Below are 56,948 nucleotides of genomic sequence, written 5' to 3'. Positions count from 1 at the left end.
ATAAAAAGCTCTACTACCTTTCATTCAGATAATAGAGCTTTTTTCATTCGTACAAACTCTCTTATATTAGGCTGACTTACTTCTCTTTCCAATTAAACGATGTAATATAAGTAACTGATATGCATTACATAATAAAAGTGGTATCACCATTAAATATAACCAGTCTGTATCATTAATTCGAAGAGCTGGTACCCACTCAAGAATTGTTACAACAACCATAAAGAACAAAGCGGGCACAAATGCCTTTTTATTTGTTTCCTTACTTTTTATGTAAGCAACAATGGCCCCGAACATAAATAACACACCAGCAACAAGTATGTTATTCCCTAATGAAACTTCCCCATTTGCAATCAATACAGATCTTAGATACACGAAATCAAATAAAACGAATGCAATAAAGAAGAGCTGGACTGCATTCCATAAAGAAGGTGAACGGAACATACCTAATCCAAAACGATGGATTGTTAAATAAGCAAAGAATCCCATTTGACTTATAACACTAAAAATAAACCCTACACCCATCAACCAAAAGGAAACTGCTAGAATTTCCTTTCCGTCGAAATTTTGAAAAAATTTAGCGTACTTGTCCCACTCTAAAACAAACCCAATAATGACCGTGCTAATCCCACCAAGAAACAACGTCGTAAAAAATAGTCGTACCCACTTGCGGCTATTCACAACACATCCCCCATTATCCTTATATTTCTAATTAAATTGTATCAATGACAATTTCAAAAAGCTAGCCATGTTCATGTATAAATTCCCCAAAGATATTTATATTAAAAAGAGAGAACTGTGCTGAAAGGAGTTCCAACTTATGAAACGGATGCTGCTCGTTTTGACTTCTTCTTTTCTATTCCTCGCACTTGTAGCGTGTGCACAAGGAAAAGAAGCAAAGTCCGAACTTGATTACGATCAAACGAAGAAAATGATTGTTGATATTTTAAAAACCGATCAAGGTAAGAAAGCCATTCAAGATGTGTTAACTGATGAAAAAATGAAACAAGCACTCATACTAGATGAAACAGTAGTAAAGAAAACGATTGAAGATGCAATGGTATCCGACAAAGGGCAACAATTCTGGGAAAAGCTCTTTAAAGACCCTGAGTTCTCATCGAAATTCGCTAAAAGTATGGGGAAAGAACAAACAACCTTAATGAAAACATTACTAAAAGACCCTGAATACCAAGCAGGCGTTATAGAAATCATGAAAAACCCTGAAGTAGAAAAAATGATGTTACAAACGATGAAGAGCAAAGAATACCGTCAATATTTACAACAAGTACTAACCGAAACTGCTGAAAGCCCACTCTTCCAAGCTAAGATGATTGATATTATTAGTAAAGGTGTACAAAAGGCCGAAAAAAGTGGATCTGATAAAAAAGAAGCAGGCGGTGAAGGTGGTTCCCAAGACGCTAAAAAGGAACAGCAGTAAAAATTATAACGATAATAATGAGTGGACAATATATGTATCGTCCACTCATTATTATTTTATTTTTGCGCGACAGCTATTTTATCAATTACAGTCTCAGCTATCGTGCGATAAATAAGACCTGTCGTATGTGTATCTTCATATACTGATGGCGCAAAGTCTTCTTTATTCCAATCAGGTTGTTGAAGTGGGATTCGGCCAAGTACTTCTGTTTGAAGTTCTGTAGCTAACTTATCTCCTCCACCTCTTCCGAACACATATTCTTTTTCACCAGTTGTTTTACTTTCAAAATACGCCATATTTTCAACAACACCAAGAATACTATGTTCCGTACGTAAAGCCATGGCTCCAGCACGCGCTGCTACAAATGCCGCTGTTGGATGTGGCGTTGTTACAATAATCTCTTTACAAGCCGGCAACATCGAATGTAAGTCTAGCGCAACATCACCTGTACCCGGTGGTAAATCTAAAACTAAATAGTCTAAATCGCCCCATTCTACTTCTGTGAAGAAGTGATTTAACATTTTCCCAAGCATAGGCCCTCTCCAAATAACCGGTGCATTATCTTCTACAAAGAATCCCATTGAGATTACCTTTACACCTAGACGCTCCACTGGAATTATTCTGTCACCTCTTACAACAGGTCGTTTTTCTATCCCCATCATATCAGGTACGCTAAAACCATAAATATCAGCATCAATGATACCAACCTTTTTCCCTAATCGAGCTAGAGCAACGGCAAGGTTAACAGAAACTGTTGATTTTCCTACTCCACCTTTTCCACTCGCCACTGCTAAAAATGTTGTTTTTGAATTTGGTGACAATAAAGATTCATTTTGCTCTTCTTCCTGTTCCGGTGCAAACTGAGCTAATTCCTCTTCTGTAAATTCTGCAAAGCGAAGCCCTACTGTTGCCGCTCCTAATTCTTTTACTAACTTTACAATTCCAGATTGCAATTGCATTTGTTCCGCTGTACCGGTTTTTACGATTGCAATTTTAACACTTACATGTTCCTTCTCAGGCTTAACTGTTACCTCTTTAATTGCACCTGTTTCTTTTAACGTTTTATGTAAAAACGGATCTACAATCCCTTCTAATGCTTCCACTACTTGCTCTTTCGTTACCATAGTTAGCCCAGCCCCCTGTATGAAAAATAACGTAATGTTAATTAAATGTATCTCTCTTCATTTTTGAAATAAATGCGTTTACATTTCCAGTATAACATATTTTCGGAAAACTTCGTTAACGAGAGAAACTCAAAAAATCCTCCTTATTCTGGAGGATTTCCTTTTTCCGTGAAATAACGTAATATACCACGATATACTGCAGCAGCTACCTTTTGCTGATATTTCTCCGAATTTAACATATACCTTTCGTTTACATTCGATAAAAAGCCAGCTTCAATTAGAGCACCTGGTGTTTTCGCATACTTTAATAAATACACATGAGAAATTGTTTTAGCAGAACGATTCGTATTCTCTAAACTCGTTCTCAATTCAGCTTGTATAAATTTCGCAGCACGCTCATTTTCAACCGAAGAACGGTAGTAGAACGTTTGTGCGCCCTTTGATCCACTACTAGTTAAAGCATTTAAATGAATGCTCGCAAAAAAGTCTACATCAGGTTTATTAATAATCTCTACACGCTTTTTTAAATCCTCTGCTTTACGTCTACTATATGATTTTGTATCTTTCTGAGCTAAATCATAATCTCCCTCACGTGTTAAAATAACTAGTGCACCTTGTTCTTGTAAATAATCTTGTACCTTCTTTGTAATCTCAAGCGTAATATCTTTTTCTATAATATCTTTTCCACCAACAGCCCCTCCGTCTGGTCCACCATGCCCAGCATCTAATACAATCACTTTCCCTGATAAGGGTAAATTCCACGCTCGCCACGATTTTGTAATTTGAAATTCTTGTTTGACTAAAAAAAACAAAACAACCGCAGCGAGTGCAAAAGAGATAATTCGAATTCTCTTCATACCTTTCCTCCTCCAGCTAGTCCCTCTAATTACTTATATGGGACAAGAGGAAAGTTTATGCTTGTCTTAATGAAGCTTTAATCGATATCTTCTTTCACCTTTTTCATATCCTTCCTGCCACCATAAGCCAATAAACTGCTGACAAGATTCAAAAAGTAATTCCTCATCTTGTAACTTAATTTCTCTCATAGTCATGCTCGTTAAAAATTGAAATAGTGTTTCCGTTAATTGTTGCTCTTCTTCTAAGGCTCTATATTTCACATCAAAGAATGATTCACCATAATAACCAAACTTACTGTATCTCGCTCCTAATAAATACGATTCTATCCCTAATTCAATACAGTAATCTTCATACTGACGATGAAGTTCCTGCATCTGAAAGGCATCTCTAATATTTGAACGTAATGTTTTTAATGATAATTCTCGCAGCATCTTCCGTTCATATTTCAGCTGCTTTTCTTTTTGTTTTTCTTGTAAGCTGACAATGACATTCATAGTACTTATAAACCTCCCTAATACGTATTAGTCTAAACTTCTAAAGAAGAAGCATACGCGAGAGGATAGCACTAAAATATTCCAAACTACAAAAATTTCAAAAGAGGAATGAAACATAAAAAAACCCCAACCAAAATGGTTGGGGTTTTTAGTTCGCAAAAATTAACGTTTTGAGAACTGAGGTGCACGACGTGCGCCTTTAAGACCGTATTTTTTACGCTCTTTCATACGTGCGTCACGAGTTAATAGACCTGCACGTTTTAGTGTTAGACGGTATTCTGGATCAGCTTTTAATAAAGCGCGAGAAATACCGTGACGAATAGCACCAGCTTGACCAGTGTATCCACCACCATTTACGTTTACAAGTACATCGTAGTTACCTAAAGTTTCTGTTGCAACTAGAGGTTGTTTCACTACTTCACGTAATGCAGCAAATGGGATATAGTTTTCAAAATCACGACCGTTAATGATAACGCGTCCTTCGCCTGGAACTAGGCGTACGCGCGCTACTGAACTCTTACGACGTCCAGTGCCATAGTATTGAACCTGTGCCAAAGTAAGCCCTCCTTTAATTAATTATCCGCGAAGTTCGTAAACTTCTGGTTTTTGTGCTTGGTGTGGATGCTCTGCTCCAGCATACACGTTTAGTTTCTTAGAAACTTGACGGCCTAAGCGTCCTTTTGGAAGCATGCCTTTAATTGCAAGCTCTAACATTTGTACAGGGTAGTTTGTACGCATTTCTAGAGCTGTTCTTTGTTTAAGTCCACCTGGGTGGTTAGTGTGACGGTAGTAAATTTTATCGTTTAATTTATTACCTGTTAAATGAATTTTCTCAGCGTTAATAATAATTACATGATCACCCGTGTCAACGTGTGGTGTAAATGTAGGTTTGTTTTTACCGCGTAAAATAGATGCTACTTCTGTAGATAGGCGACCTAAAGTTTGACCTTCAGCATCAACCACATACCATTTACGCTCAACTTCGTTAGCTTTTGCCATAAAAGTCGTACGCATGTGTTTCCCTCCTCGTTATCTTTTCCATAGAAAAAATCTATTGTTTATCTTAAACACGATTTCCTTCCGGGGCTAATCGTGGTTTTAGAAACAATACCATATGTTATGATATACTTTTGAGTTTCTAATGTCAAGCAAATGTTACACCAGGATTAGTTGTTATAGTTTACCTGCCATAAGTAAAGCCCATGACCAGGAGCCATCTTTCCAGCAAACTGACGATTTTGTTTCGCTAGAATCTCTGGAATGCTGTCTGGATCAAGCTTTCCTTGCCCTACGTTCAGTAACGTACCAACAATAATTCTGACCATATTATATAAAAATCCATTACCTACAAAACGAAAAATTAATTCATCATCTTGCTCGATTAGCTCAATTTCATAAATTGTTCTCACTTTATCTTTTTTGTCAGTTTTTGCCGAACAAAAAGAAGTGAAGTCATGCGTTCCAATAAAATAAGGAATCGCTTTTCTTATAGAGTTTATTTCAAGCGGATATGGATATTGATATACGTAATTTCTACGGAATACGTCCGCAGTCTTTGATAATAACACACGATAACGATATTCTTTTCTCTCAACACCGTAACGCGCATGAAATTCTTCTGTTTTTTTCTCTACCTGTCTGATAACAATATCATCTGGCAACATTGTGTTTAATGCATTACTCCATTGCCACTCTTCAAGAGACAACGGTGTATCAAAGTGTATAACTTGTCCTTTAGCGTGAACGGTAGAATCCGTTCTGCCCGATGCCTGAACACGAACAAGTTCTCCTTTATGCAATTTCTGCAAAGCTTTTTCAATCTCTTGTTGAACAGTACGATGTTGCGGCTGAATTTGATAACCACAAAAATGCATGCCATCATATGCAACCGTACATTTTATTCTATCCATTTCTCTATTCTCCATTACGATCGCACCCATGCCAAAATACAAGCTACGCAAAGTAAGCTTATAATCGTTACTGTATCGCTTGTTTTCCAGCGTAGTTGCCTAAATTTAGTACGTCCTTCGCCACTTTGATATCCACGAGCCTCCATAGCAATTGCTAAGTCCTCAGCACGCTTAAAAGCACTGATAAATAGAGGAACGAGTAGTGAGATAATAGCTTTCATCCTATCTTTGATCGGCCCTCCTGCGAAATCAATACCACGTGACGATTGTGCCTTCATTATTTTACTCGTTTCATCCATTAATGTCGGAATAAAACGAAGAGAAATTGACATCATTAATGCGATTTCATGAACAGGAACTTTTATACGCTTCAACGGCTTTAATAACGTCTCCAAACCATCTGTAATCTCAATAGGTGCCGTCGTTAACGTTAATAATGTCGTCATTAAAATAATAACGAAGAATCGTATAGAAATGTATATCCCTTGCTCTAATCCTTTTTCATGTATCGAAAACCAACCAAGCTGGAATAATACTTCCCCTTCTTTATTTGTAAAAATATGCAGGAAAAATGTAAAAAGAAAAATCCATAGAATTGGTTTTAAGCCCGAAAGTACATAACGAATCGGCACTTTTGCAAAAAATAAAGCAATGAGTGCATATAAAAATAAAAATCCATATGAAATCGCATTATTTGCTAAGAAAACAACAAATACATATAAAAAGACAATCAGCAGCTTCGTACGTGGATCAAGTTGATGAATAAGAGAATTCCCTGGAATATACCTTCCAATAATCAACTGCTGCATGATTCATGACCACCTTTTCGTAACACCTGCACAACTTCATGAGTAAGATCCTCTAAAGATAAGGTAGCCTTTGGGATTGAAATGCCAAACTTCTCTTCAATTGCACGTTTATACTTTAAAGACATAGGAAGATCCACGCCAATTTTCTCTAGTTCATCAGCATGTGAAAATACTTCCTCTGCACTTCCTTGCAAAAAGACCGTTCCTTTATGCATGACTACAATCTGCTCCGCATACTTAGCAGCATCCTCCATATTATGTGTTACTAGGATAACTGTAAGGCCTTGCTCCTTATGTAGCTTATAAAACATCTCCATAAGTTCGTTCTGTCCTTTTGGATCTAGTCCTGCTGTAGGTTCATCTAATACAAGCACTTCGGGTTCCATCGCCAATACGCCCGCTATCGCGACACGCCTCATCTGTCCACCACTTAACTCAAACGGTGAACGTGTTAACAGTTCTGGTTCTAACCCTACAAGTTCAATTGCCTCTCTTGCCTTTTGCTTCGCTTCTTCTACAGATACCCCAAAATTAGTAGGGCCGAAACAAATATCTTTCTCCACAGTCTCTTCAAACAACTGATGTTCTGGGAATTGAAAGACAACCCCTACCTTTTTACGTAGTGGCTTTAGCTTTTTTTCTTTCTTTCCTGCCGAAATGAAATGTTCACCAATTTGAACTGTGCCATTTGTCGGCTGCAATAAACCATTTAAATGTTGAATCATCGTCGACTTACCTGAACCAGTATGACCGATAATGGCATAATAGCCCCCACTTGGAAACGACACGTCTACATCATAAAGTGCGCGTCTTTCAAATGGAGTTTTATATTGATAACGATGTTCTACTTTTTGGAATGTAATCTCCAAAGTTCGTTCACCAAGCTTTCCATTGTAAGATGCGTATTTTGCAAGAGAATTTCATTTCTTTTTAATAATTCTGCTATTTTTACTGAAAATGGTACATCTAATCCAATTTCTTGGAGCATATGAGAGGACTTGAAAATTTGCTCTGGAGTCCCTTCCTCTAATATTTCTCCCTTATTTAAAATAATGACACGGTCTGATTGTGCCGCTTCTTCTAAATCGTGCGTAATTGATAACACGGTAATACCTTTTTGATTAACAAGTTGTCTAACCGTTTCTACTACTTCACGTCTTCCTTGAGGATCTAGCATTGACGTTGCTTCATCTAATATCAAAATAGATGGCTGAAGTGCTAAAACGCCTGCTATTGCCACTCGCTGCTTTTGCCCACCAGATAACGAATGAGGTTCATCATTAAGAAAATCTTCCATACGGACAAGTTTGAGAGCCTGATCTAATCTTTCTACCATCTGTTCTCTTGGCATTCCGATATTCTCTAAGCCAAATACAACGTCGTCTTGCACTGTCGTTCCAACAAATTGATTATCTGGATTTTGAAATACCATACCAATTTGTTTTCGAACATCCCACACCGTTTTCTCTGATAAAACCATTGTATCATTTACTGTAATAGTCCCTGCTTCCGGCAAAAACAAACCATTCAATAATTTTGCAAGTGTAGACTTCCCTGAACCATTTTGTCCAATAACAGATACCCATTCTCCCTCATACAAAGAAAATGAAACATCTTTTAATGCATAAGTGGCTGCCCCAGGATATTGAAATGATATATTTTCTGTCCGAAGTTTCTCTTTTTTCAATACAAGGCACCCTTTCCTTCGCCGAGTTAGCCTATTTTTATATTTAAAAAAAAGGGCCATGACCAGTTTCTTGAAAAGAACTGTCCTGCCCTTTTAATTATCATTATACTAACTCGATAATTACCATTGGTGCTGCGTCTCCGCGACGTGGACCAATTTTTGCAATACGAGTGTATCCGCCTTGGCGCTCAGCATAGCGTGGAGCTACATCAGCGAATAATTTTTGAAGTGCATCTTGACCAGTCTCAGCGTTAGCTACTTCATTGCGAATGAAAGCTGCTGCTTGACGACGAGCGTGAAGATCTCCGCGTTTACCTAAAGTGATCATTTTTTCCACTACAGAACGAAGTTCTTTTGCACGAGTTTCTGTCGTTTGGATGCGCTCGTTGATAATTAAATCAGTAGCTAAATCACGTAACATAGCTTTACGTTGCGCACTTGTACGGCCTAATTTTCTGTATGCCATTCGTAGTTCCCTCCTTTGTTGATGGGTTTAAATCCTCAGTCGTCTTTACGTAAACCTAAACCTAATTCCTCAAGTTTATGTTTAACTTCTTCTAAGGATTTACGTCCTAAGTTACGAACTTTCATCATATCTTCTTCTGTTTTGTTCGCAAGCTCTTGTACAGTATTAATTCCTGCACGTTTAAGGCAATTATAAGAACGAACAGAAAGATCTAGTTCCTCGATAGTCATCTCAAGAACTTTCTCTTTTTGATCTTCTTCCTTCTCGACCATAATCTCAGCATTTTGTGCTTCATCAGTTAAACCAACAAAGATATTTAAATGCTCAGTTAAGATTTTGGCACCTAAAGAGATAGCTTCTTTTGGCCCGATGCTTCCATCCGTCCATACATCAAGCGTAAGCTTATCATAATTAGCCACTTGTCCGACACGTGTCTTTTCCACTTGGTAAGTCACACGTGATACTGGAGTATAAATAGAATCAATAGGAATTACTCCTATTGGTTGATCTTCGCTTTTATTTGCATCAGCTGGCGTATACCCACGGCCACGCTTTGCAGTTAAACGCATGCGGAAATGCGCATTTTTTGCTAACGTTGCAATGTGTAAATCTGGATTTAAGATTTCTACATCACTATCGTGAGTAATATCAGCAGCTGTGACAATACCTTCGCCCTGCACATCAATTTCCAACGTCTTCTCTTCTTCAGAGTAGATTTTAAGAGCTAACTTTTTCAAGTTTAAGATGATCGTCGTAACGTCTTCTACTACGCCCTCAACTGTTGAAAATTCATGTAATACGCCATCGATTTGGATAGCAGTAACAGCGGCACCAGGGAGTGAGGATAAAAGAATACGACGTAAGGAGTTACCCAAAGTAGTACCATATCCACGCTCAAGCGGTTCAATTACGAATTTACCATATTTAGCATCTTCGTTAAGTTCAACCGTTTCGATTTTCGGCTTTTCGATTTCAATCATTAACTAAACCCTCCTTCAAAACGTCGAAACCCCGGTTAAACAAAGGGATACCCCCTGTCTAACCGAAAGTCCCCCTTAGGCAGTTCCCGATTGTGCACAACAAGCGATGTTTCTGTACGAAATTTCTCGATAATGCATCATATCCATTATAGACAAAAGGGAAAATTCTATACAGAAAAATTACACACGACGACGTTTTGGTGGACGACATCCATTATGAGGAACTGGAGTAACATCTCTAATTGCTGTTACTTCTAGACCTGCAGCTTGAAGAGCACGAATTGCAGCTTCACGACCAGCACCAGGACCTTTAACAGTAACCTCTAAAGTTTTTAAACCGTGTTCCATTGCAACTTTAGCAGCAGCTTCAGCAGCCATTTGCGCAGCGAATGGAGTAGACTTACGAGATCCACGGAAACCAAGTGCACCAGCACTAGACCAAGAAAGTGCGTTACCATGAGTATCTGTAAGTGTTACGATTGTGTTGTTGAAAGTAGAACGAATATGAGCTATACCAGCTTCAATATTCTTTTTCACACGTTTTTTACGAGTGTTTGTTTTACGTGCCATTGTTAGTTCAACCTCCTTTACTTATTATTTCTTTTTATTTGCTACTGTACGACGTGGACCTTTACGTGTACGAGCATTGTTTTTAGAGTTTTGACCACGAACTGGTAAACCACGACGGTGACGAAGACCACGGTAAGAACCGATCTCCATTAGACGTTTAATGTTAAGAGATACTTCACGACGAAGGTCTCCCTCAACTTTAATACGATCGATGATATCACGGATACGTCCTAGTTCGTCTTCCGTTAAATCACGAACTCGTGTTTCTGAAGAAATACCAGCTTCAGTAAGAATTTTTTCAGCAGTTGTGCGACCAATGCCGAATACGTAAGTTAAAGAAATAACAACGCGTTTGTCTCGAGGAATATCTACACCTGCGATACGTGCCATTCTGAATGCACCTCCTTCTGATTAACCTTGTTTTTGTTTATGTTTAGGGTTTTCACAAATAACCATTACTTTTCCACGTCTACGAATAACTTTACATTTTTCGCAGATTGGTTTAACTGACGGTCTTACTTTCATGTCTCGAACCTCCTTAAAGATTACGGAGTGCTATATTATTTAAAACGGTACGTAATACGACCACGATTTAAATCGTACGGAGATAATTCTACCGTAACTTTGTCTCCTGGTAAAATACGAATGAAGTTCATACGGATTTTACCAGAAACGTGAGCCAATACGACATGCCCATTCTCTAATTCTACTTTGAACATAGCATTTGGCAACGTTTCAAGAACGGTACCTTCGACTTCAATTACATCATCTTTAGCCATTCAATAGTTCTCCCTTCTTCAAATCAGTAACATTTTACACTGCTCTGAAATCCCGGAGAGCCAGCTACTTATAAAGTGGTAAGGATTTCGTATCCTGCTTCTGTAAGAGCAATCGTGTGCTCAAAATGGGCACACCATTTACCATCTACCGTTACCACTGTCCAGTCATCAGATAGTGTTTTTACATATCGTCTTCCTTGATTCACCATCGGCTCAACACAGATGACCATTCCCGGCTTTAATCTAGGGCCTCTATTTGGTGGACCATAGTGCGGGATTTGAGGGTCCTCATGTAAGTCTTGCCCGATTCCGTGACCAACATACTCCCTAACGATCGAGAACCCATTCTCTTCAGCATGGGTTTGAACCGCATGTGAGATATTTGATAATCTTTCGCCTGGTTTTACTTGTTCTAGACCAAGATACAACGATTTTTCTGTGACATCAAGTAGCTTTTGAACAGATTCAGAAATGCTTCCAACTGGATACGTCCATGCAGAATCGCCATGGTACCCATTGTATTTCGCACCAATATCGATACTGATGATATCGCCCTCTTTGAGCTTGCGCTTCCCTGGAATTCCGTGTACAAGCTCTTCATTTACAGAAGCACAAATGCTCCCCGGAAATCCGTTGTATCCTTTAAAAGATGGCGTAGCACCATATTTTTGAATCGTCTTTTCCGCTATTTGATCGAGCTCTTTCGTTGTAATTCCTGGAGTAATGTGCTGTTTCAACTCTTGATGAGTTAAAGCAACGATCCTGCCAGCTTCTCGCATGATTTCTATCTCGCGAGGAGTTTTGCAGATTATCATTACGCTAAGCCTCCGATGAGAACATCGATATCAGCAAATACTTTATTGATATCTTGCTCACCATTAATGCTTTGTAGGTAACCAAGCTCCTCGTAGAAATCAAGCAAAGGTTTTGTTTGCTTAATATTTACATCTAAACGATTTGCTACAGTTTCTTCATTGTCATCAGAGCGTTGATATAATTCGCCACCACATTTATCGCACACGTCAGCTTTTGCTGGCGCATTGAATTCTAAGTGGTAAGTCGCACCGCACTCTTTACAAATGCGACGGCCTGTAAGGCGTTTTAATAACAACCCTGAATCCACATTAATGTTTAAAACATAGTCGATTTTTTTGCCAAGATCTTTCATAATCTCTTCAAGAGCTGATGCTTGTGCAACAGTTCGTGGGAAACCGTCTAGTAAGAAACCTCTTACGCAGTCTTCTTGACTTAAACGTTCACGAACGATTCCGATTGTAACTTCATCTGGAACAAGTGCACCTTTATCAATAAAAGATTTTGCTTGTAAACCCATTTCAGTTTCAGCCTTCATAGCTGCACGGAACATATCTCCTGTTGAAATGTGAGGGATGTTATACTTGGCAACAATCTGTTCGGCTTGTGTACCTTTACCAGCACCAGGAAGCCCCATTAAAATTAAGTTCATCCTTGTTCCCCCTCAGAGTACATGAGCATGTAGGGAAGACAATTCTTCCCACTTACTCACTGCTTGATAAACCCTTTGTAATGGCGTTTTACCAGTTGGCTTTCTAGCTGCTTCATTGTTTCTAAAGCAACGCCGACAACGATTAACATACTCGTTCCACCAATCTGTGCAGATGGAGGAAGATTTCCCAGTTTCGTAAAGATAACTGGTAAGATTGCAATCGCTGCTAGGAAAATTGATCCTACAAAGGTCAAACGATACAAGATTTTTGTTAGATATTGTTCCGTATTCTTACCCGGACGAATACCTGGAACATATCCACCTTGTTTGTTTAGATTCTCTGACATTTGCTCTGGATTAACCTGAACAAACGCATAGAAATATGTGAAGGCTACAATGAGCGCAACATATATAATCATTCCCACTGGGTGAGAATAGTTAAAGTTTGCAATGATCCACTGCGATACATCATGATTCGGGAAGAACTGTGCAATAGTTGGAGGCGTAATTAAGAATGAAACAGCAAAAATGACTGGAATAACACCCGCACTATTTACCTTAAGCGGTAAATGTGTGTTTTGTGCTCCAGCATGATTCCCATTCCCTCCTGTTACACGCTTCGCATATTGAATTGGGATCTTTCTAACAGCCTGTTGAATGAAAATAACACCAACAATAACTGCTAGCACAGCTAGTAAGATCAATGCAACTTTAACGATACTCATGAACAATTGATCTCCGATATTTTGAAACTGTTGTTGATACACTTGAGATATAACACTTGGGATCGCTGCGGCAATACCTCCAAAGATAAGGATGGAAATACCATTACCTACACCTTTAGATGTAATCTGTTCGCCTAACCACATTAAAAATGCAGTACCAGCAGTCAGTACCGTAGCAATGTATAAATAAGTGCTCCAACCAGGATTCAAAATTAATTGCCCACCTACCATACCGTTAAAACCGATTGACATACCAAACCCCTGAATAAACGCAAGAACAATTGTAAAGTAACGCGTAAATTGCGTTAGTTTACGACGGCCCATTTCACCTTGCTTCGACCATTCCGAAAATTTAGGAACAACATCCATCTGCAATAATTGCACGATGATGGATGCTGTAATATACGGCATGATTCCCATCGCGAAGATGGAGAAGTTTTTCAAGGCGCCACCGCCAAATGTATTTAGGATACCTAAGGCATTTAATTGATCTTGTGCTTTCAGTACGTCTCCATTTGTAAATGGCACTGGGATAAACGTGCCAATCCTGAATACGATTAACATCGCTAAAGTGAATAATATTTTACGTCTTATCTCAGCAACGCGCATAAAGTTGGAGATTGTACGAAACATTAGATCACCTCAACTGATCCGCCAGCTGCTTCAATTGCTTCTTTAGCACTTGAAGAGAACTTGTGCGCTTTAACAGTTAGTTTTTTCTCTACTGCGCCGCTTGCAAGAATTTTAACACCGTCGTTTAACTTGCTGATAACGCCAGTTTCCAGCAATAATTCAGGTGTTACTTCTGTACCATCTTCAAAACGATTTAACGTTGTTAAGTTTACAATAGCAAACTCTTTACGGTTAATGTTTGTGAAGCCGCGTTTTGGTAAACGACGGAATAATGGAGTTTGACCACCTTCGAAGCCAAGACGAACACCGCCACCAGAACGTGCGTTTTGTCCTTTATGACCTTTACCAGCAGTTTTACCGTTACCAGAACCGATACCACGACCGACACGGTTACGTACTTTACGAGAACCTTCTGCAGGTTTTAATTCATGAAGTTTCATTCCCAGGCACCTCCTTATATTAATGAGTTATCCTTAAGCTTCTTTTACAGTTATAAGGTGAGAAACTTTGTTGATCATACCAAGAATAGCAGGAGTTTCTTCCTTAACTACAGTTGAATTCAACTTTTTAAGACCTAAAGCTTCTACCGTCGCACGTTGATCTTGTGGACGACCAATTACACTACGAGTGAGGGTAATTTCTAACTTTTTCGCCATTTGTTTTCCCTCCTTAACCTAGTAGCTCTTCTACAGATTTACCGCGTAATTTTGCAACATCTTCAGCGCGCTTAAGTTCGCTTAATCCGTTCACAGTAGCGCGAATCATGTTGATTGGTGTGTTAGAACCAAGAGATTTCGAAAGAATATCTTGTACACCAGCTAATTCAAGTACCGCACGAACAGGTCCACCAGCAATAACACCAGTACCTTCAGCAGCAGGTTTTAAGAATACTTCACCAGCTCCAAAGTGACCGTTGATTGTGTGTGGAATTGTTGTACCAACTAATGGTACAGCGATTAAGTTTTTCTTAGCGTCTTCGATAGCTTTGCGGATTGCGTCTGGTACCTCTTGTGCTTTACCAGTACCGAATCCAACATGACCGTTTTTATCGCCAACTACAACTAGTGCAGCAAAGCGGAAACGACGACCACCCTTAACAACTTTCGCGACACGATTTATCGTAACTACACGTTCTTCAAGTTCTAATTTACTTGGGTCAATGCGATGCATCAATTTTCCCTCCTTTGACCATTAAAATTGTAATCCAGCCTCACGAGCAGCTTCAGCTAGAGCTTTAACACGGCCATGGTATAAGTAACCACCGCGATCGAATACTACTTCTTTAACGCCTTTCTCTACAGCACGCTTAGCAACTGATTCTCCTACTTTCGTAGCAGCTTCAGTATTGCTAGTACCGTTAAGAGCAAGGTCTTTATCAAGAGTAGATGCACTTACTAACGTTACACCATTCACATCATCAATAACTTGAGCGTAAATATGTTGGTTAGAACGGAACACGTTTAAACGTGGACGCTCTGCAGTACCAGTAAGTTTAGCACGTACACGTGCATGTCTTTTCTTACGAGTCGCATTTTTATCAGCTTTAGTGATCATTTTCTTGTCACTCCTTTCTCTCACCTAACGGGTTTACTTAGCAGTTTTACCTTCTTTACGACGAACAACTTCGCCTTCGTAACGAATACCTTTACCTTTATATGGCTCAGGAGCACGTACAGCACGGATGTTAGCAGCAAATTCGCCAACACGTTGCTTGTCGATACCTTTGATTACGATTTTAGTTGGTGCAGGTACTTCAACTTCAATACCTGCTTCCGGAGTCATTTCTACTGGATGAGAATAACCTACGCTTAATACAAGTTTATCACCTTGTTTTTGAGCACGGTAACCTACACCGACTAATTCAAGTCCGCGTGCGAAACCTGCAGTTACACCTTCAACCATGTTTCCGATTAAAGCACGAGTTGTACCGTGTAATGCACGGTGGTCCTTCTGTTCAGATGGACGCTCAACTGTTAATGTATTCTCTTCAATTTTGATAAGCATATCAGCATTGAAAGTACGAGTTAATTCACCTTTAGGGCCTTTTACTGTTACAGTATTGTCTTCTGCAACTGTAATAGTAACACCTGCAGGGATTTCAAGAATCTTTTTACCAATACGAGACATGTGGTCACACCTCCGTTCGTTTTAAATATATATTACCAAACGTATGCTACTACTTCTCCACCAGTTTGTAATTGACGAGCGTCTTTGTCTGTCATTACTCCCTTAGATGTAGAAACAAGAGCGATACCTAATCCGTTAAGTACACGTGGTACTTCATCAGCTTTAGCGTAAACGCGTAAGCCAGGTTTACTGATACGTTTTAATCCAGTGATTACACGTTCATTGTTTGCACCATATTTCAGGAAAATACGAAGGATACCTTGTTTGTTATCCTCGATGTATTCTACATCACGAATGAAACCTTCACGTTTTAAAAGTTCAGCGATCTCTTTTTTGATTTTAGAAGCAGGAACCTCTAATTTCTCATGACGTACCATGTTCGCATTACGGATGCGAGTAAGCATGTCTGCAATTGGATCTGTCATCACCATGTGTTTTACCTCCTTCCCATTTGTGGGTTTTACCAACTAGCTTTTTTAACACCAGGAATTTGACCTTTATATGCAAGTTCACGGAAACAAATACGGCAAAGCTTAAATTTGCGGTATACAGAATGCGGACGACCGCAGCGTTCGCAACGTGTATACTCTTGTACTTTAAACTTAGGAGTACGCTTTTGTTTCGCTATCATAGATTTTTTAGCCACGTTTTCGCCTCCTCTACTTAGCGTTGGCTTCCATTATTTTTGGAATGGCATACCGAATTGTGTTAAAAGTTCACGAGCTTCTTCATCAGTTTTCGCTGTAGTAACGATTACGATGTCCATACCGCGGACTTTGCTTACTTTATCATAATCGATCTCAGGGAAGATAAGTTGCTCTTTAACACCTAATGTGTAGTTCCCACGACCATCGAATGATTTCTTAGAAACACCACGGAAATCACGTACACGTGGTAAAGAAACTGATACTAATTTGTCGAAGAACTCATACATTTGCTCGCCGCGTAAAGTTACTTTCGCACCGATTGGCATACCTTCACGAAGACGGAAACCAGCGATTGATTTTTTAGCACGAGTTACAACAGGCTTTTGACCTGCGATTTGTGTTAATTCTTCTACTGCATTGTCTAAAGCTTTTGAGTTAGATACCGCGTCACCAACACCAGTGTTGATTACGATCTTTTCGATTTTCGGTACTTCCATCACAGATTTATAGTTAAACTTGCTCACTAGAGCAGGAGTAATTTCCTTTTGGAACTTCTCTTTAAGGCGATTCAATGAAGTGACCTCCTTTCTTAAGAAAATTATTTATCTAATAATTCACCAGATTTTTTTGCAATACGAACTTTTTTACCATCTTCTACTTTGAAGCCTACGCGAGTAGGTTCACCTGTTTTAGGATCTAAAACCATAACGTTAGAAACGTGAATAGGTGCTTCTTTAGTAATAATTCCACCTTGTGGATTTAATTGAGATGGCTTAGAGTGTTTTTTAACGATGTTAACACCCTCAACGATAACACGGTTTTGCTTTGGGAAAGCCACAAGGATAACGCCTTGTTTTCCTTTGTCTTTACCAGTGATTACCTGTACTTTATCACCTTTTTTTACATGCATCTTAATTCTGCACCTCCTTAGCAAGGCAATACCTTAAATTATAGAACTTCTGGAGCTAAAGAAACGATCTTCATGAAGTTGCTATCACGTAATTCACGAGCTACTGGTCCGAAGATACGAGTACCACGTGGGCTCTTATCGTCTTTAATGATAACCGCTGCGTTTTCATCAAATTTGATGTAAGAACCGTCCGGACGACGAGCTCCGCTCTTCGTACGTACTACTACTGCTTTAACAACGTCACCTTTTTTAACAACGCCACCTGGTGTTGCTTGTTTTACCGTAGCAACGATAATATCACCGATGTTAGCATATTTACGACCAGAGCCGCCTAATACTTTAATTGTTAAAAGTTCACGTGCACCAGAGTTGTCAGCAACTTTCAAACGAGATTCTTGTTGGATCATCTTATGAAACCTCCCTTCGGACTAAAAATTCCGATTCATCTATTTAGATAATAACCGCTTCTTCAACGATTTCAACTAAACGGAAACGCTTAGTAGCAGAAAGCGGGCGAGTTTCCATGATTTTAACGATATCGCCAAGTTTCGCTTGGTTTTGCTCATCATGGGCTTTGTACTTCTTAGAATACTTAACACGCTTTCCGTACAAGGAATGAGTTTTGTAAGTTTCAACTAAAACTGTAATCGTTTTGTCCATTTTGTCAGACACAACACGACCAGTATAAACTTTGCGTTGGTTACGTTCGCTCACTATGCAAACCTCCCCTCAATTTATCGATTAATTCCGATCTCTCTTTCACGAACTACAGTTTTCATACGAGCAATTGCTTTACGCACTTCACGAATGCGAGTTGGATTCTCTAATTGTCCTGTAGCAAGTTGGAAGCGAAGATTGAACAATTCTTCCTTTAAAGCTTTAACTTTTGTTTCGATTTCGGCAGTGGTTAATTCACGAATATCATTAGTTTTCATTAGATTCACCACCATTTTCTTCACGTTTTACGAATTTACATTTCACAGGTAACTTGTGAGCTGCAAGACGTAATGCTTCGCGTGCTACCTCTTCAGATACACCCGCGATTTCGAACATAATTTTCCCAGGTTTTACTACTGCTACCCAGCCTTCTGGTGCCCCTTTACCGGAACCCATACGTACTTCTAGAGGTTTTGCAGTGTAAGGTTTAGAAGGGAAAATTTTAATCCATACTTTACCGCCACGTTTCATGTAACGAGTCATTGCACGACGAGCAGCTTCGATTTGACGGTTTGTAATCCATGAAGCAGCTTGTGCTTGTAAACCGAATTCACCGAAAGCAATTTCAGTTCCACCTTTTGCACGACCACGCATTTTACCACGATGCTCTCTACGATATTTTACGCGTTTTGGCATTAACATATTATTTTCCTCCTTCCTCAGAAGCTTTCTTTTTTGTAGGAAGGACTTCTCCACGGTAGATCCATACTTTTACGCCTAATTTACCGTATGTTGTATCAGCTTCAACTGCTGCATAGTCAATATCAGCGCGAAGTGTATGAAGTGGAACAGTTCCTTCACTGTAAGATTCTGCACGAGCGATATCAGCTCCGCCAAGACGACCAGAAACCTGTGTTTTAATACCTTTAGCACCTGCACGCATAGCACGTTGAATAACTTGCTTTTGTGCACGACGGAATGATACACGGTTTTCTAATTGACGAGCAATGTTTTCGCCTACTAATTTAGCGTTAAGATCAGCTCTCTTAACTTCTAAAATGTTGATGTGTACACGCTTGCCTGTTAATTGGTTAAGAGCTTTACGAAGTGCTTCAACTTCAGTACCACCTTTACCAATTACCATACCAGGTTTTGCAGTGTGAATTGTAACATTTACACGATTTGCTGCACGTTCGATTTCTACTTTAGCAACAGCAGAATCTTTTAAGCGTACAGTAATGTACTCACGGATTTTGATGTCTTCATGTAATAATGTAGCATAATCTTTCTCTGCGAACCAACGAGATTCCCAGTCACGGATAACGCCGACACGAAGACCAATTGGATTAACCTTTTGACCCATCGATTATCCCTCCTTCTTTTCTGATACCACAACTGTGATGTGGCTTGTGCGTTTGTTAATTTGGCTTGCACGACCCATTGCACGTGGACGGAAACGTTTCAACGTTGGACCTTCGTCAACGAAAACTTTTTCAACAACTAGGTTGTTAATATCCATCTCATAATTGTGCTCTGCATTTGCGATTGCAGATTTTAAAACTTTCTCTACAACTGGAGAAGCAGTTTTTGGTGTGTGGTTAAGGATAGCAATCGCTTCACCCACTTGCTTACCTCGGATTAAGTCTACTACTAAACGAACTTTACGAGGAGCAATACGAACTGTTCTCGCTACTGCTTTAGCTTGCATTGAAGTGCCTCCTCTCATTATCTTCTAGTTTTCTTATCGTCAGCAAGGTGACCTTTATACGTACGAGTTGGTGCGAATTCACCTAACTTATGGCCAACCATATCCTCAGTGATGTACACAGGTACGTGTTTACGACCATCATATACAGCGATTGTGTGTCCGATGAACTGAGGGAAGATTGTTGAACGGCGAGACCAAGTTTTAACAACTTGTTTTTGCTCAGATGCAACTAATTTTTCCATTTTGCTCATTAAGTGATCATCGACAAATGGTCCTTTTTTTAAGCTACGAGCCATTTTGGTGCCTCCCTTCGTGATTGGCGTACGGTTCTAGAAATGAACCGTACTACAATCCCATTATTTTTTGCGACGACGAACGATGAATTTGTCAGACGCTTTGTTTTTCTTACGAGTCTTGAATCCAAGAGTTGGTTTACCCCATGGAGACATTGGAGACTTACGTCCGATTGGAGAACGTCCTTCACCACCACCGTGTGGGTGATCAACTGGGTTCATTACAGAACCACGAACTGTTGGGCGTTTACCTAACCAGCGAGAGCGACCTGCTTTACCGATCTTGATAAGTTCGTGTTGTTCGTTACCTACTTGACCGATTGAAGCGCGACAAGCAGATAATACAAGACGTACTTCACCAGAAGTTAAACGTACAAGTACGTATTTACCTTCTTTACCAAGTACTTGAGCAGATGTACCAGCAGAACGAACTAATTGTCCGCCACGACCAGGCTTAAGCTCGATGTTATGAACAACAGTACCTACTGGAATGTTGATTAATGGTAATGCGTTACCGATTTTGATGTCAGCTTCTGGGCCAGACATAACTTCCATGCCTACTTCTAAGTTCTTAGGAGCAAGAATGTAACGTTTTTCACCGTCAACGTAGTTAATTAATGCGATATTCGCAGAGCGGTTTGGATCGTATTCGATCGTAGCAACGCGTCCTGGAATTCCATCTTTGTTACGCTTAAAGTCGATGATACGGTATTGACGCTTATGTCCGCCACCTTGATGACGTACAGTAATTTTACCTTGGTTATTACGACCAGCCTTCTTGCTTAAAGGAGCAAGTAATGACTTTTCTGGTCTGTCAGTCGTGATTTCAGCGAAATCATTCGTAGTCATATTACGACGACCGTTAGTAGTTGGATTATACTTTTTAATTCCCATCTCAATTTCCCTCCTTCTTTAGTAAGAATTAAACGCCTTGGAAGATTTCGATTTCTTTGCTGTCAGCAGTTAGCTTAACGATTGCTTTACGACGACGGCTAGTAAAACCAGCGTGACGACCAACGCGTTTTGCTTTCGGCTTGTAGTTCATGATGTTCACTTTTTCTACTTTAACACCAAAGATCGCTTCAAGAGCATCTTTAACTTCTGTTTTATTAGATTTAACGTCCACATCGAACGTGTATTTTTTTTCAGCCATCATTTCCATAGAACGTTCAGTGATAACTGGGCGCTTAATGATATCACGAGGATCTCTCATTATGCAAGCACCTCCTCTACTTTTTCCACTGCCGCTTTTGTCATGATTAGCTTATCATGATGAAGCACGTCTAAAACGTTTACGCCATCAGCAGTGATTACTGTTACTCCAGGGATATTGCGAGCAGATAACTCTACAGATTCGTTTGCATCAGCAGTTACGATAAGAGCTTTCTTCTCAACAGTTAATCCTTTAAGTACTGCTAGCATGTCTTTTGTTTTTGGTGCATTTAACACTAGGTCTTCAAGAACTACAATGTTGTTCTCAACTACTTTAGTAGCTAATGCAGATTTGATTGCTAAACGACGAACCTTCTTAGGAAGTTTGTACGCATAGCTTCTTGGTGTAGGTCCGAATACCGTACCACCACCACGCCATTGAGGAGAGCGGATAGACCCTTGACGAGCACGTCCAGTTCCTTTTTGACGCCATGGTTTACGACCACCACCACGAACTTCAGAACGAGTTTTTACTTTGTGTGTACCTTGACGTAAAGATGCACGTTGCATCATTACAGCTTCGAAAAGTACAGCTTCATTTGGTTCGATACCGAAAATAGCTTCAGCTAATTCGATTTCACCAACCTGTGAACCAGTTTGGTTATATACAGTAACTTTTGGCATTGGAATTCCTCCTTCCTATGTGAATTATTTGCTAACCTTCACAGCGCCTTGAACAACTACAAGAGATTTCTTAGCACCTGGAACGTTACCTTTTACTAGTAATAAGTTGCGCTCAGTGTCAACTTGAACGATTTCTAAGTTTTGGATAGTAACTTGGTCTCCACCCATACGTCCAGCAAGTTTTTTGCCTTTGAATACACGGTTCGGAGCAACTGGGCCCATTGAACCTGGACGACGGTGATAGCGAGAACCATGAGACATAGGTCCGCGAGATTGTCCGTGGCGTTTGATAACACCTTGGAAACCTTTACCTTTAGAAATTCCTGTTACGTCAACGATTTCACCTGCAGCGAAAACTTCAACTTTTACCTCTTGACCAACCTCTAATCCGTCCACGTCTGCATCGCGGATTTCGCGAATGAAGCGCTTAGGAGTTGTAGATGCTTTAGCAGTGTGGCCTTGTTCAGGTTTGTTAGTTAACTTTTCACGTTTATCTTCAAATCCTAACTGGATTGCATTGTAGCCATCAGTTTCAGTTGTTTTCTTTTGAAGAACAACGTTTGGATTAGCAGCGATAACTGTTACTGGGATTAACTCACCGTTCTCAGCAAATACTTGAGTCATACCGATCTTTCTTCCTAAGATTCCTTTGGTCATGAGTTACACCTCCTACATTTTTAAGTTATATGAATTATAGTTTGATTTCGATATCTACACCAGACGGTAAGTCTAAACGCATTAATGAATCTACTGTTTGTGGAGTAGGACTCACGATATCGATTAAACGTTTGTGTGTGCGCATTTCGAATTGCTCACGAGAATCTTTGTACTTATGAACAGCACGAAGAATTGTGTAAATAGTCTTCTCAGTTGGTAATGGGATCGGACCAGAAACTGTTGCCCCAGAACGCTTAGCTGTTTCTACAATTTTCTCAGCTGATTGATCAAGAATACGGTGATCATAAGCTTTTAAACGGATACGAATTTTTTCTTTTGCCATTATTTTCCCTCCTTCGTTCGCCTATTTCTAAAATAGACCTTCTCCATGGAAATTTCCCCACACCATGCCATGGCAAAGCGGCCGGGTGTGTCAGCAACCTTCCACTTCATCGCAGTCAAAGACCAACATTGTCTATTATACAATGTTATTCGTCTAGATGCAAGCATCTTTTTGTTTGCATCTGCTTTTCTCTACTTTTGCTATTATACATGGCACTTTAAAGAATTTCAAGTTTTCATCTCACAGAATTCGTTTTACAGTTTCTGGATTTTAGTTTTATTATTTTTGTATTACTATAGAAGAAACTCGTCAAAATATAAAAAAATCATTTCATTCATTATATAAATACAAACAAAAAACCCAAGGGGAAATCCCTTGGGTTTTTTTATATCAGTTAAGATTACTCAACGATAGTAGCAACTACACCGTAACCTACTGTACGTCCACCTTCACGAATAGAGAATTTAGTTCCCTCTTCGATAGCGATTGGAGCGATAAGTTCGATAGTCATTTCGATGTTGTCACCAGGCATTACCATTTCAGTACCTTCTGGTAATTGGATGATACCAGTTACGTCAGTTGTACGGAAGTAGAACTGAGGACGGTAGTTAGCGAAGAATGGAGTGTGACGTCCACCTTCTTCTTTAGATAATACGAAAACTTCAGCTTTGAATTTAGCGTGAGCTTTTACAGAGCCAGTTTTAGCAAGAACTTGTCCACGTTGGATGTCTTCACGAGCAACCCCACGAAGTAATGCACCGATGTTGTCTCCAGCTTGAGCTTGGTCAAGAAGTTTACGGAACATCTCTACACCAGTTACAGTTGTAGAAGCATTTTCTTCAGCAAGACCGATGATTTCTACTACGTCACCAACTTTAACGATTCCGCGCTCTACACGACCAGTTGCAACTGTACCACGACCTGTGATAGAGAATACATCCTCGATAGGCATTAAGAATGGTTTGTCAGTTTCACGTTCTGGAGTTGGGATGTAAGCATCAACTTCAGTCATTAATTCAATGATTTTTGCTTCCCAATCAGCTTCTCCTTGAAGAGCTTTAAGAGCAGAACCTTTGATTACAGGAATGTCGTCGCCTGGGAATCCGTATTCAGATAATAGGTCGCGAACTTCCATTTCTACTAATTCTAATAATTCTTCGTCGTCTACCATGTCGCATTTGTTTAAGAATACAACGATGTAAGGAACACCTACTTGACGAGAAAGAAGGATGTGCTCACGTGTTTGAGGCATTGGGCCATCAGCAGCAGATACTACTAAGATACCGCCGTCCATTTGAGCAGCACCAGTGATCATGTTTTTAACATAGTCAGCGTGACCTGGGCAGTCAACGTGTGCATAGTGACGAGTTTCAGTTTCGTACTCAACGTGTGCAGTTGAGATTGTGATTCCGCGCTCTCTTTCTTCTGGAGCAGCGTCGATTTGATCGTATCCGCGTGCTTCAGCACCACCAGCTTTTGCAAGAACTGTAGTGATCGCAGCAGTTAATGTAGTTTTACCATGGTCAACGTGGCCGATTGTACCGATGTTAACATGGGGTTTAGAACGTTCGAATTTAGCTTTAGCCATTCTAAATTCCTCCTTAGTTTATATAGGTTATTTTATATTTAGGCTAGAAAGTGAAACTTGCGTCCCACTTTCTAAGCTTACATAAGTAGTTATACGTGAAGAATCGATAAAAATCAATTATTCACCTTTATTTTTTTTGATAATTTCTTCAGAAACAGACTTCGGTACTTCTTCATAATGATCAAATGTCATTGAGAATGTTCCGCGTCCTTGAGTGTTAGAACGTAATGCTGTCGCATAACCGAACATTTCAGAAAGTGGAACCATAGCGCGAACAACTTGTGCGTTACCGCGAGCTTCCATACCTTCTACACGTCCACGACGAGACGTTACGTCACCCATGATGTCTCCCATGTATTCTTCAGGAATTACAACTTCAACTTTCATCATTGGCTCAAGAATTACTGGGTTACATTTAGAAACCGCAGCTTTAAGTGCCATAGATGCAGCGATTTTGAACGCCATCTCAGATGAATCGACATCATGGTAAGAACCGTCAACTAATGCTGCTTTAATGTCAACTAGTGGGTAACCAGCTAGTACACCATTTTTAAGTGAGTCTTCAAGACCCGCTCCAACAGCTGGGATGTATTCACGTGGAACTACACCGCCGACGATTTTGTTTTCGAATTCAAATCCTTTACCTTCTTCGTTAGGCGCAAACTCAATCCAAACGTGACCGAATTGTCCACGTCCACCAGATTGACGAGCGAACTTACCTTCAACTTTCGCAGCAGCGCGGAAAGTTTCACGGTATGCTACCTGAGGAGCACCAACGTTTGCTTCGACTTTGAATTCACGACGCATACGGTCAACGATGATATCAAGGTGAAGTTCACCCATACCAGCGATGATAGTTTGGCCAGTTTCTTGGTCAGTGTGAGCACGGAATGTTGGATCTTCTTCAGAAAGCTTAGATAATGCTGTACCCATTTTATCTTGGTCAGCTTTAGATTTTGGTTCGATAGCTACAGAGATAACTGGCTCTGGGAATTCCATAGACTCAAGGATAACAAGGCTCTTCTCGTCACAAAGAGTATCACCAGTAGTAGTATCTTTTAAACCTACAGCAGCAGCGATATCACCAGCGTAAACTGTTGAAATCTCTTCACGGCTGTTAGCGTGCATTTGTAGGATACGACCTACACGCTCACGCTTACCTTTAGTTGAGTTTTTCACGTATGATCCAGAGTTTAACACACCAGAGTACACACGGAAGAACGTTAACTTACCAACATAAGGGTCAGTCATGATTTTGAATGCTAAAGCTGCGAATGGTTCTTCATCGCTAGACTTACGTTCGATTTCTTCATCTGTATCCGGAAGAGTACCTTTAATAGCAGGTACATCTAATGGAGATGGTAGGTAGTCGATAACTGCGTCTAACAGAATTTGAACACCTTTGTTTTTGAATGCAGAACCACAGATTACTGGGAAGAATTCTACAGAAGTTGTAGCCTTACGGATACCAGCTTTAAGCTCTTCTACAGTGATTTCTTCACCTTCTAGGTACTTCATCATCATTTCTTCATCAAGCTCAGCTACCGCTTCAATAAGTTTTCCACGGTATTCTTCAGCTAATTCTTTGTGCTCTTCAGGAATTTCAACACGTTGAATGTCTGTTCCTAAATCGTTACCGTACATGTAAGCACATTCTTCAACAAGGTCAATGATACCATTGAACTCATCTTCAGCACCGATTGGTAACTGAATTGGGTGTGCGTTTGCTTGTAAACGATCGTGGATTGTTCCTACAGAGTATAAGAAATCCGCACCGATTTTATCCATTTTGTTAACGAATACGATACGAGGTACGCCGTAAGTAGTAGCCTGACGCCAAACAGTTTCTGTTTGTGGTTCTACACCAGATTGTGCATCAAGTACTGCTACCGCACCATCAAGTACGCGTAAAGAACGTTCTACTTCTACTGTGAAGTCTACGTGTCCTGGAGTGTCAATGATGTTTACACGGTGACCTTTCCATTGAGCTGTAGTTGCAGCAGAAGTAATTGTGATACCACGCTCTTGCTCTTGCTCCATCCAGTCCATCTGAGATGCACCTTCATGAGTTTCACCGATTTTATGAATACGTCCTGTGTAATACAGAATACGCTCAGTTGCTGTTGTTTTACCAGCATCGATGTGAGCCATGATACCAATATTACGAGTGTTTTCTAAAGAGAACTCTCTTGTCATTTGGTGTCTTGCTCCTTCCATATATGGATTGGATTTTTTTATTTTAAGTAGCAAAAAAGCCACTTTATATTGTTACACATGTCAGTATGTCCAGTACCCTCATTATGTAAAACGAGCGCCCAACGAAAGGGAGAGGCATTCTCCCTCTCCACACTTCCATAAGCGACAAATAAAGCGGTTTATGCTTACATTTATTTTAAGTTGAATCCTACCAACGGTAATGAGCAAATGCTTTGTTAGCTTCTGCCATTTTATGAGTGTCTTCACGTTTTTTAACAGATGCACCAGCGTTGTTAGCTGCATCTAAGATTTCGTAAGCTAGACGCTCTTCCATAGTTTTTTCACCACGAAGACGAGCATAGTTTACTAACCAGCGAAGACCTAAAGTTGTACGGCGTTCTGGACGAACCTCAACTGGAACTTGGTAGTTAGCACCACCAACACGACGAGCACGTACTTCAAGAACAGGCATGATGTTCTTAAGAGCTTGCTCGAATACTTCCATAGGGTCTTTCTCTGAACGTTCACGAACGATATCGAAAGCGTTATAAAGAATTGTTTGAGATTTACCTTTTTTACCGTCAACCATCATTTTGTTGATAAGGCGTGTTACTAGCTTAGATTTGTACATTGGATCTGGTAACACGTCACGTTTCGCAACAGGTCCTTTACGAGGCATATTGAGTTCCTCCTTTCATTTTAAAGTTATTATTTTTTAGCAGGTTTTGGTCGCTTAGTACCATATTTAGAACGTCCTTGCATACGTTTGTCAACACCAGCAGTATCAAGCGCACCACGAACGATGTGGTAACGTACCCCTGGTAAATCCTTTACTCGACCACCGCGAATTAATACTACGCTATGCTCTTGTAGGTTATGACCGATACCTGGGATGTAAGCTGTAACTTCAATACCATTTGTTAAACGTACACGAGCGTATTTACGTAACGCTGAGTTCGGTTTCTTCGGAGTCATTGTACCAACACGAGTACATACACCACGTTTTTGAGGTGCAGAGATATCAGTTGATTTTTTCTTTAAAGAGTTAAAACCTTTGTTTAACGCAGGTGATTTAGACTTCCATACTTTATCAGTACGACCATTTCTCACTAATTGGTTAATAGTAGGCATTTGATTATCCTCCCTTCGCATGTTTGTATGACCACATATCCAGGTGGTTCATTATTAGTTGAAAACAAAGTTTTTGCAAGGGAGAGCAAATGCTCTCTCCTCACAAAAACAGTTTTAACTTATTATTCCTATTGCTGAAGCTCCCACTTGAATCCCCGAAACTTTTCCAAGCTTACGAACTGATTCAACTTTGTTTATGGGTATGTTATGTTGCAAGGCAGTACGAATGATCATATGGGTTAACCGCATATCAGCATCTTCCGCAATAACAACTTCTTTAACTATACCATTTTTGATTGCCTCCAATGTGCGTTTATGACCAACGACTACATTTTCAGCATTTGACACTTTTTGATAAGACATATAAATATCCTCCAAAGCATCGTTCAGGAGCAACCTTGATTATAGTAACATTTTGCTTCATACAATGTCAACTAGGATTAGCTGTTTTTATACAAAATTTACGACGGAAAATTTTACTGTTCCACATAAACTTCATCGTTTTCTACATTCATGTCACCTTGAGTTGTTTTTACAAGGTCCACTTTGCGATAACGATTCATACCTGTTCCAGCAGGAACAAGTTTACCGATAATAACATTTTCTTTCAATCCTAGAAGTTCATCGCGTTTACCCTTAATTGCTGCATCAGTTAAGACACGTGTCGTTTCTTGGAACGATGCTGCAGATAAGAATGAATCAGTTTCAAGCGAAGCTTTTGTAATACCAAGTAGAACAGGTCTAGCTGTTGCTGGTTGTTTACCTTTCAGTAACACCTTCGCATTCGCATCAGTAAACTGATGGATATCTAGTAATGTTCCTGGTAATACATCTGTTTCACCCGCATCACTTACACGAACTTTACGTAACATTTGACGTACCATTACTTCTACGTGTTTATCGCCAATTTCTACCCCTTGCATACGGTATACTTTTTGAACTTCACGTAATAAGTATTCTTGAACCGCCGTAATGTCCGTTACTTTTAGTAATTCTTTCGGATCAATAGAACCTTCTGTTAACTCTTTACCGTGGCTAATTGGCTGTCCTGGAGTTACTTTCAGACGCGCACCGTAAGGAATAGCATACGTACGAGCTTCAACTTCACCCTGTACAACTACTTCTTGGCGATCTTTAACATCGTTGATCGCTGCGATAACACCATCGATTTCACTGATAACTGCCTGACCTTTCGGATTACGAGCTTCGAAGATCTCTTGGATACGAGGTAAACCTTGAGTGATATCATCTCCGGCAACCCCACCTGTATGGAACGTACGCATCGTTAACTGTGTACCTGGCTCACCGATAGATTGAGCTGCGATAATACCTACCGCTTCTCCTACTTCTACGTCTGTACCAGTTGCTAAGTTACGACCGTAACACTTCTTACATACACCGTGGCGAGTGTTACACGTGAACGCTGAACGAATGTTTACAGTTTCAACACCCGAATTTTCAACGATATGAGCGATATCTTCAGTGATTAGTTGGTTTTCACTAACTAATACTTCACCTGTTTCAGGATGTTTTACAGTTTTTCTTGCAAAACGTCCAACAAGACGATCATATAATGACTCAATTACTTCATTACCCTCTTTAATCGCACCAATTAATAGACCACGATCTGTTCCACAATCATCTTCACGGACAATTACATCTTGTGCAACGTCTACAAGACGACGTGTTAAGTAACCAGAATCGGCAGTTTTAAGTGCTGTATCGGCAAGACCTTTACGCGCACCATGCGTAGAGATGAAGTACTCAAGTACTGTTAAACCTTCACGGAAACTTGATTTAATTGGAAGTTCGATAATACGACCAGATGGATTGGCCATCAGACCACGCATACCAGCAAGCTGAGTAAAGTTCGATGCGTTACCACGGGCACCGGAATCACTCATCATGAAGATTGGATTGCGTTTATTCAAGGATTTCATCAGTTTTCCTTGGATAACATCTTTTGCATTACTCCAAATAGAGATAACGCGATCGTAACGTTCTTCTTCTGTGATCAAACCGCGACGGAATTGTTTAATTACATTATCTACTTTTGCTTGTGCTTCATGGAGAATTTCATCTTTTTCGCCTAATACAAGAATGTCAGATACCCCAACTGTAATACCAGCTTTTGTAGAGTACTTAAATCCTAAGTTTTTCATGCGGTCAAGCATACGAGATGTTTCCGTTATTTGGAAACGTTTGAATACTTCCGCAATGATGTTACCAAGGATCTTCTTGCTAAATGGCGCCACTTCTTCGCGACTAGCAATAATTTCTTTAATGTTCGCACCTTTTTCAACGAAATACTCCGCTGGTGTTTCTTTTTCAAGGTTTGAGTTTGTCGGTTCATTAATATAAGGGAACGACTCTGGTAAGATTTCGTTAAATATTAATTTACCAACTGTTGTTAATAGAAGCTTACCTTTTTGCTCTTCAGTAAATGTTACGTTATTTACTGAACTTGCAGCAACTGCGACACGTGTGTGCAGATGTACATATCCATTTCGGTATGCAAGTATTGCTTCGTTTGCATCTTTGAAGACCATACCTTCACCGATTGCGCCTTCACGCTCAAGAGTTAAGTAGTAGTTACCTAATACCATATCCTGAGATGGAGTAACAACTGGTTTTCCGTCTTTTGGATTCAAGATGTTTTGCGCCGCTAACATAAGAATACGAGCTTCTGCTTGTGCCTCTGATGATAACGGAACGTGAACCGCCATTTGGTCACCGTCAAAGTCCGCGTTGTATGCAGTACATACAAGTGGGTGAAGACGAATTGCGCGACCTTCTACTAATGTAGGTTCAAACGCCTGGATACCAAGACGGTGAAGTGTTGGTGCGCGGTTTAGAAGTACTGGATGCTCTTTGATCACAGATTCTAAAACGTCCCAAACTTCAGGTTGTACACGCTCGATTTTACGTTTAGCACTCTTAATGTTGTGTGCTAAACCTTTTCCAACTAACTCTTTCATAACGAAAGGCTTAAACAATTCAAGCGCCATTTCTTTCGGTAATCCACATTGGTACATCTTTAAGTTCGGTCCTACAACGATTACAGAACGGCCAGAGTAGTCAACACGTTTACCTAATAAGTTTTGACGGAAACGTCCTTGTTTACCTTTAAGCATGTGAGATAGTGATTTTAATGGACGGTTACCCGGTCCAGTAACTGGACGGCCACGGCGACCATTATCGATTAATGCGTCTACAGCTTCTTGTAACATACGTTTTTCGTTTTGAACGATAATGCTTGGTGCACCTAAGTCCAATAGACGTTTTAAACGATTGTTACGGTTAATTACACGACGGTATAAGTCGTTTAAGTCAGAAGTAGCAAAACGTCCACCATCCAACTGTACCATTGGGCGTAGTTCTGGTGGGATAACTGGAAGAACATCTAGGATCATCCAAGATGGGTGATTTCCAGAGTTACGGAATGCTTCTAATACTTCTAGACGTTTAATAGCACGAGTACGGCGTTGTCCTTGTGCTGTTTTTAATTCTTCTTTTAAGAAGTCTACTTCTTTATCTAAATCGATGTCTTGTAGTAGCTTTTTAATCGCTTCTGCACCCATAGCAGCTTGGAATGTGCTACCATATCGATCACGATATGCACGGTATTCTTTTTCAGAAAGTAATTGCTTCTTATCAAGTGGTGTATCTCCACTTTCTGTTACAACATAAGAAGCGAAATAAATTACTTCTTCAAGCGCGCGAGGGGACATGTCTAAGACAAGTCCCATGCGGCTCGGGATACCTTTGAAATACCAAATATGAGATACAGGAGCAGCTAATTCGATATGACCCATACGTTCACGACGAACTTTTGCACGCGTTACTTCAACGCCACATCGATCACAAACTACACCTTTATAACGTACACGTTTGTATTTTCCGCAATGACATTCCCAGTCCTTTTGTGGTCCGAAAATACGCTCACAGAACAAGCCATCTTTTTCAGGCTTTAACGTACGATAGTTAATTGTTTCTGGTTTCTTAACTTCACCGTATGACCAAGAACGAATCTTGTCAGGTGAAGCAAGTCCAATCTTCATATATTCAAAGTTATTTACATCTATCAAGGGGCCTACCTCCCTTTTAGTCTACAGGTTATCCCAATTATTCCTTAGTTGTCTCAACTTCGACATTCAATTTATCTGCTGATTGATGATCATCGTCATCTTCTGTATCACGCATTTCAATTTCTTTATCGTCGCTAGACATCATTTTAACGTCCATACCTAAACTTTGCAGCTCTTTAATCAATACTTTGAATGATTCAGGAACGCCTGGTTCTGGAACATTTTCGCCTTTAACAATTGCTTCATACGTCTTAACACGTCCAACAACATCATCAGACTTCACTGTTAAGATTTCTTGAAGAGTATAAGCAGCACCATAAGCTTCAAGTGCCCAAACCTCCATCTCACCGAAACGCTGTCCACCGAACTGAGCTTTACCTCCAAGAGGCTGCTGCGTTACAAGTGAGTATGGTCCAGTAGAACGAGCATGAAGTTTATCGTCAACCATGTGCGCAAGTTTGATCATATACATGACACCAACAGATACGCGGTTATCGAATGGTTCACCAGTACGTCCGTCATACAGGATTGTTTTCGCGTCATTTGCCATACCAGCTTCTTCAATCGTGCCCCAAACATCTTCCTCACGAGCACCATCGAATACTGGTGTTGCAATGTGAATGCCAAGGTATCTTGCTGCCATACCAAGATGAAGCTCTAATACCTGACCGATATTCATACGAGATGGTACCCCTAATGGGTTTAACATGATATCGATTGGCGTACCGTCTGGTAAGTAAGGCATATCTTCTTCTGGTAAAATACGAGAGATAACACCTTTGTTACCGTGACGTCCGGCCATCTTGTCACCTTCAGAAATTTTACGTTTTTGAACGATATATGCACGTACAAGTTGATTCACGCCTGGTGGCAATTCATCGCCATCTTCACGGTTGAATACTTTTACGTCTAAGATAATACCGCCACCACCGTGTGGTACACGTAGTGATGTATCACGTACTTCACGTGCTTTTTCTCCAAAGATAGCATGTAATAGACGTTCTTCAGCTGTTAATTCTGTTACACCTTTAGGTGTTACTTTACCAACAAGTAAATCTCCATCTTTTACTTCCGCACCAACGCGAATGATACCGCGCTCGTCAAGGTTGCGTAATGCATCTTCCCCAACGTTTGGAATGTCACGTGTAATTTCTTCTGGTCCAAGCTTCGTATCACGAGCTTCTGACTCATATTCTTCAATATGAATAGAAGTGTACACATCATCTTTTACAAGGCGCTCACTCATAATGATCGCATCCTCGTAGTTATAACCGTCCCAAGTCATGAAGCCAACAAGCACGTTACGTCCAAGTGCTAGTTCACCTAATTCCATAGAAGGACCATCCGCAAGGATTTCACCTTTTACAACTTCATTTCCAACACTTACGATTGGGCGTTGGTTGTAGCAAGTTCCTTGGTTAGAACGAATGAATTTTTGCATTTTGTAGCGATCTAAGTCGCCTTTTACCGTTTGACCGTCAACTTCTACAAAGCGACGTACCCAAACTTCACGTGCTTCTACGCGTTCAACAACACCAGGGTGTTTACAGATTACTGCAGCACCTGAGTCTTTTGCTGATACGTACTCCATACCTGTACCTACAATCGGAGATTCCGGATTCATTAACGGAACCGCCTGACGTTGCATGTTCGCTCCCATAAGTGCGCGGTTAGAGTCATCGTTTTCTAAGAACGGAATACAAGCTGTCGCTGCCGACACTACTTGTTTTGGAGATACATCCATGTAGTCGATGCGTTCTTTATTTGTGACAATGTTTTCACCACGGAAACGAGCTACGATATCTTCACTAAGGAATTCTCCTTCTTCAGATAATTTCATATTCGCTTGGGCTACAACATAATTATCTTCTTCATCTGCAGTTAAGTAATCAACCTGCCCTGTTACAAGACCAGTTTCTGGATCAACACGACGGTATGGTGTTTCAATGAAACCAAACTCATTTACTTTCGCGAACGATGATAATGAGTTAATCAAACCGATGTTTGGTCCCTCTGGTGTTTCAATCGGACACATACGACCATAGTGAGAGTAGTGAACGTCACGCACTTCAAAGCCTGCGCGCTCACGCGTTAAACCACCGGGTCCTAATGCAGATAGTCTTCGTTTGTGAGTTAACTCTGCTAATGGGTTTGTTTGGTCCATGAACTGAGATAACTGAGAACTTCCGAAGAACTCTTTAATAGATGCAATAACAGGACGAATATTAATTAGCGCCTGTGGTGTAATTGCATTTGTATCCTGAATCGACATTCTCTCACGAACAACACGCTCCATACGAGAAAGACCGATACGGAATTGATTTTGTAATAGTTCTCCAACTGAACGCAGACGACGGTTTCCTAAATGGTCGATATCATCTGTATCCCCTACTTTGTATAGTAGGTTGAAGAAGTAACTGATAGAAGCAAGGATATCACCTGGTGTAATGTTTTTTACATCACGAGTAATATTTGCATTACCAATTACATTAATTACGCGTTCGCCTTCTGACTCAGGAGCATAAATCTTAATAGATTGCAGCTCAACATCGCCTTCTACCACTCCACCCATTGGTTTCGCTGTTTTGAATCCAATGTTTTTCTCTAAGTAAGGTAAAATGCGATCAAGTGTACGACGATCTAAGATTGTTCCTTCTGCCGCTAAAATTTCACCAGTTTCTGGATCCACTAATGTTTCAGCTAAGCGTTGGTTAAACAGTCTGTTTTTAATGTGTAACTTCTTGTTGATCTTATAGCGACCTACATTTGCTAAATCGTAGCGCTTTGGATCGAAGAAACGAGACACAAGTAAGCTCTTAGCATTTTCTACTGTTGGTGGTTCACCAGGACGTAGACGCTCATAAATTTCAAGCAATGCTTTTTCTGTGCTATCTGTGTTGTCTTTTTCTAATGTGTTGCTTAAGTATTCGTTATCACCTAAAAGCTCGGTGATTTCTTGATCAGAGCCAAACCCTAATGCGCGTAACAAAACAGTTACAGGAAGTTTACGCGTACGGTCAATACGCACATATACAACATCCTTAGCATCTGTCTCATACTCTAACCAAGCTCCGCGGTTTGGAATTACAGTAGCAGTAAAACCACGTTTTCCGTTTTTATCCACTTTGCCACTATAGTATACGCTTGGAGAGCGAACTAACTGGGAAACGATAACACGTTCTGCACCGTTAATTACGAATGTTCCAGTCTCTGTCATGAGTGGGAAATCTCCCATGAACACATCTTGTTCTTTTACTTCACCAGTTTCCTTGTTGATTAGACGCACTTTTACACGAAGTGGTGCTGCATACGTCACATCACGCTCTTTGCATTCGTCTACAGAGTATTTAGGTTCACCTAAGCTGTAGTCGATAAATTCAAGCGATAGATTTCCCGTAAAGTCTTCAATCGGAGAAATGTCTTGGAACATTTCTCGCAAACCCTCATCAAGAAACCACTGATAAGAAGAGGTTTGAATTTCGATAAGATTTGGTAACTCTAATACTTCACTAATACGGGCATAACTTCTTCGTTGGCGGTGGCGTCCGTATTGAACTAGTTGACCTGTCAACTGCTTCACCCCTCAAATCATGAGTATTATAAATGCACAAAAAAATTTGCGCAAAATCACAAATAAATACAACTACTGCTATTAGCGTAGTCTTTTTCTCTTAAAGATAAATACGTTGAGTCTTTCTACCTGCTCAAAAAAGAAAAATGGCTTCTATAAGAAAACCATCATTCTGTTTCATAATCTGCTGATTTTACTATCTTTTCCAAGAGAAACAAAAATATACATCTTTCTCAACGCAGAAAATCATATATTGGCATTGTATAATGTTAACATAGCCAAAAATAACCGTCAACGTTTTTTTGATTTTATGATATAATATCCTTTTTTCTTTTCTACAACTTCGACTTCAGAGAATACTTCCTCTAGTTTCTTCAGTGCAGATGGTGCACCTTGCTTCTTTTGAATAACAATCCACAACTCTCCACCTGGAACTAAATACTCTACAGCCTTCTCTAAAATCTCATGCACGATGTCTTTACCTGCACGAATTGGAGGATTAGATAGAATAGCAGCATACATACCATCTACATTTTCATAGACGCTACTTTGAAAAATGTGTACATTTCCAATCCTATTGTTAGCGGCATTTTCTTTCGCAAGCTCAAGCGCCCTTTCATTCACATCCACCATGTGAACTTTACGGTCTTGAAACTCTTTCGCCAACGATAAACCAATTGGTCCATATCCACAACCTACGTCTAATATATCACCTTTAATATCTGGCACTTGAAACGCTTCAATTAAAAGACGAGAACCAAAGTCCACTTCGTTTTTCGAGAACACCCCACGGTCAGATAAGAAAGTAAATTGAGATCCACGAAGTGCAAATTCCCATCGCTTACGATCACTTTTACTAGAAGGGTCGTTAGAAAAATAATGGTCTGCCATATGGCCACCTCTTTTCTTTACAGTTAAAAAAAAAGCTCGCATGAGAGCGAGCTTTTTTTAAAGCATCAAAAGTTAATTACTTAACTTCTACAGCAGCGCCAACTTCTTCAAGTTTAGCTTTCATTTCTTCAGCTTCCTCTTTAGAAACGCCTTCTTTGATTGCTTTTGGAGTGTTGTCAACTAATTCTTTAGCTTCTTTTAAGCCAAGACCAGTGATTTCACGTACAGCTTTGATAACTTTGATTTTTTGAGCGCCAGCACTTGCAAGTACTACGTCAAATTCAGTTTTTTCAGCAGCAGCTTCACCAGCGCCACCAGCTACAGCTACAGGAGCAGCAGCAGTTACGCCGAATTCTTCCTCGATAGCTTTTACTAAGTCGTTAAGTTCTAATACAGTCATAGATTTAACTGCTTCAATGATTTGTTCTTTAGTCATTGTAAATATCCTCCCTTAAATAGGTTTGTATTGTTTTATAGATAACAAGTAATTATCTTTTAAGAAATTAAGCGCCTTGCTCTTCCTTTTGTTCTGCAACTGCTTTAGTAGCAAGTGCAAGGTTACGGATTGGAGCTTGAAGAACGCTAAGAAGCATAGAAAGTAAGCCTTCACGTGATGGAAGAGTAGCGATAGCTTTAACCTCATCAAGTGTTACAAGTTTACCTTCGATTACACCAGCTTTAATTTCTAAAGCTTCGTGTTTTGTAGCGAAGTCGTTTAATACTTTCGCAGGAGCAACTACATCCTCGTTACTGAACGCGATTGCGTTTGGTCCTGTTAAGAATTCGTTTAACTCAGCCATTTCAGCAGATTCTGCAGCACGACGAGTTAAAGAGTTTTTGTAAACTTTGAACTCAACGCCAGCCTCACGTAAGTTTTTACGTAATTCTGTTACTTCAGAAACTGTTAAACCACGGTAGTCAACAACGATTGTAGATTTACTTTCACGAAGTTTGTCCGCGATTTCAGTTACAACTTGTTGTTTAGTTTCGATTACTTTGCTCATGTTATTACACCTCCTGTAGATTATATAGAAGATGTACCGAAAGTGCACTAAAAACCTCCATGCCCAACTTGTAGACATGGAGGCATATAGTCACAGAAAAAAATTCCGTTTCGTATATTAACACCTAGGTAGGAAATTAAGTCTATTGACACCTACTGTCTACGGTACACTAATTAAATTCACAACATAAATGATTATATAAAAACTTCTTTATGAAGTCAACTTCCAAAATTTACGCTAATGTAGAAACGTCTACACGTACGCCAGGTCCCATTGTAGAAGCAACTGTTACGTTCTTCATGTAAGTACCTTTTGCAGCAGCTGGCTTAACTTTTTGTAAAGTGTCAGCGATTGTGCTGAAGTTTTCTACTAATTTAGCATCTTCGAAAGATACTTTACCGATTGGAACGTGGATGTTACCAGCTTTATCAACGCGGTATTCAACTTTACCAGCTTTGATTTCGTTAACAGCTTTAGTTACATCGAAAGTAACTGTTCCAGTTTTAGGGTTTGGCATTAAACCTTTAGGTCCTAATACGCGACCAAGTTTACCAACTTCACCCATCATGTCAGGAGTTGCTACTACTACATCGAAATCGAACCAACCTTGTTGGATTTTACCGATGTAATCAGCATCGCCTACGAAGTCAGCTCCAGCAGCTTCAGCTTCTTTAGCTTTTTCGCCTTTAGCGAATACTAATACACGTTGTACTTTACCAGTACCGTGTGGAAGAACAACTGCACCACGGATTTGTTGGTCAGCTTTCTTAGGGTCAACACCTAAACGGAATGCAACTTCTACAGTCGCATCAAATTTAGCTGTGTTTGTTTTCTTTACTAATTCTACTGCTTCTGTTGCAGAGTAAGCAGTTGCACGATCAACAAGCTTTGCAGCTTCTACGTACTTTTTACCTCTTTTAGCCATTTTTATTTCCTCCTCGAATGTGGTTTTAGCGGAATAACCTCCCACGTTTACGCTTATTTTCAGGTATAACCTGAGGATGCGCGCCATCCATTTATTTAAAAACGATAATCATTTACGATAATAAAGGTTGCGAATTGGAATTCCAGACCCGCAACCTTTTTAAAAAAAACAAATCGAATTAGTCTTCGATAACGATGCCCATACTGCGTGCAGTACCTTCAACCATACGCATTGCAGCTTCTACGCTAGCAGCGTTTAGGTCAGGCATTTTAGTTTCAGCGATTTCGCGTACTTTATCACGCTTAACAGTTGCCACTTTATTACGGTTTGGTTCACCAGAACCAGACTCAATACCAGCTACTTTCTTAAGAAGAACAGCAGCAGGAGGAGTTTTAGTAATGAAAGTGAATGAACGGTCCTCAAATACCGTAATTTCAACAGGGATGATAAGACCAGCTTGATCAGCTGTACGAGCGTTAAACTCTTTACAGAAGCCCATGATGTTAACACCTGCTTGTCCTAATGCTGGACCAACTGGTGGAGCTGGGTTAGCTTTACCTGCAGGAATTTGAAGCTTTACCATTTTAATTACCTTTTTAGCCACGAGACACACCTCCTTAAGTCCGTGATGTGGTCAATTGGACAGTGATTTGCCCTCCCACGTCATATTTTATCTGTAAGGATAAAATCTTTCAAAAAACGTCTCCGATAACGAAGACGTACTGACTTAAAAGATATTATCACTTTTTACAATTCATTTCAAGTTTCATTTTATAATTTTTCAATTTGATGGAAGTCAAGTTCAACTGGAGTCTCGCGACCGAACATGTCCACAAGCACGCTAACCTTTTTCTTCTCCACATCAATTTCTTCAATAGCACCTGTATAATCTGCGAATGGTCCCTCATTTACACGCACTGTTTCATGAAGTTCAAAGTCGAAATCAACCACTTCGTTGTCCATTCCCATATGCTTCATAATGGTAACAACTTCCTCTTCTAATAGAGGTGATGGTTTAGATCCAGAACCAGAAGAACCAACGAACCCAGTTACACCTGGCGTGTTACGTACAACATACCAAGAGTCATCAGTCATGATTAATTCTACTAATACATAACCTGGGAACACTTTTCTTTTCATTAATTTTTCTTTACCGTTTTTCATTTCTACTTCTACTTCTTCCGGGACAACAACACGGAAAATTTTATCTTGCATACCCATTGATTCTACACGTTTCTCTAGGTTTGCTTTTACTTTATTTTCATATCCAGAATAAGTATGGACAACATACCAACTTTTTTCCATTCATTTAGGACGAGCGTCCTTCCCTCCCTGACGTACATTTTTTTGCGCAAATGAAAAAACCCGTTCACCGGGCTTTTACACAGTTCTTATAAATAACATTATATCATGGATAAGTGCTTCTTATTCAAGAATTAACCAAGAATTAACCGAATTAAAGAAGAAATGCCCATATCAACCACTGCGAAGAAAATCGCAAAGAAGACAACTGTAGCGATAACAGTCGCTGTTGAACGGAGTAATTCATCTTTTTTAGGCCAACTTACTTTTTTCATTTCGCGACCTACATCGCCGAAAAAGTTCGTTAAACGCATCTACGGGACCTCCAGTGTATTATTTCAATTATTTATTTTGTTTCCTTGTGAACTGTATGCTGATTGCATGTTTTACAAAACTTCTTTATTTCAAGTCGCTCTACTGAGCTCGTATCTTTCATCGTAGAGTAGTTTCGATTTTTACACTCTTCACATGAGAGTACAACTTTTTTCCTCATTAGTTACACCAACCTTGTAACATTATGTCCCTAAAAATGTATCATACAACAAAAGACAATGTCAATGACATGCCTTTTGTACTCTCTACAAAAAGAAAACAGGTGATTTTTTACACCTGTAGTATTTGTTATGAATTTAAAGTGGTACTCTCTCTCATTTCCATATATCGTTCCAATTTCCGCTTCACCCTCTGTAAAGCGTTATCAATAGATTTCACATGTCTATTTAACTGTTCCGAAATCTCTTGATAAGAACGACCATCTAGATATAAAGAAAGAACTTTTCTTTCTAAATCGCTTAATAATTCAGATATTTTAGATTCTATGTCTGTATATTCTTCCTGACTTATAATCATTTCTTCAGGATCCGTTACCTTCGCTTCCGAAATAACATCTAATAATGTCCGATCAGATTCTTCATCATAAATCGGCTTATCTAAAGACACATATGAATTTAACGGAATATGTTTTTGCCTTGTTGCTGTTTTAATAGCGGTAATAATTTGTCGAGTGATACACAGTTCAGCAAATGCTTTGAATGAAGACAGCTTGTCCTCTTTATAATCACGAATCGCTTTAAACAATCCAATCATACCTTCTTGAACAATATCTTCTCGATCGGCACCCACTAAGAAATAAGATCTTGATTTCGCGCGAACAAAGTTCTTATATTTGTGAATCAAATATTCTAGAGCGTCAGTATTACCTTTTCGAACTAATTCAACGATTGCCTCATCCTCTAAATCACGAAATGTAACGTCGCCTACACTTACGAAGCCTGCTTCCACCTTGATCCCTCCGACCGCTATTTATTTAGCAATATTATACAGTAAAAAGATAAAGAGCGTCAATGCTTCAACGCTCTCCTCTTCTTAATTTTTCTAATTTTTCTGTAATATCTTTACTAAATATCTTTCGCATGGCGGGTTGCTTTTCTTTTGTGTCTTGCGTACGCCTTCTTACTTGTTGCTCCATCGCTTGTACTTCCAACTCTAATTCACGTGCAGATTTCCGAAGAGCACCTTGCGCAAATATAACCCATTGTTCCGTATAATCAGAAGTCGCAACATATATTTGCGTATTTATATTTCTAAGCTCTATCGCTAGTTGCTCTATCTTTTCATCTGCAGTTTGATTCTTTCTCGTGAATATGACTTCCACACGCGATTGTTTCATCTTTTTTTCAATGCCTTGTACCGTATAAGCATCAAAGACTATCATTACCTTTGTACCAGTGTATCCTTGGTAATCCGCCATCTTATCAATCAGTGCATCCCTTGATGATTGCAAATCTACATCCCGTAGTTTCTTCAAGTCTCCCCAAGCTCCGATAATGTTGTAACCGTCAACGATTAAAATATCGTTCATTTTTTATTTACCAATTTCGTGACGCTTACGATATACCTCATACATTAACAAACTTGCGGCTACTGAAGCATTTAAGGATGTAACTTTACCCACCATCGGTAAAGTAATTAGGAAATCACATTTTTCACCAATAATACGACTCATACCTTTTCCTTCACTTCCAATTACTAATCCAATTGGCATTTTACCATCTAAATTACGGTAATCCGTTTTCCCTTTTGCATCTGTACCAGCAATCCAAAGTCCACGTTCTTTTAATTCATCGATTGTACGAGATAAATTCGTTACACGTGCGACAGGAATATATTCAATTGCTCCAGTCGATGCTTTCGCAACTGATGCTGTAAGTCCCACAGCTCTTCTTTTCGGAATAATAATTCCATGAGCTCCTGTTGCATCCGCAGTACGCATAATAGAACCTAGGTTATGCGGGTCTTCAATTTCATCTAAAATTAAGAAGAACGGATCTTCATTACGCTTCTCTGCTACTTTAAATAGATCTTCTAGCTCAGCATATTGATACGCAGCCACTTGAGCAATTACACCTTGATGGTTCCCCTCAACTAATTGATCTAACTTCTTCTTTGGCGCATGTTGTAAAATAACCTTATTTTCTTTCGCTAGTGCTAGTACAATTTGTACTTGTCCTTTGGCAGCACCTTCTGCGATCCAAATTTTATTAATATCTCTTCCTGATCGTAACGCTTCAATTACAGGGTTACGTCCGATAATATATTCACTACTCATGATGATGTGCCCCCTTCCTTTTCTTCTAAAACAGCAATTGCCTTATATACAATTTCTTCTAATCTTTCGCGATTATTTAATAAGTGATGATAGCCAATTAGCGCTTCAAAAGCTGTGCTATGTCGATATGTTTGTACATCCGTGTTTTTCGGAACAGTACCTGAATTTGCATTACGCCCTCTTCTTAGTACTGCTTCTTCTTCCTCAGTTAAAAATGCTGTCTCTAATAAATGATAAACAACTTTCGCCTGTGCTTTTGCCGAAACAAAGCTTGTCCCTAATCGATGTAATTGGTTAGGACGAACTTTCCCTTTTTGAAGTAGGTGATAGCGGATATATTGTTCATATACCGCATCACCCATGTATGCTAACGCTAAGCTGTTCAATTGCTTTGCATCAATCATTCTTATCCTCTTTTCCATCTTGTACCTTGAGCGGTATCTTCTAAAATAATATTACGGTCTTTTAAATCATCGCGAATTTGATCTGACAATGCAAAATCACGATTTTTACGAGCTTCAATACGTTTTTGAATAAGTGCCTCAATTTCTTCATCAAGCAACTCGTCTTGCGCTAATTCTAACCCTAAAATATCAAATAATGTTTCAAGTTGTTTTACGTATGCTTCAATTACCACTTTAGACGTATGTTCTTCCAGTAAATATTGATTCGCATGATTTGCTACATTATATAACTCAGTGATTGCATTAGCAGTGTTGAAGTCATCATTCATTGCTTCTTCAAATGCAGTCTGGAATTTTTCCAGTTCCGCTAACCAATTTTCATTATGGTCTGTTAAATCGGTACTGCTTTCCATACGGTGTTTTAAGTTACCGTAAGCCGTTTTAATTCTTTCCAGTCCGTTATTTGTACTTTGTAATAACTCTTCACTGAAATTAATTGGGTGACGGTAATGCACCGATAGCATAAAGAATCTGATTAACTGTGGATCATATTGCTTAATGATATCGTGAACTAAAATGAAGTTCCCCAGTGACTTAGACATCTTCTCATTATTAATATTAATATATCCATTGTGCATCCAATAACGTGCAAATGTTTTTCCAGTTAACGCCTCAGACTGCGCAATTTCATTCTCATGATGAGGAAATGCTAAGTCTTGGCCACCAGCATGAATATCGATTGTATCTCCTAAGTATTTACGCGCCATTGCCGAGCATTCAATATGCCAGCCTGGACGACCTTCCCCCCAAGGGCTTTCCCAGAAGATTTCTCCTTCTTTCGCAGCTTTCCATAAAGCAAAATCAAGAGGGTCTTGTTTCTTTTCTCCTACTTCAATACGCGCACCGTGACGTAAGTCTGCTATTGGTTGATGCGATAATTTACCGTACCCTTCGAATTCCTTCGTTCTAAAGTACACATCACCTTCTGATTCATATGCATATCCTTTATTCACAAGTTCTTGAATAAATTCAATAATGATATCCATATTTTCCGTTACACGCGGATGTACTGTTGCGTGTTTGCAACCTAGTGCCGTTACATCCTCAAAGTACGCTTCAACGAAACGATCAGCAATTGTCGGCACATCTTCACCTAATTCATTTGCTGCTTTAATTAGCTTATCATCTACGTCAGTAAAGTTGGATACATACTGCACATCATACCCTTTATATTCTAAATAACGGCGTACCGTATCAAATACCATAGGTGGTCTTGCATTCCCGATGTGAATATAGTTATAAACTGTAGGTCCACACACATACATCTTTACCTTATTTTCTTCTAATGGAGTAAACTCTTCCTTTTGACGCGTTAACGTATTATAAATGTGAATAGTCATTTTTATCCTTCCTTTCTACCTTTACTTCAAGTTGTTTTTTCAATTTATCAAGTTCTACTTCCATAACCTTTAATTTATCAAAAATTGGATCTGGAAGGTCAGAATGATTTAATTCTTGACCGATCTTTACTCCATTTTGAATAACGACTCGGCCAGGTATACCTACAACTGTAGAATGCGCAGGGACTTCTTTTAATACGACAGACCCTGCTCCAATTTTAGAATTCTCTCCAACTGTAATAGAACCTAGTACTTTAGCACCTGTTGCAATTAATACATTATCCTGAATTGTAGGGTGCCTCTTTCCCTTTTCTTTACCCGTACCACCTAATGTAACTCCTTGATAGATCGTTACATTATCGCCAATTTCGCACGTTTCTCCAATTACAACCCCCATTCCATGGTCTATGAAAAAACGACGACCAATTGTTGCTCCTGGATGAATCTCGATACCAGTAAAGAAACGACTAACTTGTGAGATCCAACGTGCAATAAAGAAGAAATTCTTTTTATAAAAAGCATGTGCAATTCGATGGGCCCAAACTGCATGTAATCCAGAGTAAGTCAAAATGACTTCGAAATAACTTCTTGCCGCTGGATCCTGTTCAAAAACGACTTCAATATCTTCCCGAAGCCTCTTAAACATCGACGTTCCCTCCCCTTTATGGGCTGCTTTTTCGAGTGAACTAACTCCCTACTTATCTCCCTAAATCTTTATACACGTAGATAAAACTTATACTCATACCCAGTTTTACGGTATAAAAAAAGACGCCTCTGTCATATTGACAGAGACGCCTTATAAGCGCGGTTCCACTCTGTTTAGGCTAAAAAAAGCCTCAAACTCATCTCTGATAACGGTGTACACCGCTTCTGCTTACTTTACGCCCTAAGACGTTTCGCAAAACAATTTGCTGTTCAGCAGAAGACTCGAAGGGGCATTTCAAAAATCCGCTTATAAACCACTTCCAGCCTAAAGGTGGTTCTCTCTGTAAAAAGCCTGATTTTCTACTTCTCCTTCTCGTCGCTTTTCCTTATTAGGTTTTAAGTATACTTATTATATTTCTAAACCTAGAAAATGTTAACCAATTACTTTTTGAAGACGATTTAAAACTTTTTCTTTTCCAAGAAGTGCAATAGCATTAGGAAGCTCTGGACCATGTGTTTGACCAGTAGTTGCAACACGGATTGGCATAAATAAATTTTTACCTTTATGGCCTGTTTCCTTTTGAACTGCTTTAATAGCCGCCTTAATTGCTGCTGGTTCCATCGCTTCTAGTGCTTCTACTTGGCCAGCAAATGCACGAAGTACTTCTGGTACTTGTTCACCTTTTAATACTTCTTGTCCTTCTTCTTCATGATCAACATGATCTTTGAAGAACATTTCAGAAAGCTCTACAATTTCAGCTCCAAAACTCATTTGTTCATGATATAACGCAATTACATCATGAATCCAAGCTTGCTCTTGTTCACTTAAAGTTTCACCTATACGTCCAGCTTTCACTAGATGCGGTAAGCTTAATTCTACCACTGTATCTAAGTCTTGCTTTTTCATATATTGGTTGTTCATCCATTTTAATTTTTGAGAATCAAATAATGCAGGTGATTTTGATAAACGAGCTGCATCGAACATTTTGATAAACTCTTCTTGAGAGAAGATTTCTTCTTCTCCTACTGGCGACCAACCTAGTAATGCAATAAAGTTAAAGATTGCTTCTGGAAGATATCCAAGCTCTTTATATTGCTCAATAAATTGAATAATAGATTCATCACGCTTACTTAATTTTTTACGGCTTTCATTTACAATTAAAGTCATATGACCAAATTGCGGGATATCCCAACCGAAAGCTTCATAAATCATCATTTGTTTTGGCGTATTTGAAATATGATCATCACCACGAAGTACGTGTGTAATTTCCATTAAGTGATCATCTACTGCTACCGCAAAGTTATAAGTTGGAATTCCATCTTTTTTCACGATAACGAAATCACCGAAATCATTTGAATGGAATGCAACTTCATCTTTTACGATATCTTTAAATGTGTAATCACGGTCAGCTGGTACACGGAAACGAATACTTGGAATACGTCCCTCAGCTTCAAATTCTTTCTCTCGTGCTTCAGTTAAATCACGGTGGTTACCTGCGTAACGAGGTGTTTCACCACGAGAGATTTGTCCTTCACGTTCTGCTTCTAGCTCTTCTTCTGTCATATAACATTTGTAAGCTAAACCACGCTCTAGTAAATCTTCATATAATTTTTTATAAATATCTAAACGCTCTGTTTGACGATATGGTCCAAATTCACCACCAACATCAACACCTTCATCCCAGTCCATACCGAGCCATTTCAAGTATTTTAATTGGCTTTCTTCTCCACCAGCAACATTACGTTTTACATCAGTATCTTCAATACGAATAATAAACTTACCATCTTGATGACGAGCAAATAAATAATTAAATAATGCCGTACGCGCATTTCCGATATGTAAGTGTCCTGTTGGACTTGGCGCATAGCGCACTCTCACTTGCTTTTCCATAATTGGTACACCTTCCATTCTTAATGTCAACACATTCTATAATTGTACACCAAACAAATGTGATTATCCATCTTACGAATTAAAAACCCTTATTTTTTCTGTAATAAAACAACTGCTTGAGAAGCAATTCCTTCTTCTCTACCTGTAAACCCTAATTTTTCTGTTGTTGTTGCCTTTACATTGATATTATCAATAGACGTTTCTAATAGCTCACTAATGCGTTTACGCATACTTTCAATATGTGGTGCCATCTTTGGCTTTTGAGCAATAATTGTACAATCTAGATTCCCTAACTCGTAACCTTGTTCACATACAAATTCCCAAACCTTTTGCAGTAATACAGCTGAATCAGCATCTTTAAAGGCGGGATCTGTATCAGGGAAATGCTTTCCAATATCCCCTGCTGCAATTGCGCCTAAACATGCGTCCGCAATCGTATGTAACAATACGTCTGCGTCTGAATGACCAATTAATCCTTTCTCATGAGGAATTGTAATTCCACCAATAATTAACGGTCTACCTTCCGCGAATTCATGTACATCAAAACCTTGTCCAATTCGAAACATTTTTTACATCCTCCTCAAGCTAAACTACATAGCTTTATGATTCTATATTATATTGCTATCCTTATAAAGAAAAGCCCGGCTGTTGCCGAGCTTTTCTTCGCTATAATCATCACTGTCATTTCTTTTGAACGTGAAGGAAACTTTCAGCAATTAGTAAGTCTTCTGGAGTCGTCACTTTAATATTATAGTAACTTCCCTCTACTACACCTACTTGCTTCCCGATACGTTCTACAAGACTTGCATCATCTGTACCAAGGAAACAACTCTGTTTCGCACTTCTATGAGCTTCTAACAAAAGAGAAACAGAGAACCCTTGCGGTGTTTGTACAGCTTTAAGCTGAGATCTTTCTACCGTTTCGACAACAACACCCTGCTCTACCTTCTTAACAGTATCTTTCACTGGCACCGCACAAATGGACGCCCCATATTTTTCTGCTGCAGTTAATACCTCTTGAATCACTTTATTCGTTACGAATGGACGCGCACCGTCATGTACAAGGACATACTCAACATCACTAGTATGCTGAATCGCATTATACACACTATCTTGTCTTTCAGCTCCGCCCTGAATAAATTGTACTGGCTTTTCAATCGGATACTTCTGCATTAGCTCTTCAAAATACGAGCGCTCTTCTTCATTAATTGCCATAATAATACTTTTGCACGCTTTATCCTTTTCAAAAGCACGTAACGTATGCACAATAATCGGTACTTCATTAATAAGTAAGAACAACTTATTTTTGCCAGCACCCATCCGCTTCCCTTGACCAGCTGCTGGAATAATTAATGTATACATATTAATAATCCTCTACTTATAATGCTTTTTCTAATAATTTACGTTTGGCGAAAATCATACGACCAGCCGATGTTTGCAACACACTCGTAACAAGCACATCGAGTTGTGAACCTACATATTCTCTACCATCTTCTACTACGATCATCGTGCCGTCATCTAAATATGCAACACCTTGATTTTGTTCTTTTCCGTCTTTTACAACATAAACACTTAGTTCTTCTCCCGGGAGTACAACAGGTTTAATTGCATTAGCTAAATCGTTAATGTTTAACACCGTTACCCCTTGTAGTTCAGAAACTTTATTTAAGTTGAAATCATTCGTTACTACTGTTCCGCCAGTGATTTTCGCCAACTTTACAAGCTTGCTATCCACTTCTTGAATATCATCGAAATCGCCTTCATAAATTTCTACCGGAATCGGCATCTCTTTTTGAATACGATTTAAAATATCTAATCCTCTGCGACCACGATTACGTTTTAAAGCATCCGAAGAATCGGCAATGTGCTGAAGTTCTTCTAACACGAATTGTGGAATCACAATTGTTCCTTCTAAAAACTTTGTTTGGCAAATATCAGCAATACGTCCGTCGATAATTACACTCGTATCGAGAATTTTCCAATGAGTTGTAGATTCTTCTACCTCTGCTTCAGTTTCTTCATTATCACTATTATTATTTTTCTTCTTCCCACGTTGTGGTAGTGTAAATAATCCTAGCAATTCATTCCTCTTTTTAAACCCTACTTGGAATCCTAAGTATCCAAGTAAAAGAGTAAAGAACACTTGCAACACTGTACTAATAACTGGAATTGTAAATTCACGAATTGGTATTAAAATTAAATACGCAACAATAAGCCCAGAGATTAAACCTAATGTACCAAATAAAACATCCGCTACAGGCGCCTTTACAAGGGCCTCTTCAATATGCTTAATAAGTTGAACAATATAATCTACAAGCCAAAATGTTGTTAAAAATAAAATAATTGCACCAATAATTGCACGAGCATACGATCCTTCCAATAAAGGAACGGCACCGATGTCTAATACATTAATAACTTTTGGGATTAAGTAAATCCCTAACGCTCCCCCAATTACTAGAAAGAAGAGCTGTACAATCCGTTTTAACATCCAACCACCTCCTACTCATTATTAACCATTGTTTCGCTAATCAAAACGCCGAATGCAAAAGCGGACGTGTTTTTTTATAAATAGTTTTATTTACCAATATATCATATCATATACCAAAAGTGTTCTAGTGTCGTTATATTATGGAATCAATGTAATATTCTTAATTGTGTCTACTCATATAGAGATGCTCTTGGATTCTTTTTAGGCCTTCTCGTATTTTCTTCGCCCTGACTTCTCCAATTCCTTCCACATCATCCAATTCATTAATAGTTGCTCGACAAACACCTTGCAAAGTCTTAAACCGATTAATTAAATTTTCAATGATAAGTGGCGGAACGCGCGAAATTTTGCTTGTGATTCGGTATCCTCTCGGCGTCACACTTTCTTCTAAACTCGTTTGTCCTGGGTATCCAAGTAATTTAACTAAATCGCTATCCTCTAGAAGTTGTGTGTTCGCAAGATCTTGTAACTTTTTCAAAATTTGATGATGGTCTTGTGTTTTTTCTTGGTAATAATCTTTAATTAATAACGCTGCCTCTGCCTCTAAATCAGCTAGTAGTTCTGTAAGTTGTAAACGAATTAACCTACCTTCTGTTCCTAGCTCATGAATATAGCTCAATATTTCATTTTTAATACGCAGTACCATTTCAACACTATGTAGCACATGAACCACCTCGGACATTGTAACGACTTCTTCAAATTCTAGAATGCCCAAATTGGTAATACCATCATTCCATACAGCCTTATATTTTTCTAACGTCTGAATAGCTTGGTTTGCCTTTGTTAAAATAACACCTATATCCTTTAGTGTATAACGTAAATTCCCTTGATATAGTGTAATTACGTTACGCCTTTGTGAAATAGCCACAACGAGACTACCTGTCTGCTTTGCTACACGCTCTGCCGTCCGATGGCGCATACCTGTTTCAATAGAATCGATAGATGCCTCTGGAACTAACTGTGCATTTGCAATTAAAATTTTACTTCCAGTTTCATTTAAAATAAGTGCCCCATCCATTTTTGCTAATTCGTATAAACTAGCAGGAGAGAATGCGCAATTAATATGAAAGCCTCCATCTACAATACTTTTAATTTGTTCGTTATATCCAAGAACAATTAGTCCCCCTGTTTGTGCGCGAAGCACATTATCTATCCCTTCGCGCAGTGGTGTTCCTGGGGCCACGAGTTGTAAAATATTAATCATACTTTTGACACGTTGCTTGTTTTCTTCCATAGTCTAGCCTCCTAATGTCAAACGAAGCGCTTCCCCTAAATTAGATACACCTACTACCTCAATCCCATCCGGAATTGTCCATCCTCCCAAATTTTTTCTAGGAATAATAGCACGTTGAAATCCTAATTTAGCTGCTTCTTGTACACGTTGTTCAATTCTCGATACTCTTCTTATTTCTCCAGTTAATCCTACTTCTCCTATTACTGCATCGGTTGGTGCCGTAGATTTATCTCTAAAACTTGAGGCGATACTTAAAGCCACAGCTAAATCAATTGCTGGTTCATCTAATTTCAAACCACCTGCCACTTTCAAATATGCATCTTGATTTTGCAATAATAAACCTGTTCTTTTTTCTAACACTGCCATAATAAGCGATACACGGTTATGATCAATTCCCGTCGCCATTCTTCGAGGGTTTCCAAAACTAGTAGGGGAGATTAATGCTTGTATTTCTACTAAAACCGGTCTTGTTCCTTCCATTGAGGCAACTACTGTTGATCCTGCGACTCCAACAGGTCTTTCCTCAAGAAAAATTTCAGAGGGGTTTAAGACTTCCGCAAGACCAAGCTCTTTCATTTCAAAAATGCCCATTTCATTCGTGGAACCAAAACGATTCTTCACAGCTCGCAAAATACGGTATGTATGATGACGATCTCCTTCAAAGTAAAGAACTGCATCGACCATATGTTCTAACATACGAGGTCCTGCAATTGCCCCCTCTTTTGTTACATGTCCGACGATAAAAATAGGGATTCCTTTCGTTTTTGCAAGTTTCATTAATTCTGCTGTACATTCACGTACTTGTGCCACACTTCCCGGCGCTGACGTTACCTCAGGTAAATGTATCGTTTGAATGGAGTCAATAACAACAAAAGCTGGATTCATCTCTTCAATGTGTGCTGCAATTCGCTGCAAGTCCGTCTCTGATACAACAAATAGATTACTACCATTTACATGCAAACGATCTGCACGAAGTTTAATCTGTTTTGCCGATTCTTCACCGGATATATATAGTACATCATATGAAGAATCTGCTAATTGCGATGAAATCTGTAATAGCAATGTTGATTTTCCAATACCAGGGTCTCCACCAATAAGTACTAAGGATCCATCTACAATCCCACCACCAAGTACACGGTTAAACTCTTGGAATTTCGTTTCAATACGTGCCTCAGATTTTGTTTCTACTTCTGTTAGGCGTCTTGGTTTTGTTACTTCCGATTGAATTGCATTGGCATAATTAAGGCGTCTTGATGATACAACCGGTTCCATCTCTTCAACAAGTGTATTCCATTGACCACAACCAGGGCATTTCCCCATATATTTTGGTGACTGATAACCACACTCTTGACATGTGAATTTTGTTTTCTTTTTAGCCATATCGTTTTATATTTCACTTCACTTTCATCTATAAACAGTTTATCCTTCTCGTACAAGAAAGAGGGCTATCTCGTAGCCCTCTTAGTTTGTCTATACTTATTTTACCTTTTCAGCACTATGAATGACAAATGTTTCCCCTTCAACATCAAAGATAACTTTTTGACCTTTCTCAATAGCACCTTTTAAAAGTTCTTCCGACAGTCTATCTTCTACATGTTTCTGAATTGCTCTACGAAGCGGACGAGCACCGTATTCGCGGTCAAATCCTTTATCAGCAATGGCTGAAATAGCTCCTTCTGTTAAATGCAATTCAATCTCTTGCTCTTTTAAGCGATTCACTAACTGATTTACCATAAGTGTTACAATCTCTTGAATATGTTTTTTCTCAAGCATATGGAACACGATAATTTCATCAATACGGTTTAAGAATTCTGGACGAAATGCTTTTTTCAGTTCATCCATTACCTTACCTTTCATATCTGAATAATCGCGGCTCTCATCTTGTACGTTAAATCCAAGATGTTTATTACGTTTTAACGCGTCTGCACCAACGTTAGATGTCATAATAACAATTGTATTACGGAAATCAACTGTACGCCCTTTAGAATCCGTTAAGCGACCATCTTCTAATACTTGTAGTAAAATGTTAAACACATCAGGGTGAGCTTTCTCTACTTCATCTAATAGGACAACTGAATATGGCTTACGGCGAACCTTTTCTGTTAATTGTCCACCTTCTTCATATCCAACATATCCTGGAGGAGATCCAACTAAACGAGAAGTAGAATGCTTCTCCATGTACTCAGACATATCGATGCGAATCATTGCATCCTCATCACCGAACATAGATTCTGCCAATGCTCTTGCTAGCTCTGTTTTACCTACACCTGTTGGTCCTAAGAAAATAAATGAACCAATCGGACGTTTTGGATCTTTCAATCCCGCTCTAGCACGACGAACAGCCTTTGCTACAGCTACTACCGCTTCATCTTGACCAATAACACGATCGTGAAGGATGGATTCTAAGTTTAATAATTTATCAGTCTCTGTTTGTGCAAGTTTAGAAACCGGTATACGAGTCCACGTAGAAACGACATTTGCAATATCTTCTACTGTCACTTCTGAGTTTTCTTTTCCTTGTTGCTCTTTCCATTGACGCTTCGTATCTTCTAACTTCTCACGTAAGCGTTGTTCCATATCACGTAAGGAAGCAGCTTTTTCAAATTCTTGACTTTGCACAGCTGCATCTTTTTCTTTTCTAATTTCCTCAAGCTTCACTTCAAGCTCTTTTAGATTTGGTGGTGTTGTATAAGAACGTAAGCGAACCTTTGAAGCAGCTTCATCAATTAAGTCAATTGCCTTATCTGGTAAGAAACGATCTGTAATATAACGGTCTGAAAGCTTTACAGCTGCATCAATTGCATCATCTGTAATAGATACACGGTGATGTGCCTCATAACGATCACGTAAACCTTTCAAGATTTGAGTTGATTCGTCTAAACTTGGCTCATCAACGTGAATTGGTTGGAAGCGTCTCTCTAAAGCCGCGTCTTTTTCAATATATTTACGATATTCATCTAAAGTTGTCGCCCCAATACATTGTAACTCTCCGCGTGCTAAAGATGGTTTTAAAATGTTCGATGCATCAATAGCACCTTCTGCTCCACCTGCACCAATTAATGTATGAAGTTCATCAATAAATAGAATAATGTTGCCAGCTTGACGGATTTCATCCATAACTTTCTTTAAACGATCTTCAAATTCACCACGATATTTCGTTCCAGCTACAACTGTACCCATATCTAGTGTCATAACACGCTTATCTCTTAATGTTTCAGGAACTTCATTATTTACAATTTGTTGTGCTAATCCTTCTGCAATTGCCGTTTTACCTACACCAGGCTCTCCAATTAATACAGGGTTATTTTTTGTTCTACGGCTTAAAACTTCAATTACACGTTGAATTTCTTTACCACGCCCGATAACAGGATCTAGACGATTTTCACGTGCAACAACTGTTAAATCACGTGCTAAGCTGTCCAGTGTCGGTGTATTTGCATTTGTTGAAGAACCACCTTGGTGACCTGAACTTGCTTCATTACTTCCAAGAAGTTGCAATACTTGTTGCCTTGCCTTATTCAGGCTAACACCTAAGTTATTTAAAACACGTGCTGCTACACCTTCACCTTCACGGATTAAACCAAGTAAGATATGTTCTGTTCCGACGTAAGAATGACCTAATTTACGAGCTTCATCCATTGACAACTCAATAACTTTTTTAGCACGCGGTGTATAATGTACAGTTTGAGAAGCTTCTGTTCCGCGTCCAATTAATGCTTCTACCTCTTTTTGAACTTTCTCTGGACTTAATCCAAGAGCAATTAACGCTTTTGCTGCAATTCCTTCACCTTCACGTACAAGCCCAAGTAAAATATGTTCTGTTCCAATATTATTATGCCCAATACGAATTGCTTCCTCTTGAGATAAAGCTAATACTTTCTGTGCTCTTTCTGTAAATCTTCCAAACATCATAGAAATCGCCTCCTACTTGCGCTTAGTTTTTTTCAATACGTAATCGCTCACGGATTAAGGTTGCTCTTCGATAATCTCTTTCTTCTGGTCCTAAAGGTCCACCTGCATATTGTTGTAAAATACCTGGTTGTGTAAGAACCATTAGCTCAGTCAAAATATTTCTCGATACACCTTTTATATATCCTAAATCAATACCAAGTCGTACATCTGATAAGCAAGTGGCCGCTTCCGCAGATTGAATTAACCGACTGTTTGCTAGTATGCCATAAGAGCGATAAACTTTATCTTCAAGCTCAATACTTGAATTTTGTACAATTAATTCTCTATCCATTTTCTCTTGCTGTATGATTTGTTGAATGACACTCTTTAAATCTGCAATAATATCTTCTTCAGATTTTCCTAGCGTCATTTGATTTGACACTTGAAATATATTACCTAACGCTTCGCTACCTTCACCGTATATTCCTCTTACTACTAACCCTAATTTTTGAATTACTTGTATAATACGGCTAATTCTTTTCGTTAAAACGAGTCCCGGTAAGTGAATCATTACGGAAGCCCTCAATCCTGTACCAACGTTAGTAGGGCAGCTCGTTATATATCCAAGTGATTCATCAAAAGCATATTCAACCTTTTCCTCTATCCAATTATCTATTTGATTGGCACTTTGAAGGGCCTCTGATAACTGCAACCCTGAAAATAAGCACTGAATCCTAATATGGTCTTCTTCATTCAGCATAACACTAATATGTTCGCTTCCTGACAATAGACATGCTCCATATTCTGTTCCTGCAAGGTTAGGACTAATTAAATGCTTTTCAACTAATACTCTCCTTTGAAGAGGCGTTAATTCATTCATTTTTAATAGTTCAAACTCTCCAAAGGGTTCTACCGTTTTATTTATAAATTCCTTTTTAAATAATTCATGAATCTGTTTAGCTTCTTCTTCGTTTTGCATAGTAGAGAATTGATATTTTTTAAAATTACGAGCCAAACGTATTCGACTACTTAAAACAATATCAGAATCAGGGCCATCCCCCTTCATCCATGGACTAATCGCTTCATTCATGATTTTGTCCAGTGACATAGAACTATTCCCCCTCTCTATGCTCACTAAGCTGATTTTCAAGACCTCGAATTTTATCCCTTACTTCAGCAGCTTTCTCAAACTCCTCTTTCTGTACGTATTGTTTCAGAATGAGTTTTAGTTCATCTAATTCTTTCTTTAAGTGAATATTTCCTTCTATACGTTCCGGAATTTTTCCACAATGATCTGTATGTCCGCCGTGAAGACGTTTTAATAATGGCTTTAAATGTTCCTTAAATGTATCGTAACAAGAAGCACATCCAAAACGTCCCACCTTTGTAAATTGCTCATATGTCATCTTACAATCTGGACACCTTAATATACTTGTATTCGAAAGCCCGTTTTGTCCTTCTTCAAACATTGTTGATTCACCATGTAATAAACCAGCAAATAAATCATGGAATGAAAAGTTAGACTGCGGCGATTGAAAGAAAGACGTATAGCCACTTTGTTCTGCACATTGCTCACAAAGATGAACTTCCGTCTTCTGTTCGTTGATTACTTTTGTATAATGTAAAGTTGCTGATCTTATATTACAGTTTTGACAAGTCATCACTATCCCCACCTTTACAACAGGAACGATCTATCTCATAATACTTTTCATACATTACTAGATTGTTCACTTTCCCTTATTCGTTTAAATAAAAGTGCGTGTTCTTTTTTCAAAACCTCTACAATATTTAACTGCCTTATATCTTAGTTATTACTCTTTTACAAAAGCTGTATTTATTTATATTTCAGTGTTCTTAACATTGCGCATAATATTCGAGCCCTAAGTTCATCTCGAGAAGGAACATCCATTGATAATACAGAACGATCTAGTACACTTAACATAAGTTTAGCTTCACGATTTGTTATGATTCCCTCTTCTATTAAACGTATAATCATACTCTCTGCATTCCCTTGCGCAACGCTATGATCAATCATATGAAGCATTTGATCGATAATGTCTATATCGTCATGCAGTTTGACTTTTATAATGCGAATGTAACCTCCTCCACCACGTTTACTTTCTACTACAAATCCTCTTTCTATCGTAAAACGGGTATTGATTACATAATTGATTTGAGATGGTACGCACTCGAATCGATCCGCAATCTCATTTCTTTTGATTTCAATCACATTATTATTACTTAAGTCAATAACTTGCTTTAGATATTGCTCAATGATATCAGATATATTTCTCATTTATCCGCCACCTTTATTGACTTTGACTATCTTTGACTTTAATTATATACGTATTAATAAAATTTGCAACTCTTTTGCTTATTCACTATCCTAGCCACATTCCCCTGTATTTAATCAAAATAATGATTATTTAAACACATTTTTTAATTACTATGGATTATAAAAGAAAACACGAAAAAACACGAGTCATTTGACTCGTGTTTAGTTGCTTGGCGACGTCCTACTCTCACAGGGACAAGGTCCCAACTACCATCGGCGCTAGAGAGCTTAACTTCCGTGTTC

Annotated in this window: 72 protein-coding genes and 2 other annotated features; of the genes, 1 reads left to right on the top strand and 71 read right to left on the bottom strand. The window is 39.1% G+C overall.

Annotation, left to right across the window (positions count from 1 at the left end; all coding sequences use genetic code 11):
• Window positions 1–66: 66 nt before the first annotated feature.
• Window positions 67–678 carry a KinB signaling pathway activation protein KbaA gene (kbaA, locus tag PDL00_RS30845; RefSeq protein ID WP_001088506.1) on the bottom strand — a complete coding sequence of 204 codons (612 nt, stop codon included), beginning with the start codon at window positions 676–678 and terminating at the stop codon, window positions 67–69.
• 139 nt (window positions 679–817) lie between these two features.
• On the opposite strand from kbaA, the gene gerD reads away from it, so the two are divergent.
• Window positions 818–1,435 carry a spore germination protein GerD gene (gene gerD / locus PDL00_RS30840; protein WP_262741705.1) on the top strand — a complete coding sequence of 206 codons (618 nt, stop codon included), beginning with the start codon at window positions 818–820 and terminating at the stop codon, window positions 1,433–1,435.
• Between the two features lie 56 nt (window positions 1,436–1,491).
• On the opposite strand, the gene PDL00_RS30835 is transcribed toward gerD, so the two are convergent.
• The 70 genes from PDL00_RS30835 to ctsR form a co-directional block, all read right to left on the bottom strand.
• Window positions 1,492–2,559: an Mrp/NBP35 family ATP-binding protein gene (locus tag PDL00_RS30835; protein ID WP_242256724.1), complete on the bottom strand. Its 1,068-nt coding sequence runs from the start codon at window positions 2,557–2,559 to the stop codon at window positions 1,492–1,494.
• 143 nt (window positions 2,560–2,702) lie between these two features.
• On the bottom strand, window positions 2,703–3,416 hold the full coding sequence (gene cwlD / locus PDL00_RS30830) for an N-acetylmuramoyl-L-alanine amidase CwlD (RefSeq protein ID WP_000822446.1): 714 nt from the start codon (window positions 3,414–3,416) through the stop codon (window positions 2,703–2,705).
• Window positions 3,417–3,482: 66 nt separating this feature from the next.
• Entirely contained in the window at window positions 3,483–3,911 is a 429-nt protein-coding gene (locus tag PDL00_RS30825; RefSeq protein WP_001101006.1) for a YbaK family protein, read from the bottom strand.
• 162 nt (window positions 3,912–4,073) lie between these two features.
• Window positions 4,074–4,466, bottom strand: a complete 393-nt coding sequence (gene rpsI, locus PDL00_RS30820; protein WP_000079986.1) for a 30S ribosomal protein S9 — start codon at window positions 4,464–4,466, stop codon at window positions 4,074–4,076.
• A gap of 21 nt (window positions 4,467–4,487) precedes the next feature.
• Complete coding sequence (gene rplM, locus PDL00_RS30815) at window positions 4,488–4,925, bottom strand: 50S ribosomal protein L13 (protein ID WP_001260795.1); 438 nt, start codon at window positions 4,923–4,925, stop codon at window positions 4,488–4,490.
• 152 nt (window positions 4,926–5,077) lie between these two features.
• Window positions 5,078–5,821, bottom strand: a complete 744-nt coding sequence (gene truA / locus PDL00_RS30810; protein ID WP_033656275.1) for a tRNA pseudouridine(38-40) synthase TruA — start codon at window positions 5,819–5,821, stop codon at window positions 5,078–5,080.
• Window positions 5,822–5,835: 14 nt separating this feature from the next.
• Window positions 5,836–6,630 (bottom strand): energy-coupling factor transporter transmembrane component T family protein, encoded by a 795-nt coding sequence (locus tag PDL00_RS30805; RefSeq protein ID WP_270733362.1) that lies wholly within the window; start codon window positions 6,628–6,630, stop codon window positions 5,836–5,838.
• Complete coding sequence (locus PDL00_RS30800; protein ID WP_242256728.1) at window positions 6,618–7,499, bottom strand: energy-coupling factor ABC transporter ATP-binding protein; 882 nt, start codon at window positions 7,497–7,499, stop codon at window positions 6,618–6,620. Before PDL00_RS30800 ends, PDL00_RS30805 begins: the two co-directional genes overlap by 13 nt.
• Complete coding sequence (locus PDL00_RS30795; RefSeq protein ID WP_242256730.1) at window positions 7,475–8,317, bottom strand: energy-coupling factor ABC transporter ATP-binding protein; 843 nt, start codon at window positions 8,315–8,317, stop codon at window positions 7,475–7,477. The genes PDL00_RS30800 and PDL00_RS30795 overlap by 25 nt, the downstream gene beginning before the upstream one ends.
• Window positions 8,318–8,420: 103 nt before the next feature.
• Entirely contained in the window at window positions 8,421–8,783 is a 363-nt protein-coding gene (rplQ, locus tag PDL00_RS30790) for a 50S ribosomal protein L17 (RefSeq protein ID WP_000331490.1), read from the bottom strand.
• 35 nt (window positions 8,784–8,818) lie between these two features.
• On the bottom strand, window positions 8,819–9,763 hold the full coding sequence (locus tag PDL00_RS30785; RefSeq protein WP_000569644.1) for a DNA-directed RNA polymerase subunit alpha: 945 nt from the start codon (window positions 9,761–9,763) through the stop codon (window positions 8,819–8,821).
• A gap of 180 nt (window positions 9,764–9,943) precedes the next feature.
• On the bottom strand, window positions 9,944–10,333 hold the full coding sequence (rpsK, locus tag PDL00_RS30780) for a 30S ribosomal protein S11 (RefSeq protein ID WP_000101797.1): 390 nt from the start codon (window positions 10,331–10,333) through the stop codon (window positions 9,944–9,946).
• Between the two features lie 24 nt (window positions 10,334–10,357).
• Window positions 10,358–10,723, bottom strand: a complete 366-nt coding sequence (gene rpsM / locus PDL00_RS30775) for a 30S ribosomal protein S13 (protein ID WP_000090790.1) — start codon at window positions 10,721–10,723, stop codon at window positions 10,358–10,360.
• 21 nt (window positions 10,724–10,744) lie between these two features.
• The gene (rpmJ, locus tag PDL00_RS30770; protein WP_000868344.1) at window positions 10,745–10,858 is read right to left on the bottom strand and encodes a 50S ribosomal protein L36; all 114 of its coding nucleotides are present in this window, start codon (window positions 10,856–10,858) and stop codon (window positions 10,745–10,747) included.
• A gap of 35 nt (window positions 10,859–10,893) precedes the next feature.
• Entirely contained in the window at window positions 10,894–11,112 is a 219-nt protein-coding gene (gene infA / locus PDL00_RS30765; RefSeq protein WP_001029884.1) for a translation initiation factor IF-1, read from the bottom strand.
• Between the two features lie 68 nt (window positions 11,113–11,180).
• On the bottom strand, window positions 11,181–11,927 hold the full coding sequence (gene map, locus PDL00_RS30760) for a type I methionyl aminopeptidase (protein WP_000582541.1): 747 nt from the start codon (window positions 11,925–11,927) through the stop codon (window positions 11,181–11,183).
• Window positions 11,927–12,577, bottom strand: coding sequence for an adenylate kinase (locus tag PDL00_RS30755; protein ID WP_001048992.1), 651 nt, complete (start codon window positions 12,575–12,577; stop codon window positions 11,927–11,929). The genes map and PDL00_RS30755 overlap by 1 nt, the downstream gene beginning before the upstream one ends.
• A 56-nt stretch (window positions 12,578–12,633) precedes the next feature.
• Window positions 12,634–13,935 (bottom strand): preprotein translocase subunit SecY, encoded by a 1,302-nt coding sequence (gene secY / locus PDL00_RS30750; RefSeq protein ID WP_000490122.1) that lies wholly within the window; start codon window positions 13,933–13,935, stop codon window positions 12,634–12,636.
• Window positions 13,935–14,375: a 50S ribosomal protein L15 gene (rplO, locus tag PDL00_RS30745; RefSeq protein WP_000766082.1), complete on the bottom strand. Its 441-nt coding sequence runs from the start codon at window positions 14,373–14,375 to the stop codon at window positions 13,935–13,937. Before rplO ends, secY begins: the two co-directional genes overlap by 1 nt.
• A gap of 33 nt (window positions 14,376–14,408) precedes the next feature.
• Entirely contained in the window at window positions 14,409–14,591 is a 183-nt protein-coding gene (rpmD, locus tag PDL00_RS30740; protein ID WP_001085231.1) for a 50S ribosomal protein L30, read from the bottom strand.
• 13 nt (window positions 14,592–14,604) lie between these two features.
• Entirely contained in the window at window positions 14,605–15,105 is a 501-nt protein-coding gene (gene rpsE, locus PDL00_RS30735; RefSeq protein ID WP_000554646.1) for a 30S ribosomal protein S5, read from the bottom strand.
• A gap of 21 nt (window positions 15,106–15,126) precedes the next feature.
• Window positions 15,127–15,489 carry a 50S ribosomal protein L18 gene (gene rplR / locus PDL00_RS30730; protein WP_000628818.1) on the bottom strand — a complete coding sequence of 121 codons (363 nt, stop codon included), beginning with the start codon at window positions 15,487–15,489 and terminating at the stop codon, window positions 15,127–15,129.
• A 33-nt stretch (window positions 15,490–15,522) separates the two neighbouring features.
• Window positions 15,523–16,062 carry a 50S ribosomal protein L6 gene (gene rplF, locus PDL00_RS30725; RefSeq protein WP_061678371.1) on the bottom strand — a complete coding sequence of 180 codons (540 nt, stop codon included), beginning with the start codon at window positions 16,060–16,062 and terminating at the stop codon, window positions 15,523–15,525.
• 32 nt (window positions 16,063–16,094) lie between these two features.
• Window positions 16,095–16,493, bottom strand: coding sequence for a 30S ribosomal protein S8 (rpsH, locus tag PDL00_RS30720; RefSeq protein ID WP_000245511.1), 399 nt, complete (start codon window positions 16,491–16,493; stop codon window positions 16,095–16,097).
• Window positions 16,494–16,522: 29 nt separating this feature from the next.
• Window positions 16,523–16,708, bottom strand: a complete 186-nt coding sequence (gene rpsN, locus PDL00_RS30715) for a 30S ribosomal protein S14 (RefSeq protein ID WP_001085700.1) — start codon at window positions 16,706–16,708, stop codon at window positions 16,523–16,525.
• Between the two features lie 33 nt (window positions 16,709–16,741).
• A complete protein-coding gene (gene rplE, locus PDL00_RS30710) occupies window positions 16,742–17,281 on the bottom strand; it encodes a 50S ribosomal protein L5 (RefSeq protein WP_001080829.1) in 540 nt (179 codons plus the stop codon).
• A 26-nt stretch (window positions 17,282–17,307) separates the two neighbouring features.
• The gene (gene rplX / locus PDL00_RS30705; RefSeq protein ID WP_000558201.1) at window positions 17,308–17,619 is read right to left on the bottom strand and encodes a 50S ribosomal protein L24; all 312 of its coding nucleotides are present in this window, start codon (window positions 17,617–17,619) and stop codon (window positions 17,308–17,310) included.
• Between the two features lie 38 nt (window positions 17,620–17,657).
• The gene (gene rplN / locus PDL00_RS30700) at window positions 17,658–18,026 is read right to left on the bottom strand and encodes a 50S ribosomal protein L14 (protein ID WP_000615912.1); all 369 of its coding nucleotides are present in this window, start codon (window positions 18,024–18,026) and stop codon (window positions 17,658–17,660) included.
• Window positions 18,027–18,069: 43 nt separating this feature from the next.
• Window positions 18,070–18,333: a 30S ribosomal protein S17 gene (gene rpsQ, locus PDL00_RS30695; RefSeq protein ID WP_000004106.1), complete on the bottom strand. Its 264-nt coding sequence runs from the start codon at window positions 18,331–18,333 to the stop codon at window positions 18,070–18,072.
• Window positions 18,334–18,353: 20 nt separating this feature from the next.
• Window positions 18,354–18,554 (bottom strand): 50S ribosomal protein L29, encoded by a 201-nt coding sequence (gene rpmC, locus PDL00_RS30690; RefSeq protein ID WP_000855718.1) that lies wholly within the window; start codon window positions 18,552–18,554, stop codon window positions 18,354–18,356.
• On the bottom strand, window positions 18,544–18,978 hold the full coding sequence (rplP, locus tag PDL00_RS30685) for a 50S ribosomal protein L16 (protein WP_000928969.1): 435 nt from the start codon (window positions 18,976–18,978) through the stop codon (window positions 18,544–18,546). Before rplP ends, rpmC begins: the two co-directional genes overlap by 11 nt.
• Before the next feature lies 1 nt (window position 18,979).
• The gene (rpsC, locus tag PDL00_RS30680) at window positions 18,980–19,639 is read right to left on the bottom strand and encodes a 30S ribosomal protein S3 (RefSeq protein ID WP_000529958.1); all 660 of its coding nucleotides are present in this window, start codon (window positions 19,637–19,639) and stop codon (window positions 18,980–18,982) included.
• 3 nt (window positions 19,640–19,642) lie between these two features.
• Entirely contained in the window at window positions 19,643–19,984 is a 342-nt protein-coding gene (gene rplV / locus PDL00_RS30675; protein ID WP_001148024.1) for a 50S ribosomal protein L22, read from the bottom strand.
• A gap of 17 nt (window positions 19,985–20,001) precedes the next feature.
• Window positions 20,002–20,280 (bottom strand): 30S ribosomal protein S19, encoded by a 279-nt coding sequence (gene rpsS, locus PDL00_RS30670; protein WP_000124454.1) that lies wholly within the window; start codon window positions 20,278–20,280, stop codon window positions 20,002–20,004.
• 60 nt (window positions 20,281–20,340) lie between these two features.
• A complete protein-coding gene (gene rplB, locus PDL00_RS30665) occupies window positions 20,341–21,171 on the bottom strand; it encodes a 50S ribosomal protein L2 (RefSeq protein WP_000511582.1) in 831 nt (276 codons plus the stop codon).
• Window positions 21,172–21,199: 28 nt separating this feature from the next.
• Window positions 21,200–21,490, bottom strand: a complete 291-nt coding sequence (rplW, locus tag PDL00_RS30660; RefSeq protein WP_001205558.1) for a 50S ribosomal protein L23 — start codon at window positions 21,488–21,490, stop codon at window positions 21,200–21,202.
• Window positions 21,490–22,113, bottom strand: a complete 624-nt coding sequence (gene rplD, locus PDL00_RS30655; RefSeq protein ID WP_001127258.1) for a 50S ribosomal protein L4 — start codon at window positions 22,111–22,113, stop codon at window positions 21,490–21,492. Before rplD ends, rplW begins: the two co-directional genes overlap by 1 nt.
• Before the next feature lie 24 nt (window positions 22,114–22,137).
• Window positions 22,138–22,770: a 50S ribosomal protein L3 gene (gene rplC, locus PDL00_RS30650; RefSeq protein WP_000160209.1), complete on the bottom strand. Its 633-nt coding sequence runs from the start codon at window positions 22,768–22,770 to the stop codon at window positions 22,138–22,140.
• Between the two features lie 34 nt (window positions 22,771–22,804).
• Entirely contained in the window at window positions 22,805–23,113 is a 309-nt protein-coding gene (rpsJ, locus tag PDL00_RS30645; RefSeq protein WP_001040595.1) for a 30S ribosomal protein S10, read from the bottom strand.
• 400 nt (window positions 23,114–23,513) lie between these two features.
• A complete protein-coding gene (tuf, locus tag PDL00_RS30640) occupies window positions 23,514–24,701 on the bottom strand; it encodes an elongation factor Tu (RefSeq protein ID WP_001029617.1) in 1,188 nt (395 codons plus the stop codon).
• Between the two features lie 117 nt (window positions 24,702–24,818).
• The gene (fusA, locus tag PDL00_RS30635) at window positions 24,819–26,897 is read right to left on the bottom strand and encodes an elongation factor G (protein WP_061678372.1); all 2,079 of its coding nucleotides are present in this window, start codon (window positions 26,895–26,897) and stop codon (window positions 24,819–24,821) included.
• Window positions 26,898–27,105: 208 nt separating this feature from the next.
• Entirely contained in the window at window positions 27,106–27,576 is a 471-nt protein-coding gene (gene rpsG, locus PDL00_RS30630; protein WP_001137490.1) for a 30S ribosomal protein S7, read from the bottom strand.
• A 29-nt stretch (window positions 27,577–27,605) separates the two neighbouring features.
• Window positions 27,606–28,028, bottom strand: a complete 423-nt coding sequence (gene rpsL / locus PDL00_RS30625; protein WP_001142341.1) for a 30S ribosomal protein S12 — start codon at window positions 28,026–28,028, stop codon at window positions 27,606–27,608.
• 114 nt (window positions 28,029–28,142) lie between these two features.
• Entirely contained in the window at window positions 28,143–28,391 is a 249-nt protein-coding gene (locus PDL00_RS30620; protein ID WP_061678373.1) for a ribosomal L7Ae/L30e/S12e/Gadd45 family protein, read from the bottom strand.
• A 113-nt stretch (window positions 28,392–28,504) separates the two neighbouring features.
• Window positions 28,505–32,116, bottom strand: a complete 3,612-nt coding sequence (rpoC, locus tag PDL00_RS30615; protein ID WP_270733350.1) for a DNA-directed RNA polymerase subunit beta' — start codon at window positions 32,114–32,116, stop codon at window positions 28,505–28,507.
• A gap of 37 nt (window positions 32,117–32,153) precedes the next feature.
• The gene (gene rpoB, locus PDL00_RS30610) at window positions 32,154–35,687 is read right to left on the bottom strand and encodes a DNA-directed RNA polymerase subunit beta (protein WP_270733348.1); all 3,534 of its coding nucleotides are present in this window, start codon (window positions 35,685–35,687) and stop codon (window positions 32,154–32,156) included.
• A 291-nt stretch (window positions 35,688–35,978) separates the two neighbouring features.
• Window positions 35,979–36,578: a class I SAM-dependent methyltransferase gene (locus PDL00_RS30605; protein ID WP_060629207.1), complete on the bottom strand. Its 600-nt coding sequence runs from the start codon at window positions 36,576–36,578 to the stop codon at window positions 35,979–35,981.
• Window positions 36,579–36,654: 76 nt separating this feature from the next.
• Window positions 36,655–37,014 (bottom strand): 50S ribosomal protein L7/L12, encoded by a 360-nt coding sequence (rplL, locus tag PDL00_RS30600; RefSeq protein ID WP_000159737.1) that lies wholly within the window; start codon window positions 37,012–37,014, stop codon window positions 36,655–36,657.
• Between the two features lie 67 nt (window positions 37,015–37,081).
• On the bottom strand, window positions 37,082–37,582 hold the full coding sequence (gene rplJ / locus PDL00_RS30595; RefSeq protein ID WP_000048721.1) for a 50S ribosomal protein L10: 501 nt from the start codon (window positions 37,580–37,582) through the stop codon (window positions 37,082–37,084).
• 39 nt (window positions 37,583–37,621) lie between these two features.
• Window positions 37,622–37,765, bottom strand: a sequence feature (ribosomal protein L10 leader region).
• Between the two features lie 49 nt (window positions 37,766–37,814).
• Window positions 37,815–38,507: a 50S ribosomal protein L1 gene (rplA, locus tag PDL00_RS30590; protein ID WP_002070162.1), complete on the bottom strand. Its 693-nt coding sequence runs from the start codon at window positions 38,505–38,507 to the stop codon at window positions 37,815–37,817.
• 178 nt (window positions 38,508–38,685) lie between these two features.
• Window positions 38,686–39,111 (bottom strand): 50S ribosomal protein L11, encoded by a 426-nt coding sequence (rplK, locus tag PDL00_RS30585; protein WP_001085872.1) that lies wholly within the window; start codon window positions 39,109–39,111, stop codon window positions 38,686–38,688.
• 167 nt (window positions 39,112–39,278) lie between these two features.
• The gene (nusG, locus tag PDL00_RS30580; protein WP_000415794.1) at window positions 39,279–39,812 is read right to left on the bottom strand and encodes a transcription termination/antitermination protein NusG; all 534 of its coding nucleotides are present in this window, start codon (window positions 39,810–39,812) and stop codon (window positions 39,279–39,281) included.
• A 131-nt stretch (window positions 39,813–39,943) separates the two neighbouring features.
• Window positions 39,944–40,123 carry a preprotein translocase subunit SecE gene (secE, locus tag PDL00_RS30575; protein ID WP_001241321.1) on the bottom strand — a complete coding sequence of 60 codons (180 nt, stop codon included), beginning with the start codon at window positions 40,121–40,123 and terminating at the stop codon, window positions 39,944–39,946.
• Between the two features lie 32 nt (window positions 40,124–40,155).
• A complete protein-coding gene (gene rpmG / locus PDL00_RS30570) occupies window positions 40,156–40,302 on the bottom strand; it encodes a 50S ribosomal protein L33 (RefSeq protein ID WP_002070160.1) in 147 nt (48 codons plus the stop codon).
• 128 nt (window positions 40,303–40,430) lie between these two features.
• Complete coding sequence (locus PDL00_RS30565; protein WP_000387198.1) at window positions 40,431–41,090, bottom strand: RNA polymerase sporulation sigma factor SigH; 660 nt, start codon at window positions 41,088–41,090, stop codon at window positions 40,431–40,433.
• Window positions 41,091–41,157: 67 nt separating this feature from the next.
• On the bottom strand, window positions 41,158–41,670 hold the full coding sequence (locus PDL00_RS30560) for an NYN domain-containing protein (protein WP_000997888.1): 513 nt from the start codon (window positions 41,668–41,670) through the stop codon (window positions 41,158–41,160).
• Between the two features lie 3 nt (window positions 41,671–41,673).
• On the bottom strand, window positions 41,674–42,417 hold the full coding sequence (gene rlmB / locus PDL00_RS30555; RefSeq protein WP_000093762.1) for a 23S rRNA (guanosine(2251)-2'-O)-methyltransferase RlmB: 744 nt from the start codon (window positions 42,415–42,417) through the stop codon (window positions 41,674–41,676).
• Window positions 42,414–42,821 carry a Mini-ribonuclease 3 gene (locus PDL00_RS30550; RefSeq protein ID WP_086384897.1) on the bottom strand — a complete coding sequence of 136 codons (408 nt, stop codon included), beginning with the start codon at window positions 42,819–42,821 and terminating at the stop codon, window positions 42,414–42,416. The genes rlmB and PDL00_RS30550 overlap by 4 nt, the downstream gene beginning before the upstream one ends.
• Window positions 42,822–42,823: 2 nt before the next feature.
• On the bottom strand, window positions 42,824–44,221 hold the full coding sequence (gene cysS, locus PDL00_RS30545) for a cysteine--tRNA ligase (protein ID WP_242256392.1): 1,398 nt from the start codon (window positions 44,219–44,221) through the stop codon (window positions 42,824–42,826).
• A complete protein-coding gene (gene cysE / locus PDL00_RS30540) occupies window positions 44,202–44,867 on the bottom strand; it encodes a serine O-acetyltransferase (RefSeq protein WP_000476500.1) in 666 nt (221 codons plus the stop codon). Before cysE ends, cysS begins: the two co-directional genes overlap by 20 nt.
• A 138-nt stretch (window positions 44,868–45,005) precedes the next feature.
• Window positions 45,006–45,252 (bottom strand) — a binding site (T-box leader).
• A 47-nt stretch (window positions 45,253–45,299) separates the two neighbouring features.
• Window positions 45,300–46,757 carry a glutamate--tRNA ligase gene (gene gltX / locus PDL00_RS30535; RefSeq protein ID WP_270733343.1) on the bottom strand — a complete coding sequence of 486 codons (1,458 nt, stop codon included), beginning with the start codon at window positions 46,755–46,757 and terminating at the stop codon, window positions 45,300–45,302.
• Window positions 46,758–46,846: 89 nt separating this feature from the next.
• The gene (ispF, locus tag PDL00_RS30530; protein ID WP_002159614.1) at window positions 46,847–47,323 is read right to left on the bottom strand and encodes a 2-C-methyl-D-erythritol 2,4-cyclodiphosphate synthase; all 477 of its coding nucleotides are present in this window, start codon (window positions 47,321–47,323) and stop codon (window positions 46,847–46,849) included.
• Window positions 47,324–47,438: 115 nt separating this feature from the next.
• A complete protein-coding gene (gene ispD, locus PDL00_RS30525) occupies window positions 47,439–48,119 on the bottom strand; it encodes a 2-C-methyl-D-erythritol 4-phosphate cytidylyltransferase (RefSeq protein ID WP_242256396.1) in 681 nt (226 codons plus the stop codon).
• A 16-nt stretch (window positions 48,120–48,135) separates the two neighbouring features.
• Window positions 48,136–49,245: a PIN/TRAM domain-containing protein gene (locus PDL00_RS30520; protein WP_061678379.1), complete on the bottom strand. Its 1,110-nt coding sequence runs from the start codon at window positions 49,243–49,245 to the stop codon at window positions 48,136–48,138.
• A gap of 160 nt (window positions 49,246–49,405) precedes the next feature.
• Window positions 49,406–50,479 (bottom strand): DNA integrity scanning diadenylate cyclase DisA, encoded by a 1,074-nt coding sequence (gene disA, locus PDL00_RS30515; RefSeq protein ID WP_061678380.1) that lies wholly within the window; start codon window positions 50,477–50,479, stop codon window positions 49,406–49,408.
• A gap of 3 nt (window positions 50,480–50,482) precedes the next feature.
• Window positions 50,483–51,859, bottom strand: a complete 1,377-nt coding sequence (gene radA, locus PDL00_RS30510) for a DNA repair protein RadA (RefSeq protein WP_061678381.1) — start codon at window positions 51,857–51,859, stop codon at window positions 50,483–50,485.
• Window positions 51,860–51,955: 96 nt separating this feature from the next.
• Window positions 51,956–54,391, bottom strand: coding sequence for an ATP-dependent protease ATP-binding subunit ClpC (gene clpC, locus PDL00_RS30505; RefSeq protein WP_061678382.1), 2,436 nt, complete (start codon window positions 54,389–54,391; stop codon window positions 51,956–51,958).
• Between the two features lie 22 nt (window positions 54,392–54,413).
• Window positions 54,414–55,478 carry a protein arginine kinase gene (locus PDL00_RS30500; RefSeq protein ID WP_270733341.1) on the bottom strand — a complete coding sequence of 355 codons (1,065 nt, stop codon included), beginning with the start codon at window positions 55,476–55,478 and terminating at the stop codon, window positions 54,414–54,416.
• 4 nt (window positions 55,479–55,482) lie between these two features.
• Entirely contained in the window at window positions 55,483–56,031 is a 549-nt protein-coding gene (locus tag PDL00_RS30495; RefSeq protein WP_242256401.1) for a UvrB/UvrC motif-containing protein, read from the bottom strand.
• 173 nt (window positions 56,032–56,204) lie between these two features.
• Complete coding sequence (ctsR, locus tag PDL00_RS30490) at window positions 56,205–56,666, bottom strand: transcriptional regulator CtsR (RefSeq protein WP_061678384.1); 462 nt, start codon at window positions 56,664–56,666, stop codon at window positions 56,205–56,207.
• Between the last annotated feature and the right edge of the window lie 282 nt (window positions 56,667–56,948).

The organism is Bacillus cereus group sp. TH152-1LC, assembly GCF_027710505.1.
GTDB lineage: Bacteria > Bacillota > Bacilli > Bacillales > Bacillaceae_G > Bacillus_A > Bacillus_A mobilis.
The sequence above is the reverse complement of the archived record's forward strand: the minus strand, read 5'-3'. Positions and strand labels throughout refer to the sequence as shown.

Coding starts and splice junctions, on each gene's coding strand:
- clpC (WP_061678382.1), bottom strand. CDS start 54,391: ATGATGTTTGGAAGATTTACAGAAAGAGCACAGAAAGTATTAGCTTTA.
- fusA (WP_061678372.1), bottom strand. CDS start 26,897: ATGACAAGAGAGTTCTCTTTAGAAAACACTCGTAATATTGGTATCATG.
- PDL00_RS30785 (WP_000569644.1), bottom strand. CDS start 9,763: ATGATTGAAATCGAAAAGCCGAAAATCGAAACGGTTGAACTTAACGAA.
- rpsL (WP_001142341.1), bottom strand. CDS start 28,028: ATGCCTACTATTAACCAATTAGTGAGAAATGGTCGTACTGATAAAGTA.
- rpsE (WP_000554646.1), bottom strand. CDS start 15,105: ATGCATCGCATTGACCCAAGTAAATTAGAACTTGAAGAACGTGTAGTT.
- rplM (WP_001260795.1), bottom strand. CDS start 4,925: ATGCGTACGACTTTTATGGCAAAAGCTAACGAAGTTGAGCGTAAATGG.
- nusG (WP_000415794.1), bottom strand. CDS start 39,812: ATGGAAAAAAGTTGGTATGTTGTCCATACTTATTCTGGATATGAAAAT.
- disA (WP_061678380.1), bottom strand. CDS start 50,479: ATGGAAGAAAACAAGCAACGTGTCAAAAGTATGATTAATATTTTACAA.
- rplN (WP_000615912.1), bottom strand. CDS start 18,026: ATGATCCAACAAGAATCTCGTTTGAAAGTTGCTGACAACTCTGGTGCA.
- PDL00_RS30550 (WP_086384897.1), bottom strand. CDS start 42,821: ATGATTGATGCAAAGCAATTGAACAGCTTAGCGTTAGCATACATGGGT.
- rplV (WP_001148024.1), bottom strand. CDS start 19,984: ATGCAAGCTAAAGCAGTAGCGAGAACAGTTCGTATTGCTCCTCGTAAA.
- rplP (WP_000928969.1), bottom strand. CDS start 18,978: ATGTTAATGCCAAAACGCGTAAAATATCGTAGAGAGCATCGTGGTAAA.
- rpsS (WP_000124454.1), bottom strand. CDS start 20,280: ATGGCTCGTAGCTTAAAAAAAGGACCATTTGTCGATGATCACTTAATG.
- rpmG (WP_002070160.1), bottom strand. CDS start 40,302: ATGAGGAAAAAAGTTGTACTCTCATGTGAAGAGTGTAAAAATCGAAAC.
- rpsC (WP_000529958.1), bottom strand. CDS start 19,639: ATGGGTCAAAAGGTTAATCCAATTGGTCTTCGTGTCGGCGTTATCCGT.
- rpmD (WP_001085231.1), bottom strand. CDS start 14,591: ATGGCGAAAAAGTTAGAAATTACCCTCACTCGTAGTGTAATTGGTCGT.
- secE (WP_001241321.1), bottom strand. CDS start 40,123: ATGCGTTTAACGAACTTTTTCGGCGATGTAGGTCGCGAAATGAAAAAA.
- PDL00_RS30755 (WP_001048992.1), bottom strand. CDS start 12,577: ATGAACTTAATTTTAATGGGGCTTCCTGGTGCTGGTAAAGGTACACAA.
- rpsJ (WP_001040595.1), bottom strand. CDS start 23,113: ATGGCAAAAGAAAAAATTCGTATCCGTTTAAAAGCTTATGATCACCGT.
- rpmC (WP_000855718.1), bottom strand. CDS start 18,554: ATGAAAACTAATGATATTCGTGAATTAACCACTGCCGAAATCGAAACA.
- rpmJ (WP_000868344.1), bottom strand. CDS start 10,858: ATGAAAGTAAGACCGTCAGTTAAACCAATCTGCGAAAAATGTAAAGTT.
- rpsK (WP_000101797.1), bottom strand. CDS start 10,333: ATGGCACGTAAAACAAACACTCGTAAAAAACGTGTGAAAAAGAATATT.
- secY (WP_000490122.1), bottom strand. CDS start 13,935: ATGTTTCGTACAATCTCCAACTTTATGCGCGTTGCTGAGATAAGACGT.
- rplA (WP_002070162.1), bottom strand. CDS start 38,507: ATGGCTAAAAGAGGTAAAAAGTACGTAGAAGCTGCAAAGCTTGTTGAT.
- rplQ (WP_000331490.1), bottom strand. CDS start 8,783: ATGGCATACAGAAAATTAGGCCGTACAAGTGCGCAACGTAAAGCTATG.
- rpsG (WP_001137490.1), bottom strand. CDS start 27,576: ATGCCTCGTAAAGGACCTGTTGCGAAACGTGACGTGTTACCAGATCCA.
- cysE (WP_000476500.1), bottom strand. CDS start 44,867: ATGTTTAAGAGGCTTCGGGAAGATATTGAAGTCGTTTTTGAACAGGAT.
- rplO (WP_000766082.1), bottom strand. CDS start 14,375: ATGAAACTTCATGAATTAAAACCTGCAGAAGGTTCTCGTAAAGTACGT.
- tuf (WP_001029617.1), bottom strand. CDS start 24,701: ATGGCTAAAGCTAAATTCGAACGTTCTAAACCCCATGTTAACATCGGT.
- cysS (WP_242256392.1), bottom strand. CDS start 44,221: ATGACTATTCACATTTATAATACGTTAACGCGTCAAAAGGAAGAGTTT.
- PDL00_RS30835 (WP_242256724.1), bottom strand. CDS start 2,559: ATGGTAACGAAAGAGCAAGTAGTGGAAGCATTAGAAGGGATTGTAGAT.
- gerD (WP_262741705.1), top strand. CDS start 818: ATGAAACGGATGCTGCTCGTTTTGACTTCTTCTTTTCTATTCCTCGCA.
- rpsM (WP_000090790.1), bottom strand. CDS start 10,723: ATGGCACGTATCGCAGGTGTAGATATTCCTCGAGACAAACGCGTTGTT.
- cwlD (WP_000822446.1), bottom strand. CDS start 3,416: ATGAAGAGAATTCGAATTATCTCTTTTGCACTCGCTGCGGTTGTTTTG.
- rplJ (WP_000048721.1), bottom strand. CDS start 37,582: ATGAGCAAAGTAATCGAAACTAAACAACAAGTTGTAACTGAAATCGCG.
- rplW (WP_001205558.1), bottom strand. CDS start 21,490: ATGAGAGATCCTCGTGATATCATTAAGCGCCCAGTTATCACTGAACGT.
- ispF (WP_002159614.1), bottom strand. CDS start 47,323: ATGTTTCGAATTGGACAAGGTTTTGATGTACATGAATTCGCGGAAGGT.
- radA (WP_061678381.1), bottom strand. CDS start 51,859: ATGGCTAAAAAGAAAACAAAATTCACATGTCAAGAGTGTGGTTATCAG.
- rplF (WP_061678371.1), bottom strand. CDS start 16,062: ATGTCTCGTATTGGTAAAAAGATTCTTGAAATCCCTGCAGGTGTTACT.
- PDL00_RS30605 (WP_060629207.1), bottom strand. CDS start 36,578: ATGGCAGACCATTATTTTTCTAACGACCCTTCTAGTAAAAGTGATCGT.
- PDL00_RS30560 (WP_000997888.1), bottom strand. CDS start 41,670: ATGAACGATATTTTAATCGTTGACGGTTACAACATTATCGGAGCTTGG.
- rplR (WP_000628818.1), bottom strand. CDS start 15,489: ATGATCACTAAAGCTGATAAAAATGCGACTCGTAAGAAAAGACATGCA.
- PDL00_RS30495 (WP_242256401.1), bottom strand. CDS start 56,031: ATGACTTGTCAAAACTGTAATATAAGATCAGCAACTTTACATTATACA.
- rpsH (WP_000245511.1), bottom strand. CDS start 16,493: ATGGTGATGACAGATCCAATTGCAGACATGCTTACTCGCATCCGTAAT.
- gltX (WP_270733343.1), bottom strand. CDS start 46,757: ATGGAAAAGCAAGTGAGAGTGCGCTATGCGCCAAGTCCAACAGGACAC.
- PDL00_RS30500 (WP_270733341.1), bottom strand. CDS start 55,478: ATGTCACTGGACAAAATCATGAATGAAGCGATTAGTCCATGGATGAAG.
- ctsR (WP_061678384.1), bottom strand. CDS start 56,666: ATGAGAAATATATCTGATATCATTGAGCAATATCTAAAGCAAGTTATT.
- rplL (WP_000159737.1), bottom strand. CDS start 37,014: ATGACTAAAGAACAAATCATTGAAGCAGTTAAATCTATGACTGTATTA.
- truA (WP_033656275.1), bottom strand. CDS start 5,821: ATGGATAGAATAAAATGTACGGTTGCATATGATGGCATGCATTTTTGT.
- rplB (WP_000511582.1), bottom strand. CDS start 21,171: ATGGGAATTAAAAAGTATAATCCAACTACTAACGGTCGTCGTAATATG.
- PDL00_RS30805 (WP_270733362.1), bottom strand. CDS start 6,630: ATGCAGCAGTTGATTATTGGAAGGTATATTCCAGGGAATTCTCTTATT.
- map (WP_000582541.1), bottom strand. CDS start 11,927: ATGATAATCTGCAAAACTCCTCGCGAGATAGAAATCATGCGAGAAGCT.
- PDL00_RS30520 (WP_061678379.1), bottom strand. CDS start 49,245: ATGTTAAAACGGATTGTACAGCTCTTCTTTCTAGTAATTGGGGGAGCG.
- rlmB (WP_000093762.1), bottom strand. CDS start 42,417: ATGAGTAGTGAATATATTATCGGACGTAACCCTGTAATTGAAGCGTTA.
- rplC (WP_000160209.1), bottom strand. CDS start 22,770: ATGACCAAAGGAATCTTAGGAAGAAAGATCGGTATGACTCAAGTATTT.
- PDL00_RS30620 (WP_061678373.1), bottom strand. CDS start 28,391: ATGTCTTATCAAAAAGTGTCAAATGCTGAAAATGTAGTCGTTGGTCAT.
- rplX (WP_000558201.1), bottom strand. CDS start 17,619: ATGCATGTAAAAAAAGGTGATAAAGTACAGGTAATCACTGGTAAAGAC.
- ispD (WP_242256396.1), bottom strand. CDS start 48,119: ATGTATACATTAATTATTCCAGCAGCTGGTCAAGGGAAGCGGATGGGT.
- infA (WP_001029884.1), bottom strand. CDS start 11,112: ATGGCTAAAGATGATGTAATTGAAGTCGAAGGTACCGTTCTTGAAACG.
- rplD (WP_001127258.1), bottom strand. CDS start 22,113: ATGCCAAAAGTTACTGTATATAACCAAACTGGTTCACAGGTTGGTGAA.
- PDL00_RS30825 (WP_001101006.1), bottom strand. CDS start 3,911: ATGAATGTCATTGTCAGCTTACAAGAAAAACAAAAAGAAAAGCAGCTG.